Origin of the sequence: Bradyrhizobium murdochi (assembly GCF_000472965.1) — a bacterium.
In the GTDB taxonomy this organism is placed as follows: domain Bacteria; phylum Pseudomonadota; class Alphaproteobacteria; order Rhizobiales; family Xanthobacteraceae; genus Bradyrhizobium; species Bradyrhizobium murdochi.
Map to the genome: position 1 here is coordinate 735,594 of NZ_AXAU01000001.1, position 56,520 is coordinate 792,113.

General features: G+C 63.1%; 54 protein-coding genes and 1 pseudogene (2 of these 55 running past the window's edge). 24 read left to right on the forward strand and 31 right to left on the reverse strand.

Annotation, left to right across the window (positions count from 1 at the left end; translation table 11 throughout):
* The 7 genes in view from YUO_RS0103755 to gvpJ are tightly spaced (at most 20 nt apart) and all read right to left on the reverse strand, a layout consistent with a single transcriptional unit that may run on beyond the window.
* Positions 1-71: the 5' end (the start) of a gas vesicle protein K gene (locus YUO_RS0103755; protein WP_235782614.1), read on the reverse strand. It extends 235 nt beyond the left edge of the window; 71 of the gene's 306 nt are visible here — the first part of the coding sequence; the start codon lies at positions 69-71; the stop codon falls past the left edge of the window.
* Positions 68-265, reverse strand: a complete 198-nt coding sequence (locus YUO_RS39675) for a gas vesicle protein (protein ID WP_035725831.1) — start codon at positions 263-265, stop codon at positions 68-70. Before YUO_RS39675 ends, YUO_RS0103755 begins: the two co-directional genes overlap by 4 nt.
* Positions 262-1,047, reverse strand: a complete 786-nt coding sequence (locus YUO_RS0103765; protein ID WP_028346088.1) for a GvpL/GvpF family gas vesicle protein — start codon at positions 1,045-1,047, stop codon at positions 262-264. Before YUO_RS0103765 ends, YUO_RS39675 begins: the two co-directional genes overlap by 4 nt.
* On the reverse strand, positions 1,044-1,367 hold the full coding sequence (locus YUO_RS0103770; RefSeq protein WP_028346089.1) for a gas vesicle protein: 324 nt from the start codon (positions 1,365-1,367) through the stop codon (positions 1,044-1,046). Before YUO_RS0103770 ends, YUO_RS0103765 begins: the two co-directional genes overlap by 4 nt.
* Positions 1,364-1,609 (reverse strand): gas vesicle protein GvpG, encoded by a 246-nt coding sequence (locus tag YUO_RS0103775; protein ID WP_028346090.1) that lies wholly within the window; start codon positions 1,607-1,609, stop codon positions 1,364-1,366. The genes YUO_RS0103770 and YUO_RS0103775 overlap by 4 nt, the downstream gene beginning before the upstream one ends.
* A gap of 11 nt (positions 1,610-1,620) precedes the next feature.
* The gene (locus YUO_RS39680; protein ID WP_035725833.1) at positions 1,621-2,355 is read right to left on the reverse strand and encodes a GvpL/GvpF family gas vesicle protein; all 735 of its coding nucleotides are present in this window, start codon (positions 2,353-2,355) and stop codon (positions 1,621-1,623) included.
* Between the two features lie 20 nt (positions 2,356-2,375).
* Positions 2,376-2,675 (reverse strand): gas vesicle protein GvpJ, encoded by a 300-nt coding sequence (gvpJ, locus tag YUO_RS48860; protein ID WP_156908464.1) that lies wholly within the window; start codon positions 2,673-2,675, stop codon positions 2,376-2,378.
* Positions 2,676-2,889: 214 nt separating this feature from the next.
* Between gvpJ and YUO_RS48865 the strand changes: the two genes are divergently transcribed.
* Positions 2,890-3,240 carry an oxidoreductase gene (locus YUO_RS48865; RefSeq protein WP_083754450.1) on the forward strand — a complete coding sequence of 117 codons (351 nt, stop codon included), beginning with the start codon at positions 2,890-2,892 and terminating at the stop codon, positions 3,238-3,240.
* 281 nt (positions 3,241-3,521) lie between these two features.
* Here YUO_RS48865 and YUO_RS0103795 read toward each other — a convergent pair whose 3' ends face one another.
* Complete coding sequence (locus YUO_RS0103795) at positions 3,522-4,037, reverse strand: DUF1269 domain-containing protein (protein ID WP_028346091.1); 516 nt, start codon at positions 4,035-4,037, stop codon at positions 3,522-3,524.
* 414 nt (positions 4,038-4,451) lie between these two features.
* Here YUO_RS0103795 and YUO_RS0103800 point away from each other — a divergent pair, with 414 nt between their 5' ends.
* A complete protein-coding gene (locus tag YUO_RS0103800; RefSeq protein WP_028346092.1) occupies positions 4,452-5,654 on the forward strand; it encodes a M24 family metallopeptidase in 1,203 nt (400 codons plus the stop codon).
* 178 nt (positions 5,655-5,832) lie between these two features.
* Here YUO_RS0103800 and YUO_RS0103805 read toward each other — a convergent pair whose 3' ends face one another.
* Both YUO_RS0103805 and YUO_RS0103810 read right to left on the reverse strand, forming a co-directional pair.
* Positions 5,833-6,210 (reverse strand): rhodanese-like domain-containing protein, encoded by a 378-nt coding sequence (locus tag YUO_RS0103805; protein WP_028346093.1) that lies wholly within the window; start codon positions 6,208-6,210, stop codon positions 5,833-5,835.
* A gap of 230 nt (positions 6,211-6,440) precedes the next feature.
* On the reverse strand, positions 6,441-7,247 hold the full coding sequence (locus tag YUO_RS0103810) for an enoyl-CoA hydratase/isomerase family protein (protein WP_028346094.1): 807 nt from the start codon (positions 7,245-7,247) through the stop codon (positions 6,441-6,443).
* Positions 7,248-7,397: 150 nt separating this feature from the next.
* Here YUO_RS0103810 and YUO_RS0103815 point away from each other — a divergent pair, with 150 nt between their 5' ends.
* Genes YUO_RS0103815 through YUO_RS0103830 form a run of 4 tightly spaced genes read left to right on the forward strand, consistent with a single transcriptional unit; the run spans position 7,398 to position 10,361 of the window.
* Positions 7,398-8,615, forward strand: coding sequence for an MFS transporter (locus YUO_RS0103815; protein ID WP_028346095.1), 1,218 nt, complete (start codon positions 7,398-7,400; stop codon positions 8,613-8,615).
* A gap of 53 nt (positions 8,616-8,668) precedes the next feature.
* On the forward strand, positions 8,669-9,316 hold the full coding sequence (nthA, locus tag YUO_RS0103820; protein WP_028346096.1) for a nitrile hydratase subunit alpha: 648 nt from the start codon (positions 8,669-8,671) through the stop codon (positions 9,314-9,316).
* Positions 9,316-9,975, forward strand: a complete 660-nt coding sequence (nthB, locus tag YUO_RS0103825; RefSeq protein WP_028346097.1) for a nitrile hydratase subunit beta — start codon at positions 9,316-9,318, stop codon at positions 9,973-9,975. The genes nthA and nthB overlap by 1 nt, the downstream gene beginning before the upstream one ends.
* Positions 9,975-10,361, forward strand: coding sequence for a nitrile hydratase accessory protein (locus YUO_RS0103830; RefSeq protein WP_051379208.1), 387 nt, complete (start codon positions 9,975-9,977; stop codon positions 10,359-10,361). Before nthB ends, YUO_RS0103830 begins: the two co-directional genes overlap by 1 nt.
* Before the next feature lie 52 nt (positions 10,362-10,413).
* Here YUO_RS0103830 and queC read toward each other — a convergent pair whose 3' ends face one another.
* Entirely contained in the window at positions 10,414-11,124 is a 711-nt protein-coding gene (gene queC, locus YUO_RS0103835; RefSeq protein WP_028346099.1) for a 7-cyano-7-deazaguanine synthase QueC, read from the reverse strand.
* Positions 11,125-11,254: 130 nt separating this feature from the next.
* Here queC and mazG point away from each other — a divergent pair, with 130 nt between their 5' ends.
* The gene (gene mazG, locus YUO_RS0103840; RefSeq protein ID WP_028346100.1) at positions 11,255-12,106 is read left to right on the forward strand and encodes a nucleoside triphosphate pyrophosphohydrolase; all 852 of its coding nucleotides are present in this window, start codon (positions 11,255-11,257) and stop codon (positions 12,104-12,106) included.
* Between the two features lie 20 nt (positions 12,107-12,126).
* On the opposite strand, the gene hflX is transcribed toward mazG, so the two are convergent.
* The 4 genes from hflX to YUO_RS0103860 all read right to left on the reverse strand — a co-directional run bounded on the left by hflX (position 12,127) and on the right by YUO_RS0103860 (position 17,771).
* Complete coding sequence (gene hflX / locus YUO_RS0103845; RefSeq protein WP_028346101.1) at positions 12,127-13,503, reverse strand: GTPase HflX; 1,377 nt, start codon at positions 13,501-13,503, stop codon at positions 12,127-12,129.
* 11 nt (positions 13,504-13,514) lie between these two features.
* Positions 13,515-13,763, reverse strand: a complete 249-nt coding sequence (hfq, locus tag YUO_RS0103850) for an RNA chaperone Hfq (RefSeq protein ID WP_006020546.1) — start codon at positions 13,761-13,763, stop codon at positions 13,515-13,517.
* 301 nt (positions 13,764-14,064) lie between these two features.
* Positions 14,065-15,435 (reverse strand): nitrogen assimilation response regulator NtrX, encoded by a 1,371-nt coding sequence (gene ntrX, locus YUO_RS0103855; protein WP_028346102.1) that lies wholly within the window; start codon positions 15,433-15,435, stop codon positions 14,065-14,067.
* Positions 15,436-15,452: 17 nt separating this feature from the next.
* Complete coding sequence (locus tag YUO_RS0103860; RefSeq protein ID WP_028346103.1) at positions 15,453-17,771, reverse strand: sensor histidine kinase NtrY-like; 2,319 nt, start codon at positions 17,769-17,771, stop codon at positions 15,453-15,455.
* Between the two features lie 375 nt (positions 17,772-18,146).
* On the opposite strand from YUO_RS0103860, the gene YUO_RS0103865 reads away from it, so the two are divergent.
* Positions 18,147-19,004 (forward strand): catalase, encoded by an 858-nt coding sequence (locus tag YUO_RS0103865; protein ID WP_083754452.1) that lies wholly within the window; start codon positions 18,147-18,149, stop codon positions 19,002-19,004.
* A gap of 27 nt (positions 19,005-19,031) precedes the next feature.
* Here YUO_RS0103865 and YUO_RS0103870 read toward each other — a convergent pair whose 3' ends face one another.
* Positions 19,032-19,964, reverse strand: coding sequence for a helix-turn-helix domain-containing protein (locus YUO_RS0103870; RefSeq protein ID WP_028346105.1), 933 nt, complete (start codon positions 19,962-19,964; stop codon positions 19,032-19,034).
* 474 nt (positions 19,965-20,438) lie between these two features.
* Here YUO_RS0103870 and YUO_RS0103875 point away from each other — a divergent pair, with 474 nt between their 5' ends.
* The 12 genes and pseudogenes from YUO_RS0103875 (at position 20,439) to YUO_RS0103925 (ending at position 32,265) form a co-directional block, all read left to right on the forward strand.
* Entirely contained in the window at positions 20,439-21,386 is a 948-nt protein-coding gene (locus YUO_RS0103875) for a helix-turn-helix transcriptional regulator (RefSeq protein ID WP_028346106.1), read from the forward strand.
* A 102-nt stretch (positions 21,387-21,488) separates the two neighbouring features.
* On the forward strand, positions 21,489-21,800 hold the full coding sequence (locus YUO_RS0103880; protein WP_028346107.1) for a hypothetical protein: 312 nt from the start codon (positions 21,489-21,491) through the stop codon (positions 21,798-21,800).
* 119 nt (positions 21,801-21,919) lie between these two features.
* The gene (locus YUO_RS0103885; protein ID WP_028346108.1) at positions 21,920-23,137 is read left to right on the forward strand and encodes an NAD(P)/FAD-dependent oxidoreductase; all 1,218 of its coding nucleotides are present in this window, start codon (positions 21,920-21,922) and stop codon (positions 23,135-23,137) included.
* Between the two features lie 79 nt (positions 23,138-23,216).
* The gene (locus tag YUO_RS0103890; RefSeq protein ID WP_028346109.1) at positions 23,217-24,173 is read left to right on the forward strand and encodes an MBL fold metallo-hydrolase; all 957 of its coding nucleotides are present in this window, start codon (positions 23,217-23,219) and stop codon (positions 24,171-24,173) included.
* A 91-nt stretch (positions 24,174-24,264) separates the two neighbouring features.
* On the forward strand, positions 24,265-25,065 hold the full coding sequence (locus tag YUO_RS39690) for an acetoacetate decarboxylase (RefSeq protein ID WP_035725836.1): 801 nt from the start codon (positions 24,265-24,267) through the stop codon (positions 25,063-25,065).
* A 32-nt stretch (positions 25,066-25,097) separates the two neighbouring features.
* Entirely contained in the window at positions 25,098-26,270 is a 1,173-nt protein-coding gene (locus YUO_RS0103900) for a DUF3734 domain-containing protein (protein ID WP_035725840.1), read from the forward strand.
* Between the two features lie 42 nt (positions 26,271-26,312).
* Positions 26,313-27,095: a 3-hydroxybutyrate dehydrogenase gene (locus YUO_RS0103905; RefSeq protein ID WP_028346111.1), complete on the forward strand. Its 783-nt coding sequence runs from the start codon at positions 26,313-26,315 to the stop codon at positions 27,093-27,095.
* A gap of 71 nt (positions 27,096-27,166) precedes the next feature.
* Complete coding sequence (locus YUO_RS0103910; RefSeq protein ID WP_028346112.1) at positions 27,167-27,913, forward strand: SDR family NAD(P)-dependent oxidoreductase; 747 nt, start codon at positions 27,167-27,169, stop codon at positions 27,911-27,913.
* Between the two features lie 28 nt (positions 27,914-27,941).
* Positions 27,942-28,979, forward strand: coding sequence for an HlyD family secretion protein (locus YUO_RS0103915; protein WP_028346113.1), 1,038 nt, complete (start codon positions 27,942-27,944; stop codon positions 28,977-28,979).
* Positions 28,976-30,550 (forward strand): annotated as a pseudogene (locus YUO_RS39695) (DHA2 family efflux MFS transporter permease subunit); the annotation flags it as partial. The gene YUO_RS0103915 and the pseudogene YUO_RS39695, both read left to right, overlap by 4 nt.
* 267 nt (positions 30,551-30,817) lie before the next feature.
* The gene (locus tag YUO_RS47560; RefSeq protein ID WP_283806401.1) at positions 30,818-31,243 is read left to right on the forward strand and encodes a TetR/AcrR family transcriptional regulator C-terminal domain-containing protein; all 426 of its coding nucleotides are present in this window, start codon (positions 30,818-30,820) and stop codon (positions 31,241-31,243) included.
* Positions 31,240-32,265: a TetR/AcrR family transcriptional regulator C-terminal domain-containing protein gene (locus YUO_RS0103925; RefSeq protein ID WP_083754502.1), complete on the forward strand. Its 1,026-nt coding sequence runs from the start codon at positions 31,240-31,242 to the stop codon at positions 32,263-32,265. Before YUO_RS47560 ends, YUO_RS0103925 begins: the two co-directional genes overlap by 4 nt.
* Positions 32,266-32,303: 38 nt before the next feature.
* Here YUO_RS0103925 and ntrC read toward each other — a convergent pair whose 3' ends face one another.
* From ntrC to dusB, 3 genes are read right to left on the reverse strand one after another with little or no spacing between them, the layout of a single operon-like run.
* The gene (ntrC, locus tag YUO_RS0103930; protein WP_028346115.1) at positions 32,304-33,746 is read right to left on the reverse strand and encodes a nitrogen regulation protein NR(I); all 1,443 of its coding nucleotides are present in this window, start codon (positions 33,744-33,746) and stop codon (positions 32,304-32,306) included.
* A gap of 9 nt (positions 33,747-33,755) precedes the next feature.
* Positions 33,756-34,931: a two-component system sensor histidine kinase NtrB gene (locus YUO_RS0103935; protein ID WP_028346116.1), complete on the reverse strand. Its 1,176-nt coding sequence runs from the start codon at positions 34,929-34,931 to the stop codon at positions 33,756-33,758.
* Entirely contained in the window at positions 34,928-35,929 is a 1,002-nt protein-coding gene (gene dusB, locus YUO_RS0103940; RefSeq protein ID WP_028346117.1) for a tRNA dihydrouridine synthase DusB, read from the reverse strand. The genes YUO_RS0103935 and dusB overlap by 4 nt, the downstream gene beginning before the upstream one ends.
* 286 nt (positions 35,930-36,215) lie before the next feature.
* On the opposite strand from dusB, the gene YUO_RS0103945 reads away from it, so the two are divergent.
* Together YUO_RS0103945 and YUO_RS0103950 are read left to right on the forward strand one after the other, a co-directional pair.
* Entirely contained in the window at positions 36,216-37,412 is a 1,197-nt protein-coding gene (locus YUO_RS0103945; protein WP_028346118.1) for a bifunctional 2-C-methyl-D-erythritol 4-phosphate cytidylyltransferase/2-C-methyl-D-erythritol 2,4-cyclodiphosphate synthase, read from the forward strand.
* A 1-nt stretch (position 37,413) separates the two neighbouring features.
* Positions 37,414-38,016: a CinA family protein gene (locus tag YUO_RS0103950; protein ID WP_028346119.1), complete on the forward strand. Its 603-nt coding sequence runs from the start codon at positions 37,414-37,416 to the stop codon at positions 38,014-38,016.
* Positions 38,017-38,023: 7 nt separating this feature from the next.
* Here YUO_RS0103950 and YUO_RS0103955 read toward each other — a convergent pair whose 3' ends face one another.
* From YUO_RS0103955 to lipA, 5 genes are all read right to left on the reverse strand, one after another.
* Positions 38,024-39,697 (reverse strand): thiamine pyrophosphate-binding protein, encoded by a 1,674-nt coding sequence (locus YUO_RS0103955; RefSeq protein ID WP_028346120.1) that lies wholly within the window; start codon positions 39,695-39,697, stop codon positions 38,024-38,026.
* Between the two features lie 111 nt (positions 39,698-39,808).
* Positions 39,809-40,723, reverse strand: a complete 915-nt coding sequence (locus YUO_RS0103960; protein WP_028346121.1) for an NAD(P)-dependent oxidoreductase — start codon at positions 40,721-40,723, stop codon at positions 39,809-39,811.
* Between the two features lie 48 nt (positions 40,724-40,771).
* The gene (locus YUO_RS0103965) at positions 40,772-41,245 is read right to left on the reverse strand and encodes a type II toxin-antitoxin system RatA family toxin (protein ID WP_028346122.1); all 474 of its coding nucleotides are present in this window, start codon (positions 41,243-41,245) and stop codon (positions 40,772-40,774) included.
* Positions 41,245-41,784: a P-loop NTPase family protein gene (locus YUO_RS0103970; RefSeq protein WP_028346123.1), complete on the reverse strand. Its 540-nt coding sequence runs from the start codon at positions 41,782-41,784 to the stop codon at positions 41,245-41,247. The genes YUO_RS0103965 and YUO_RS0103970 overlap by 1 nt, the downstream gene beginning before the upstream one ends.
* Before the next feature lie 15 nt (positions 41,785-41,799).
* On the reverse strand, positions 41,800-42,759 hold the full coding sequence (lipA, locus tag YUO_RS0103975; protein ID WP_028346124.1) for a lipoyl synthase: 960 nt from the start codon (positions 42,757-42,759) through the stop codon (positions 41,800-41,802).
* A 154-nt stretch (positions 42,760-42,913) separates the two neighbouring features.
* Between lipA and YUO_RS0103980 the strand changes: the two genes are divergently transcribed.
* Entirely contained in the window at positions 42,914-43,519 is a 606-nt protein-coding gene (locus tag YUO_RS0103980) for a DNA-3-methyladenine glycosylase (RefSeq protein ID WP_028346125.1), read from the forward strand.
* A 1,013-nt stretch (positions 43,520-44,532) separates the two neighbouring features.
* On the opposite strand, the gene YUO_RS0103985 is transcribed toward YUO_RS0103980, so the two are convergent.
* The 4 genes from YUO_RS0103985 to YUO_RS0104000 form a co-directional block, all read right to left on the reverse strand.
* Positions 44,533-46,647 carry a xanthine dehydrogenase family protein molybdopterin-binding subunit gene (locus tag YUO_RS0103985; protein ID WP_028346126.1) on the reverse strand — a complete coding sequence of 705 codons (2,115 nt, stop codon included), beginning with the start codon at positions 46,645-46,647 and terminating at the stop codon, positions 44,533-44,535.
* On the reverse strand, positions 46,644-47,621 hold the full coding sequence (locus YUO_RS0103990) for an FAD binding domain-containing protein (RefSeq protein WP_028346127.1): 978 nt from the start codon (positions 47,619-47,621) through the stop codon (positions 46,644-46,646). The genes YUO_RS0103985 and YUO_RS0103990 overlap by 4 nt, the downstream gene beginning before the upstream one ends.
* 2 nt (positions 47,622-47,623) lie before the next feature.
* Complete coding sequence (locus YUO_RS39700) at positions 47,624-48,250, reverse strand: (2Fe-2S)-binding protein (protein ID WP_083754503.1); 627 nt, start codon at positions 48,248-48,250, stop codon at positions 47,624-47,626.
* 190 nt (positions 48,251-48,440) lie between these two features.
* Positions 48,441-49,397: an AraC family transcriptional regulator gene (locus YUO_RS0104000; RefSeq protein ID WP_235782616.1), complete on the reverse strand. Its 957-nt coding sequence runs from the start codon at positions 49,395-49,397 to the stop codon at positions 48,441-48,443.
* Between the two features lie 610 nt (positions 49,398-50,007).
* Between YUO_RS0104000 and YUO_RS48455 the strand changes: the two genes are divergently transcribed.
* Entirely contained in the window at positions 50,008-52,314 is a 2,307-nt protein-coding gene (locus YUO_RS48455) for a glycoside hydrolase family 113 (RefSeq protein WP_028346129.1), read from the forward strand.
* A 31-nt stretch (positions 52,315-52,345) separates the two neighbouring features.
* Here YUO_RS48455 and YUO_RS0104010 read toward each other — a convergent pair whose 3' ends face one another.
* The 3 genes from YUO_RS0104010 to YUO_RS0104020 all read right to left on the reverse strand — a co-directional run.
* Entirely contained in the window at positions 52,346-55,213 is a 2,868-nt protein-coding gene (locus YUO_RS0104010; protein ID WP_028346130.1) for a valine--tRNA ligase, read from the reverse strand.
* A 247-nt stretch (positions 55,214-55,460) separates the two neighbouring features.
* Complete coding sequence (locus YUO_RS0104015; protein WP_028346131.1) at positions 55,461-56,159, reverse strand: PopZ family protein; 699 nt, start codon at positions 56,157-56,159, stop codon at positions 55,461-55,463.
* Between the two features lie 316 nt (positions 56,160-56,475).
* On the reverse strand, positions 56,476-56,520 hold the final stretch of the coding sequence (locus YUO_RS0104020) for a TolC family outer membrane protein (protein WP_028346132.1). Its footprint extends 1,362 nt past the window's final position; only the last 45 of its 1,407 coding nucleotides appear in the window; its start codon lies off the right edge, out of view; it ends in the stop codon at positions 56,476-56,478.

Sequence of the window (56,520 nt, forward strand, 5' to 3'; positions counted from 1 at the left end):
TCGACCGTGTCAGGCGCCATCGAAATGCGCTGGCGCGGCCCCGGCTCATGTCCAGCGACGCCGGCGCTCACTGGTCTTGCTCCGCTGCGCCAGATCGCGTGGTCCGGCCGAGCGACGTGATCAGAGCGCGAAGCGAGATCTGCACCATGTCGATGTCGGCGATCGCCAGCGTGATGTCTCCGGCCAGCACGATGCCACCCGCCAAGAGCCGGTCGAGCAGGTCGACTAGTGCGACCTGTCGGTCCGGGAACGCGGCGGGGCTCACGTGCGCTCCTCGCTGTCGGCGAACGAATAGGGCGGCCAGGGGCCCGTGATCTCGAGCGTCACGTGCGGGTTTTCAGCGCCCAGCCGCTGTGCACGGGCGGCGAGTTCTTCGGCGCGCCCGGCATCCACCAGGTAGGCTGCGTTGAATACATTTTCGCCTGGAGCAGCCGACAGCTCGGCGCTCTGCGTTCGGTGTTGGCGGCGATCGACGGCAAGCCCGGCGAGAACGGCGTCCATCTGCTCGGCCACAGTGGTTGCGCGCCGCCACGCGTGCTGGCGCCGATTGCGCTGCTCGCGGCGGTTGCGCAGGTAGTCCCTGCCCGCGCCCGCCGATCCGGACCCGTCGGTTTTCTCGGCCACGAACATGGCGCCGGCAGATGCGCCCGCGTGCTGCACGTAGATCTTCACCCCCACCTCCACGCGGCCCGCGAATCGATCCAGCGTCTCGCGGAAGCGCCGGTACTCCCGGCGTAGCAACTGCGCAACGCGGTCGTCGGTGCGGTGAACGGTCGCGAGGCGGAACGGCAGCGTTGGTGTGCACGCGGCAACCGCCGCCACGACCCTGTGGTGCGCGCGTGCGATCGCCTCTAGCTCGGCCAGCGTCTCCAGCCTGGCTCGCAGCGCGGCCTCGTCAGCGTCGGCAGGTGCAAGCGGACTGACCACTGCGACCAAGTCTTGGTGGCGGACCAGGTGGATCGCGGCGCCGTCGACGCCGACGAGGCCGGCCGCCTGGGTTGGATTGAACGGGCGCGCGACCGCGTAAGTATAGCTCGCCGTGCTCATCGCCGTGCCTCCAGAGTGGCGGTTTCCAGCGCCCTGATCTTCTTGCGCAACCGCGCGTTCTCGGCCGCGAGCTGCCGCGGCCGAGGCTGGGAAAGCGCCGGATCGTGCTCCCACCAGTCGATCCCCATCGCCTTGGCCTTGTCCACCGACGCGACCAACAGCCGGAGCTTGATGGTTAGAAGCTCGATGTCGAGCAGGTTGATCTTGATGTCGCCGGCGATGATCAGCCCCTTGTCCAGAACCCGCTCCAGAATGTCAGCCAGGTTCGGCGAAGCACCCTGGCGTCCGTGCCACTCCATCATGCGATCAGATTCCATCATGCGATCATTCCTCGCTTTCGTCCCTCGTCCAGCCGGTCGAGGATCTCGTCCTCGCGTCGATCGAATTCCTCGGCATCGATCAACCCTTCATCCAGTTGCCGCGAAAGCTCGGCCAGCTCGCGCCGGATGGCTGCCGGGCCGCAATGCTGTTCGGCAGCGGCGTCGACGACCCGGTCGATGGTCCACAGCGCGAAGCGGGCCGGCGCGAGCGGCAGCAACAAGACATGCGACAGGAGTCCCACCGCCACGTCCCTCACACATCCGCTTCGTTGCCGACGAAGCTGTAAGGCGGCAAGGGCCCGTACAGCTCGACGCTTGCGTAGCCGGGCAGTTCGCGGCGCAGCGGCGACAGGGCACCGTCGAAGTCCGCCCGGGCGCTGGACGCCACCAGGAACGATACGTTGACGAAGCAACCGTCGACCGGCGGGCCCCGACGTATCTGCGCGGCATGTGGTTGCAGGCGGGCGATGACCTGACCCGCGTCACGCGCGCGCCGCTCCGCAACGGCGGCGGCCACGTGCTCGCCGAACGCCACCTTGTCCTGATGGCGGCCGCCATCTGCGGCGCGAAGTGCGTGATTTCGTGCGCGTAACTCGTCGTTCTGAAGCAAGAGGTCGCGGAGAAGAGCTTCCTCCGCATGAACGCCTTTGACGTTGAGCTCGACATGGCCATCCATCCGGCACAGCAGTTCGCCATAGCGACGCGCCCTCGATCGAAGCTCCGTCTGCACGGCCTCGTCGTCGGGCGCGACCATCCCGAACCGCATCGGCAGCACGGTGCCGGCTGCGTAGATCCGTCCGATGACCGCATCGTGCTTCACCAGATCGCGCCGCTTCGCGCGCAAGTTCTCCGGCGCGTCGCTAACCACCGCGACGAGATCCTGCTCGCGCACGAGCCGGAGGGCTGGAGCTCGCTCCCCCACCCCCACCGCGCCTTCGAGCGGTAGTGGGTGCGAGGCACGCGTGACACAGTAGACGTAGCTGCTCATCAGTCATCCTTTCTGTTGGGTCAGCCGATTTCCGTGCGCGCCCGGCCGGGTAGCTCGAGCGGCAGCGCGCCGTCGGGCAGCGAGCGGCCGATCCGGGGGCTGCTGCCGGTGAGATCGAGGCGGCCACACACCTCGGCGAAGCGCAGGTAAGCATCGACGCCGGCCACGACGACCCGCGCATCGATGGTGACCACCTCGAGGCCGATCACCGACACACGCACGAACACGTCGATGACCAGCCCGCGGTCCAGGATCAATTCAACGACTTTGTACAGCTCGCCCGACAATCTGCCACCGTTTGCTTGAGGCGTTTGAGTCATTGCTATTCCAGTCATACGGTTTGCTCCTTCCGGAAAGCACGATTTGTCCTTCCGGAAACTGATACGCGCATAGCTTCGCACTAGTTTCAAAACGAGGACGTAAGCCGCGTCGCCTCGCGCTGCCGCATGCGCTCGCCGCCAATTTTCACTGTCAGCGCAAAGGGTTTCCGTGGGGCCTCACTGCCGGCATAACGCGGCGCTTCGCTAGCAGCGCGTGCGCGACGACTTTGCAGCGGCCGCCCGCCGGGCTGCCAAAATTGGACTCGAAGGGATCGAGATCCACGGAGCGAATGGTCATCTGCTCCATCAGTTCCCTCGCCCATCGCCAATTACCGTAATCAGTCGCGTACGGTTTTTAATCGTAAGTTCAAAGATCATGTCGCAGCCAAACTTCCAATCGGAGCGTCGCGCCTTGGCGCTCTTAGGTGGACTCCGATGCAACCAGGAAAATCGGCGGTTTGACTCGAATGGAACCAGACTGGACTCGAATGCAGCGGTGAAACAGCCGGTGAACATCTCCGTTTTTTGCTGTCGAGACTCAGATCCAATCAGAAACGACACCTGAGAACAGGAACGAGTCGCGGCTTAGGCCAATAACGAGTCCGTCAGGCCGGTCCCTGCTGTGGAAGAATTTGCGCTTGGTCGCGCTCCGCTGCGGCTGGAACGAGCCTCACGGCCCGCCTGCAACTCGGCATTCAACCCAGCAGCACGGGATCGATCGCCTGTGCGCAGAGAACCTCAATCCGCAGCCGAACCAAGCTGTGCCTATGGCGGGGCGGCTGCTCGGTCCGGCGCGCGATCAGAGAGGGACGTCCGCCGCGTCATGACGCTGGTCTTGCGCGCCGATCACGCCGCCGCCTTGCTTAGCTCGGTCGTGAGCCTCTTCTCCGCATCGGTCGAGAGGGAGGTTCGAAGGACGCGCGGCTTGAACGGTTCGATCTCCGGCAGCACCTTGTCTTCGGTGACCTTCCTGAAGAGCACAAAGAGCGCAGAGGATCCTTCCGGAATCGTCTCTCCGAGCTTCTTGATGAAGTCATCACGGATTCCGAAGTCAGTGAGAGAGCCTGATAAAGCACCCATGCCGGCACCGGCAATTGCACCGAGCGCCATTCCGGCGAGTGGATTCAGGAAAAGAAGGCCGACAAGCGCGCCCCACAAGGCGCCGGTGGTCCCGCCGGTGGCCGCGCCGACTTTCGTCAAGCTGACGGCTTGCTTGAGGTAGACTTTGCCGCCCTTCTCGCGTTCAACGACGCAAGCATCTTCGAGATCGATGAGGTATTCCTTCTGCAGAGACCGCAGCTTGTTGAGCACCTCATCTGCGGTGTGCAGTCCATCAAAGCCGAGAACGACCAGATCGCTCATTGTGCTCTCCTTTCGTAGTTGCCCCGACCCCAGCAATAAAAGCCGGAGTATTCTGAGCCGCGCGCGGAGCCTGTCCGATCACAATTGATGCGAAGGTGTGCGGTGTCCCGGCGACAACCCTGATACTGCCTCAAGGCCAACAACAACCTGAGAGGCAATTGGTGCTCAAGCCTCGCCCTGAGTGACCTTCACGATATGGTGAGCGTCGCCGGTCCGGTAGACGGACCAGTCGATAGCTCAATCAGTTCGCGAGCTTAAGGTCTGGCCGTTACAGCCAACGTTCGCCAATATGCATTGCAGTCCGCAAATTTCATCGCTGGTACGCCCCCCGCTTCCCACTCACAATGCGGCTCCAGGCGAAACACAAAGCCCCGAGGCCAGTTGGTTCATGCCGGCCGCAACGGAGGTCTCATCATGCAAGAACGCGTCAGTGGTCCGACCGAATCTCGCGCCATTCCATTCGACACCGCCAAGCTCGATTCCCTTATGGAAGCGGCTGGACTTGATATCCTGGTCGCGACCTCGAAGCATAACGTCCAGTACCTGCTCGACGCGGAGCGGGCGATCTTCTTCGACTACATGGACGCGCTCGGCGTCAGCCGGTACTTGCCTGTCCTGATCTACCCGAAGGGCGCGCCCGACAAGGCGGCCTATGTCGGACACCGGCTGGAAACGCACCAGCGGGCCGTGGCGCCACTTTGGGTTCCGCAAGTCCGCACCGAGGGTAACGGCTCGCTGGATGCCGTTTCGCTGGCGGCAGGCCTGATCAAGGGCGCGGGCGTACCGATGAAGCGCATCGGCGTCGAGATGCCGTTCCTGCCGATGGATGCCGGCAGGGCTCTTTCGGACGCCCTGCCCGATAGCGAGATCAAGGATGCGCTGCTGGTGCTGGAGCGCCTGCGTTCCGTGAAGTCACCGTCGGAGCTGGCCAAGCTGAAAAAGGCTTCGGAATTGGTGATCGAATCCATGGACGAGGTGATCGCACACCACGGCCCGGGTACCACCAAGCGGCAGCTTTTCGACGCGTTAAGGATCGCGGAGGTCAAGCGCGGATTGACTTTCGAGTATTGCCTGCTGGCCTGCGGCGCCAGCCACAACCGGGCGCCTTCCGCCGACCGCTGGGAAACCGGCGACGTGCTCTCGCTGGATTCCGGCGGCAACTATCACGGCTATATTGGCGACCTCGCGCGGATGGCCGTGCTGGGCGAACCGGACAGCGAGCTCAAGGACCTGCTGGCCGACATCGAAGCCATCCAGCGGGCGGCATTCGCCGCGGTGCGGCCGGGCGCTATGGGCGGCGAAATCTATGCCGCGGCGGAAAAGCGGCTCGCGCAGTCCAGCCAGCGCGACTGCACCGACTTCCTGGCGCACGGCATGGGGCTAGTCAGCCACGAGGCCCCTCGCCTGACGGCCAACGGCCCTATTCCCTACGATGACCCGGACGCGCGCCGGCCCTTGGAGCCCGGCATGGTAGTGTCGATCGAAACGACGATGAAGCACCCACGCCGTGGCTTCATCAAGCTGGAGGACACGGTTGCAGTGACCGCAACCGGCTACGAGATCTTCGGCGAAGGCAGCCGGGGCTGGAATATTGGCGGCAGCGCGCTGGCGCGGTGAGGTTGTTCGTTAGGCTTTCGAAGTCAACAAAGGCCCAACTTCACGCCAGCGCAGTGGACCGCCGCCTGGCGGCGGCGAGTCCATTGACCGAAGACCGTGTGACTTGAAGACCATGTGACTTGAAGGTTGCGACGACCATTGCGCGATGCGCGGTCGTGCGCGAGCGTTGGCTTGCGGCTCAGCCCTTTTCGACGTCTCCGCCTGCGTCCAACCAGCCTTTGAAGCCGCCGAGATTGCGTACGTTGCCGTAACCCATATCCTTCAGCGTCTTTCCCACCAGCGCGGAACGCCCGCCGGATGCGCAGTAAGCGATAACCGTTTTGGTCCGGTCGAAGGCCTTATCGTGCATCGCCGAGGCAGGATCCGCTTTGAATTCCACGAGGCCGCGCGGTATGGCGACGGCACCCGGAACTTTTCCAGAGGCAGTAACTTCCGCTGGCTCTCGAACATCGAGAAAAAGCACATCGGCCCTTCCCAGCAATCCCTTAGCTTCATCGGGACTGATACGCGGGACTTCAGCATCGGCTTCGGCGAGCATCGCTTGTACGGTTTTCATTAGGCCTTCTCCATATGTGGGCTCGCCAGCAACGGCGGAGTTCTAATCTAAGCTTCCGCGACGCACGCAATGCCAAATCCGCACAGCAAGGCCGTCGCAAGTTGCAAGGGGCAAATAGCCCATCCCATTTTAATTTCGATCATGCAATTGAAGGATGCTGCGCTATATTTTTGGGTGTGGCAATCCCACTGGTTGTCGCGGCAAATCTGGCCAAACGCGGCCGTACCGCGCTATTTCCCTCTGAACTTGGGCTTGCGTCGCTCCAGAAAAGCCGCCACGCCTTCTTTGTGATCCTCGGTCATGCTCGCCAGCGCGAACTGGTCGACGTCCATGTGGCTGGCGAGATCATCGAGCGCGTGTGCGAGGCGATTGACCGTCAGCTTGGTCATGGCGACGGATAGCGGCGGCTGAGCGGCGATTTTGGCGGCGAGCGCCATCGCGGCGTCGAAGGCCTTGCCGGCATCGGCCACCTCCTCCACCAGGCGCCATTCGTAAGCCTCGGCCGCGGTGATGCGCTGGTCGGCCAGGATTACGGCCTGCTTGGTGCGGGCCGGTCCCATCAGGTGCAGCATGCGCGGCACGCTCTGCCAGCTCATATTCATGCCGAGGCCGATCTCGGGCACGCGCATATGGGCATCGCGGGCCATCACCCGGAAATCCAGTGCAACCGCCAGCGCCACGCCGCCGCCGACGCAAAAGCCCTCGATGGCGCCGATCGTGATCTGCTCCATGTCCTGCCAGGCCCGGGTCAGCCGCGGCCCGAGCTTCAAGTGCCGGCGCAAGGCGCCAACGTCCATGGACTTGCGTGAGCGGCCCTCGGGGTCCTTGAGATCAAAGCCGGCACTGAACGACTTTGCGCCGCCTGTCAGCACCACGACCGAGGTCGCGCCATCGTCTTCAAAACTGCGGGCGGCGTCGGTGAGCTGGCGCAGCGCTTCCGGCGACAAGGCGTTGATGCCGTCGCAGCGGTCGAAACGCACGACAGCGATACGGCCGTCGGGCCCAAGGCCTTTTTCAATCGTCACAAACCCGGTCAACCCATCGCTCCCTATCAGTCTTTTCCGAAAGCTTAGACCAGAAATAATTCCGGCGAACCTGAATCCTTCGTCCATTCCGGTTCGTCTTGTTCGCGAAACCATCGCATCCGCTTGGCGCGGATCGGGGGCGAACAAGGAGCATTTTTGCAGATGGGACCATCATATCGCTGGGTGATTGTCGGCATGGGCGCATTGATGACATGCGTCGGCATCGGCGCCATGTTCTCGCTGGCCGTTTATCTGGAACCGATGTCGACGGAAACGGGATGGTCGCGCGCCGGAATTTCGGGTGCGATGACCATCGATTTCCTGACCATGGGCATTGCCGGGTTTGCCTGGGGCGCGGCCAGCGACAGGTTTGGCACGCGTCCGGTCGTCCTCTGCGGCGCCCTGCTCCTGGGTTCGGGCCTGTTGCTAGCCAGCCGCGCCACCTCCCTGATCGAATTCCAGCTCGCTTACGGCATTCTCGTCGGCCTCGCCGCGGGCGCCTTCTTCGCACCGATGATCGCCGCCGCAGCGGTGTGGTTTGAGAACAACCGCAGCCTTGCCGTCTCGCTGGTGTCTGCAGGCATGGGCGTGGCGCCGATGACGATCTCGCCGTTCGCGCGCTGGCTGATCTCGAGCTACGATTGGCGTACCGCGATGATGATCGTGGGCTTGATGGCGTGGGCCTTGCTGATACCGGCCGCGCTGCTGGTCCGGCAACCTCCGGTGGCGAGGCCATCCGCCTTGCCGGCGTCGCTCGCTGGCAACGATCCGGAAGCGGGATGGTCTGTTGCGGGTGCGCTTCGCTCGCCCCAATTCCTGGTGCTGGCGCTGACCTTCTTCGCATGCTGCGCCGCGCATTCCGGGCCGATCTTCCACATGGTCAGCTACGCGATGCTTTGCGGCATCCCGGCGATGACCGCGGTCAGCATCTACAGTGTCGAAGGCCTCTCGGGGCTCGGCGGGCGTCTCCTCCTCGGCATCCTCGCCGATCGTCTGGGCGCCAAGCGGGTGCTGGTATGCGGCCTCCTGGTACAGGCGCTGGCGATTGGAACCTATCTCTACGTCAGCAAGCTCGCCGAGTTCTACGCGCTCGCGATCGTGTTCGGAACGGCCTATGGCGGAGTGATGCCGCTCTATGCCGTGCTGGCGCGCGAATATTTCGGCCCGCGGATCATGGGAACGGTGTTCGGTGCCGCTACAATGGTATCGAGCCTTGGCATGGCGTTCGGGCCGTGGGCCGGCGGCATGATCTTCGACACCTTCCACGATTACCGCTGGCTTTACATCGGCGCGCTCAGCGTAGGCCTCGCCGCAATGGCGATTGCGTTGACGTTCCCGCCACTGCCGTCGCGATCACGCGAGCGGCTGCAGCCGGCTTAAAGGGTGGATTCCCTGCCTCGACATAGCCCGGATTTTGCGCCTATCCTGACGCCATGAGCGACCATGATCACGACCACCACGGCCACCATCACCACCATGACCACGAGCATTCCGAGCTCTCGGAGACCGAGCTGCGCGTGCGCGCACTGGAATCGATCCTCACCGAAAAGGGCTATGTCGATCCGGCCGCGCTCGATCTCCTGATCGATCTCTACGAGAAGAAGATCGGACCGCGCAACGGCGTTCGTGTGGTCGCCAAGGCATGGAGCGATCCCGCCTACCGCGAACGGCTGATGAAGGACGCGACGGCTGCGATTGCCGAGCTCGACTATTCCGGCCGCCAGGGCGAGCACATGGTCGTCGTAGAGAACACGCCCGAGCAGCACAACATGGTCGTGTGCACGCTGTGCTCCTGCTACCCGCACCCCGTGCTGGGGCTTCCGCCAGTCTGGTACAAATCCGCGCCCTATCGCTCCCGCGCCGTGTCCGATCCGCGCGGCGTGCTCAGGGATTTCGCCGTGACGCTGCCGGACATCACCAAAATCCGGGTCTGGGATTCCACCGCCGAGATCCGCTACCTCGTGCTGCCGATGCGGCCTGAGGGTACCGAGGGCTGGAGCGAACAACAGCTCGCCGAACTCGTCACCCGCGACAGCATGATCGGTACCGGCTTGCCCAAGCAGCCCAGTGAGGCTGCCTGATGGACGGCGCGCATGACATGGGCGGCGCCGAGGGTTTTGGGCCTGTCGTGCCCGAGCCGAACGAGCCGGTGTTTCATGCTGACTGGGAGCGCCGTGCTTTTGCGCTGACGGTTGCCATGGCGCGCCCTGGCGGCTGGAACATCGATATGTCGCGGTTTGCGCGCGAGAACCGACCGCCTGAGGATTACCTCAGCAAGAGCTATTTCGAACTATGGCTGGCCGGGCTGGAAACGCTGATGATCGAGCGCGGGCTGGTGACGCGCGAGGAAATCGAGGCCGGCAAAGCGCTGGCGCCGCCTAAGCCTGGCGTCAAGCCGATCGCTCCAAATGAAGTCACGCCGGCGATCCGCCGCGGCGGCGCGACCGAGCGCGAGCCGAAGCAGCCTGCGATGTTTGCGGTCGGCGAGACCGTGCGAATGAAGAACATCCATCCGGTGACGCATACGCGGCTGCCGCAATATGTCCGTGGCCATCTCGGCACCATCGAGCTCAATCACGGCTGCCATGTGTTTCCTGACACCAATTCGCTTGGCCAGGGCGAAGACCCGCAATGGCTTTACACCGTGCGTTTCGACGGGCCGGAATTGTGGGGCAAGGACGGCGACCCGACGCTCAGCGTCTCCGTCGACGCCTGGGAATCCTATCTGGAGCGCACTTGATGGATTTAACCCCGCAACAGGCGATGCGGGCGGCGGTTGCTGTCCCTGGCGTGCCGCGCGATGAAGACGGCCCGGTGTTTCGCGAGCCGTGGGAAGCGCGCGCCTTCGCGATGGCGCTGGCGCTGCATGAGGCTGGCGTCTTCACCTGGAAGGAATGGGCGGAGACGCTGGGGGAGCAAATCAAGCGCGCGCAGGCCGAAGGCGATCCAGATACGGGCGAGACCTACTACCGGCACTGGCTCGCGACGCTAGAAGCGCTCGTCGCCGCCAAGGGCGTCACAACGTCAGACGTCCTGCATCGCTACCGTGACGCCTGGGATCACGCCGCCGACCGCACGCCCCACGGCGCGCCGATCGAGCTGAGGGCGGAGGATTTCGGGAAGTAGCGACCGCTTTCGCAGGCGACGACATGCGAATGGGCGGCGCGAGTCCTGCCGACTACGCCCCCGCATATTCCCGCCAGCCCTTCGCCCGCAACGCACAGGCCGGGCATTCGCCGCAGCCATAACCCCAATCGTGCTGCGCGCCGCGCTCGCCGAGATAGCAGGTGTGAGAGTGCTCGCGGATCAGGTCGACCAGCCCTGCCCCGCCAAGGTCGTGCGCGAGTTTCCAGGTGGATGCCTTATCGAGCCACATCAGCGGCGTATGCAGCTCAAAATTCTTTGCCATGCCGAGATTCAGCGCCGATTGTAGCGCCTTGATGGTCTCGTCGCGGCAGTCCGGATAGCCGGAGTAATCGGTCTCGCACATGCCGCCGACGATGTGGCGGATGCCACGCCGGTACGCCAGCGCCGCGGCGAAGGTGAGAAACACCAGGTTACGGCCTGGCACGAAGGTGTTGGGTAAGCCGTCAGCGCCCATTTCGATCGCGACATCGCGGGTCAGCGCGGTATCGGAAATCTCTGCAAGCGTCGGGATCTCCAGCGTGTGGCTCTCGCCGAGTTTTACCGCCCAATCCGGCCGCAACGACCTTAAGCCCGACAGCAGCCGGTCGCGGCACTCGAGCTCGATGGCGTGGCGCTGGCCGTAGCTGAAGCCGAGCATTTCGACGCGCGCAAAGCGCCGCAAGGCCCAAGCCAGGCAGGTGGTGGAATCCTGCCCGCCGGAAAACAGCACCAGCGCGGTTTCGGACAGTGATTGGTCGCTCATGACGGGCAATTAGCACTCCCGCGCCCCAAGGCCAACCGGTGGAAATTGCCTCGATTTTAGCCTGTTCCGCTGGGATCGGTCGATCGCTTGCGGCATAAAGCGGCCTGCCCCTTCAAGCGACGGAAACCCCATGACCCCTTCCCGCGATATTTCCCGCCTCATCGAGATCATGGCGGCGCTGCGCACGCCGGTCACGGGCTGCCCGTGGGACCTCGAACAGAACTTTGCGACCATCGCGCCCTATACCATCGAAGAAGCCTATGAGGTGGCCGACGCGATCACACGCGGCGATTTCGATGATCTCCGCGAGGAACTCGGCGATCTCCTGCTGCAGGTCGTCTATCACGCCCGCATGGCGGAAGAGCAAAACGCCTTTGCCTTCGGCGACGTGGTCGAGGCGATCACAGGCAAGCTAATACGCCGTCATCCGCATGTGTTCGCCGACAAGGACGGCAACATCGCCCCCGCGGGCGTCAAGAGCGCGTGGGAACGCATCAAAGCTGAGGAAAAGGCCGAGCGCGCGGCGCGGCGGCCGTCGGAAGAGACCACGCACAAATCGCTGCTCGCAACCGTCAAGGCCGGCCAGCCGGCGCTGACGCGCGCGATGGAATTGCAGCGCAAGGCCTCCACCGTCGGCTTCGACTGGAACGATCCCCACGCGGTGCTGCACAAGATTCGCGAGGAGGCTGATGAGATCGAAGCCGCCCTGGAGAACGGCAAGCCTGACGAACTCGCGGCCGAAACTGGCGATCTCCTGTTCGCGCTGGTCAATCTGGCGCGACATGTCGGCGCCGATCCCGAAACCGCGCTGCGCGGCACCAACGCCAAGTTCGAGCGCCGCTTTGCCTACATCGAGCGCGTGCTGGCGGCCAAAGGCCGTTCGCTCGAGGACGCAACACTCGCCGAAATGGATGCATTGTGGAATGAAGCTAAGGATGCGGAACAGCCAGCCGCAGCCTCAGCGCGGATTGATCGGAGATAGGACGCGCGTTCGCGCGACAATTACGCCACCCGCGGAACGGCATCGAACCGCGACACCACGATATCGCGCTTGGTCTCGTCGACGCGCACCGTCATGTCGAAGCGTCCGTCGCGGAGCTCTTTGTTGAGCACTTCGGCATTGCGATGCAGCCAACTGATGCCGGCGCCGTCGGAAGCGTCGATGGAGAGGTCGAGCGTCGTGCGCGTCGCCGCCAGGCGATCCTCGATCGCGGTCAGCAACGCATCGATCCCCTCGCCTGACGCCGCGGAGACCAGGAAGCACGGCCGTTCCGGCGGGCGACGCGCGGCGATGTTGCGCAGGTTCTCGCGTTCCTCGGGATCGAAGCGATCGATCTTGTTCCAGACCTCGAGGATACGTGCGCCGGCATCCGGATCGATGCCGAGCTGACGCAGCACGGCATCGACGTCGCGCTCCTGCGCCGCCGCGTCTTCATGCGAGATGTCGCGCACGTGGAGGATGATATCGGCCTCCAGTACCTCTTCCAGCGTGGCGCGGAAGGCGGCGACGAGCTGCGTCGGCAGGTTGGAGATGAATCCGACGGTGTCCGAGAGCATCGCCTTGCCGCCATGCGGCAGGCTCAGCGCGCGCAAGGTCGGGTCCAGCGTCGCAAACAGCATGTCGGCCGCTTGCACGTCGGCACGTGTAAGCCGGTTGAACAAGGTCGATTTGCCAGCATTGGTGTAGCCGACCAGCGCAACCACGCGATACGGTACCCGCTGCCGGCCGGCGCGGTGCAGCCGCCGCGTCGCCTGCACCTTCTTCAGTTCATTTTCCAGCCGCGTGATGCGGTCGCCGATCAGGCGACGGTCGGCCTCGATCTGGGTCTCGCCGGGGCCGCCCATGAAGCCGAAACCGCCGCGCTGGCGCTCCAGATGGGTCCATGACCGCACCAGACGGCTGCGCTGATAGTTCAGGTGCGCGAGCTCGACCTGCAGCGCGCCTTCTTTGGTCTTGGCGCGGCGGCCGAAAATTTCCAAAATCAGTCCCGTGCGGTCGAGCACCTTGGTGTTCCAGGCCTTCTCGAGGTTGCGCTGCTGGATCGGCGCCAACGCGCAATCCATCACCACCAGCTCGATATCATGGCCTGCGATCAGGCCCGTGATCTCCTCGACCTTTCCCTTGCCGAGGTAAGTCGCTGGACGGATCTGGGTCACTGGCGCAATCAGCGCGTCGGCGATCGTGAGGTCGATGGCGCGCGCCAGACCCGTGGCTTCCTCAAGCCGGCCCTCGAAATCGCGCGCAGCCTCGTTCGCCTGCGCATCGGCATCGCCGCGGCGCATTCGCAAATATGGGCCGATGACGATCACCCGCCCACTTTGTTTGGCCCCCGCCGACCGCGGACGGTCGGCGCTCCCTTCACGGTCGAAGGGTTCCAATCAGTTCACTCTCAAGCCGGAGCATCCTCACCGCCCTCGAACAACTGGATCGGAGCGCCGGGCATGATGGTCGAGATCGCATGCTTGTAGACTAGCTGCGAGTGGCCGTCGCGCCGAAGCAGCAAGCAGAAATTGTCGAACCAGGTGACTATCCCCTGCAGCTTTACTCCGTTGACCAGAAAGATCGTCAGTGGCGTTTTTGTTTTACGAACGTGATTTAGGAAGGTGTCTTGTAGATTTTGTGCGCGGTCTGCCGCCATTGTTTTTGTCCCGCCGTCTTGTGCTTCTTTTTATTAAGCCGTTGTTGCTCTCTCGCGGAGCCTGCCCCGACCTGCCGGCCCACCCTGAGATCCCCCTCCGGTCGGCTCGACAGCACGATTAGAGGGTACGCGCGGTTATTAGGCAAGCCGGTTCGGGCGCCACCGGCGCGGAACCCAGTGGCCATTCTCCGCAAGCGTCCGGAAAGAGATAAATATTCCCAAGCAGATGCATGAATCGGAGAGACCCCATTGGGTTGGCGGCGCGTTCGATTCGTATCGCAGAAGCGCGATTCAATCAGCCTCAGCCAACCCCTAGCGCCTTGAGCTTGCGATGCAGCGCCGAACGCTCCATGCCGACGAATTCGGCCGTACGCGAAATATTGCCCGAGAACCGGCTGATCTGCGCGATCAGATAGTCACGCTCGAACACTTCCCGCGCCTCGCGCAGCGGCAACCCCATGATGTGCTCGCCATTGTTGCTGGTCGGCATCGCCGGCACCATCGAGCCGACATCCTGAGGCAGCATATCGGCTGTGATAATCGCTTCCGGACCGCCACCGGCCAGAATCATGACGCGCTCGACATTGTTCCGGAGCTGGCGGACGTTGCCGGGCCAGACATGGGACTGCAATACCGCCATCGCATCTTGGCCGATCTGCCGCTTCGGCAAGCCTGTCGCCGCCGATATCTGGTCCATGAAATAATCGATCAGTTCGGGGATATCCTCGCGGCGTTCCGATAGCGGGGGAACACGAATCGGCACCACTGACAATCGATGGTAGAGATCCTCCCGGAATCGCCCTTCCGCGATCTCCTCCTCCAGATTGCGCGCGGTCGAGGAGATGATTCGGACGTCGACATGAATCTTGGCAGCGCCTCCCGAGCGTTGAAAGGTCTGATCGACCAGCACGCGCAGGATCTTGTTCTGGGTTTCGCGCGGCATGTCGGCGATTTCGTCGATGAACAGCGTGCCGCCGTGAGCCTCTTCCAACGCGCCAGGCTTGCGCGGCTGCTCGCCGTTGGTCTGCTCGATGCCGAACAGCTCGACTTCCATCCGTTCCGGGGTAATCGCCGCGGCGTTGATGACGACGAACGGGCCTTCTGCACGGCTCGATGCATTGTGCAGCGTGCGCGCCGCCAATTCCTTACCCGAGCCGGAGGGGCCGACGATCAGGATGCGGCTGTTGGCCTTGGCCGCGCGGTCGATGGTCTGGCGCAACTGGTTCATGCAGGCGGAGCGTCCGGTGAGGACGCTCGCGGTGGGAGCCAGTTGCTTGAGTTCCTTCACCTCGCGCTTGAGGCGCGAGGTCTCCAGCGCTCGCGTCGCCACCAGGATCAGCCGGTCGGACTTGAACGGCTTTTCGATGAAGTCATAGGCGCCCCGCTTGATCGCTGCCACCGCGGTCTCGATGTTGCCGTGGCCTGAGATCATCACCACTGGAACGTCGGCGTGCTCCTTCTTGATTTGCTCGAGCAGTTGCAGGCCGTCGAGCTTGGAGCCCTGCAGCCAGATATCGAGAAACACCAGATGCGGGCGGCGGTTGGCGACCTCGGCCAATGCCGAATCGCTGTCGCGCGCGGTACGGGTATTGAAGCCTTCGTCTTCCAGGATGCCCGCAACGAGGTCACGAATATCGGCTTCGTCGTCGACAATCAGAATGTCACTGGCCATGGGTTACACCTGCCTTGTCAGTTGCCCGTTGCGGCTTCGGTTTTTGTTTCATCATTGGTCGCGGATGCCGCCTTATTGGTTTCGTCAATCTGTGGTTTTGTCTCCGGAGCCGGATGCTTCGGCGCATGGCCGGATACGGCGAACCGCAGCCGCATCCAGGCGCCGCGCTGTCCGGGGCGGAAATCGGAGGCGTCCTTGAGCTCGATGCGGCCGCCATGGTCTTCCAGGACGCGGCCGACGATGGCGAGCCCGAGACCGGTGCCCTTCTGGCGCGTCGTCACATAGGGCTCCAGCAACCGCGCACGGCTCACTTTCGGCAGGCCGACACCGTTGTCGATCACGTCGATCACGATGTCGTCGCTTTCGCGCGCGGCGATGACGTCGATGCGTCCCTTGCCGAGTTCTTCCGGCGGGACCTGCTCGATCGCCTCCGTCGCGTTCTTGATGATGTTGGTCAGCGCCTGCGAGATCAGCCGGCGGTCGAACTGCGCGCGCATCGGGTCCTGCTTGATATCGGCCTCGATATCGAGATCGGGATGTCCGACCTTCATCAGGAATACCGCCTGCCGCACGGTATCGGCGACGTCCTCGCCTTCCATGACCGGCTTTGGCATCCGCGCGAAGCGGGAGAATTCATCAACCATCCGCCTGATGTCGTCGACCTGTCGCACGATGGTTTCGGTACATTGTTCGAAGATGTTCTTGTCTTCGGTGATGACCTTGCCGAATTTGCGGCGGATGCGTTCGGCCGAAAGCTGGATCGGCGTCAGCGGATTCTTGATCTCATGGGCGATGCGGCGCGCCACGTCGCCCCATGCCGAGGTACGTTGCGCGGAGACGAGCTCCGTGATGTCATCGAGCGTAATGATGTAGCTGTCACGCGAGTGGCTGGTCTGCTCGGCGCTGACGCGGACCGACAGGTTGCGCTCGTGGCCGTCGCGGGTGATCGTGATCTGGCCTTGCACCAGGCGCTGCGTCCCCTCGCGCGCGGTCTTCATCATGTCATCGAGTTCGGGCAGAACGTCCGATAGCGGATGGTCCAAGGTCTCCGATTCCGCATGGCCAATCAGTTTCTCGGCCGAGCGATTGAGGATGCCGACGCTGCCCGAAGCATCGACGCCGATGATACCGGCGCTGGCCGAGGAGAGCACCGCCTCGATGAAGCGGCGTCGGCTGTCGATCAGCTCCGAGGCGCTGACCAGCTCGTCGCGCTGGGTGCGCAATTCGGCCGTCATCTTGTTGAAGGTCTCGCCGAGTTGGGCGAGATCACCCTCGGATTTATGGACCGGCACCTGGACATGCAGATCGCCGGTCGAAACGATGTTGGCCGCGCTCATTAGATTGCGGATCGGCGCCACCAGCCAGTTGGCGAAATTCAGCCCGATCAGCACCGACGCCATCAGAATGGTCAGCGCAATCACCGCAAACATCAGCGCGAAGGCGACCTGAATGCCGAGCCGGCGGGCTTCGATCTGGGCATATTCGGCGACGCTGGCCTCGGTCTGCTTGAGCTGGCTGATCACACGCGGATCGAGCAGGCGTGCCACGTAAAGGAAGGTATCGTCAAAGGCGCGCAACCGGATCACCGCTGCCACATAATTGGCTTCGGGAAAGACCGCGATCGGCGGCTCATCTTCATTGACGTTGCTGAGAAAGTCCTGCGGCGGTGTCGTGAATTCCTGCTGGATTCCGGTCTTCGCCGTGACCAGGATGTTGCCATTCTTGTCAACCAGCATCGCGGCTGGCAGGTTTCGTGCGGCCGCATTTGCGGTCAGCAGTTCCTGAAACGACCGCCGGTCCTGATCATACAACGGTCGCGCGCGGGCAATATCTTCCGTCATACCCAGGATGTCGCCACGGATAAGCCTTGCGTGCTCCTGCATGTAGGCGCGGGCAACGGTCAGCGAGTTCTCTATGACCTCGCGCGTCGGACCCGAGAACAGCCGGTCGAGGCCGCGGTCGATGGTCACGTTGGCGACGATCGCGACGAGTACGGCCGGCAGCACGGCGATGATGGAGAACAGGCTGACGATCTGAACGTGCAGCCGTGCCGCGGCCCGGCCACGCCGCCGCGCCTGGATCACCAGCCAGACTTCGCGGGTTATGATTGCGACCAGCAGAAGTGTGGTCGCTGCATTGATCAGCAGGAACGAATAGACAACCTGGCGAGTAGGCTCGATCGGCGTCAGGCCGGCCAAGACGATGAAGGTCAGAAATGCCGACAGCAGCGCGACGGCGACCGCAAACGGTGCCACCCACTTCCGCAGGATCCCTCCTCCGGATTCGGTAAGCGATGGGTCGAACGATGGTGCCGAGTTCGTCTCTGCGGTGTTCATTCCGGCAATTCGGTGAGCTGAAAGGCTATGGCCCGCCAATTGCGGACTGATGCATTCATATCACAATGTTGCCGAATTGCGGCATCAGTAAGATGTTTGTTTTATCAATAGCTTACCGGAATTCTTTTCACGCGAGTGGTAAAATTACCAAGCGTCGAATCATCCTCACCAGACAATTATCCGCAGCGTGACGGCAACCCATCGGGGAAGGTGCCATCGGCAAGCTTTGTCGCAAAATCGGACAAGGCATGGGGGATTCGGGAAAGACGCCCAAGCCGTCCTGGGCCAGAACCGTGCACCAACATTCGAACCCGAGGTCCCGTCCTGCCCAAGTTCCCGCGCGGCCCTGCCAGCCCCGCATCCATCGTCGCGGCTATGAAGTGGGTAGCGGGTCTTCCGCCAAAGACACGTGCCAGCTTTGCCAGGGGTCGGTGCGTTCGCGGCACCTATGCCCCATCCGATCAAGCCAAGGAGATCACGAAATCCTGTAGCTTCACCAAGCCATCGCGCGTGCTGGCGCGCTTCTCGGTGGAAGGAGGCCTAGACACCAACGACACGTTGTTGCGCGGTTTCAGCTTCCGGCTTGGCAGCGATGGCCAGCGCTCGGAAATATTCACACAGAGCGCCCCGGTTCATTTCGCGAGGACGCTTGACCAGATGTTGGCTTTCCTCCGAGCGCGCATTCCAGGACCCGACGGCAGGCCGGACTTGGAAAAGGTCGAGGCATTCTCAGTTGCCAATCCCGAGACGCTGCATCAGGCAAGCTACATAGCCGCGCATCCGCCGCCCGCAAGCTTTGCCTGCACAACCTATTGGGGCGTGCACGCTTTTCCCGCGACGAATTCGAAGGGCGAGACCAGGTTCATCAAGTTCAAGGTCACGCCGGTTAGCGAACAGGCGACCGAACCCAAGGTCAGGGTAAAGCCTGCCGGGCTGCTGCACGACGACCTCGAAACCCGGATCGCGGCTCGCGATATCAGGTTCAGCGTAATGGCGCTGCTGGATCGTCCCGGTGACCCCGTCATGGACGTGACCGTCCGATGGCCCGATGAGGACGGACGCGAAGCGGTGCGGCTGGGTACGATCGTGATCACCGGTGTTGAAGCAAACGATGCGGGCGACGAGCCCGTGTTCAATCCGGCAACTCTGGCCGAAGGCATCGGTCATCCGCCGGACGAGATGTTTGCGGCCCGCCGCGCCGCTTACACTATCTCGCGGACAAGGCGTCGCTGAGCGGACGAGGCTGCTGCCGTGCTCCGATCACGTTTCGCTTTCCGGTGCGCCCAGCATTTCGCGACGCCACACTCCCGGGCTGACGCCGATCACGGAGGTAAACACCCGCGTAAAGTGGCTCTGATTGGCGAACCCCGCCGACACCGCAATTTCCGCCAGCGGCAGGTCGCGAACGGTCATAAGCTGCCTGGCCGCCTTCACGCGCTGGCGAAGCAGCCACTGGTGTGGCGGCAGGCCGGTGGAGATGCGAAAGGCGCGCGAAAAGTGGCTGACCGAGAGATCGAATTCTGCCGCGATCTGTTGCAACGAAAGCGTCCCGCCGAGGTCTGACTCCAGTCTTTCACACGCGCGCTTGACCTGCCACGGCGCAAGGCCGCCGCGGGCCAGCTCGGTATTGCGCCGCAGTCCGCCATAGGTCTGGGCAACGTGCGCGGTGAGCGCGAGCATCATGTGATCGATGAAAAGCTGGTTCGCCTCGGACGGCCGCCGCAATCCTTCCAGGAACGAGGCGCCGATATGACGGACGACCGTGTCGTCGTGGCCGACGCCGAGCTCACATGCAAGATCGCCAATGCGCGGCGCGCCGGACTGTTCAGCGATGCCGTCGAGCGCCGAGCGCGGAAGATGGAAAAACAGGGAGTGAAACGGCTTATCGATCACATAGCGCGGATCGCGCTTGAGATCGTACAGATAGGTTGCGCCGGCCCGGACATCCCTCTTCATGATGCACTTACCGCGCTCCCAAAGCTCGCAGTCCGGATAATCGTGAAGCTTCAGGCTGACGAGAAAGGCGTCCTCCGGTGTCAGCGTGCCGGAAAGGCCGGGTATCGGGTTATCATCGCGCGTTTCGGTGACCGCCAGTTCAACGCCGCGCAGTGAACGCGTGACCAGCGACGGCGGCGCGTCTTTCAGGTGCAGGAATCGCCCGAGCCTCGCGCCAAACGCGCCCGCCTGTGCCATATGCGTTATCTCACTTTGAATTTGGAAGGGCTGGTCACCGCGCCGTCAGCGAAATGAATGCGTATTATCTGCTTTCAGAGCGTGGCCGTCTACGATGTTTGGCCGAGACCGTTATCTCATCAGCTTTGTGACAACGCAGCCGCTTGCTTTGGAATGGCAGCACTGTGGTCCATTTGCAACCCAAGCACACGCAATGGTAGCGGCCTTTGCCTCATTCGACGGCAGAGGCCGACCCTGCCCAACCGTTGAGCGACTTCGGTCACAAACGCTTGATGGCCGCTTGCAGCAAGATCAGGCAAAGCACCGCCGCTTTAGGAAAGACCCCCGTAGCTCGACGCGCCTAGAACGCGCACCGAAAGCTCTCGACGCTTGGCGGCATCAGTACGGTCAGACAGGAAGCAACAGCTTCGCGTCAGCACCGCAAGTCAGGCCCGGCGGCGCGAGCGAAAGGCCCCCTTCAAGCGAGCAACTGCCATGAGCAAGCCAATCCTGCGCAATTCTTCGCAAGTGAATTCCCACACCGCGTCAGACGCGGATCCTTCGCAGATCGCCGATTCCCGTACTGCCGATGCGGAGATGGCACGCGTGCTTCACACCAAACCACTCCGCATGGCTTTGGACACCTCCGGGGCCGGGATCGCCCACTGGAAGCATGACCCATTGCACGACGTCGTCGAGCCCATGACCCACCACGTCATCATGGCTTACAACGGCTCGGTGCAGCGCATGGAGCGGCGGACAGGAAGATCGGTTGCGATTGGAACGTTCCGTCCCGGGGTTCTGATAATCATTCCGGAAGGATCAAGCTCCCGATGGGATATTCCAAAACCTGTTGATGTCGTTCAGCTCTATCTTCCTGACACAACGCTGAAGCGGGTTGCCGACGAAGCCGGCGCCCCCACATCGACCAATCTCCTGGAGCGAACGGCGCATCCTGACCCCATTACGTCCCGATTGCTCCTGAGCGCCTCGGATGTCCTGGAGGGCAACGAGGCCCTGGATACGCTCTTCAGGCAGCAACTAACGGACCTCCTGGCCACCCGTCTGTTGGCTGCGCACACCGGCTCGCCAACCACGATCCAGCCGGTCATGGGCGGGTTGTCACCGAAGGTGCTCGGCCGCGCTATCGAGCGCTTGCGTTCGGATGCCGATGCGGACGTCTCGCTCGCGGCGCTCGCTTCCGATGCTGGCCTGTCGCGCTTCCATTTCTGCCGTGCCTTCAAGGAAAGCACGGGGCTTTCGCCGCATGCTTGGCTACGCCAGCACCAACTCGAGCAGGCCATGAACATGCTGCGGGACACGGACGCGTCGGTCGTCTCGATCGCAGCCGCGCTTGGCTACTCCTCGCAGACCGCTTTTGCCGCCGCGTTCAGGAAGCTGACCGGAGAAACACCGAGCGATTGGCGGCGACGCATTCGGTAACAGCAATCGCTCTACAGGTACGGCAATCGCTCTGGGGCAGTCGCAAATCCAATTCGCTAAATCAACGTTACGCCCAACGCCAACACCGGATGGAGACAAACGATGGCCTGGATGAACGTCGTTAACCCCTTTGCAATCGCACCGCGGCGGAGAGTCGTCGCGACCGCACTCATGTACGGACTTTCGTTGAGCGTTCGCTTCACCTCGGCAGCGGGCGAAGAAACGGAAGTTCCGGCACATGCCGTCCAAACCGCCAACCCTGTCAGTTCCATCATCTTCTACAAGGACTGGCCCGCGAAGCCCGCTCCGTTGATGGCCTTTCAACGCGGCCCGCTCCTGGAATCCGGCGGCTGCCGAACGGCATGTGAACGTCCCATGCCAATGTCGCTAATGCTGGACTGCCCCGCACCGTAACAGCCCGGCACTCGTTTCACATCATCTTTGCGTCATCGATCGGAAGAGGTTTGCCGCCAATGCAGGGCGGCGGCGATGACGCGCGCACGTCCGAGAGAATCTAACCAGAGGAGCAAACCATGCGACTTGTTATCATAGGAGCCGGCTTCGCCGGCATGTACGCCGCACTTTCCGCAGCCCGCCTGCGCGACATCCAGGGCGTTTCGCCCGAGGAGCTCGAGATCGCACTGATCGCACCCGAGCCGACGCTGGTGGTCCGTCCCCGGCTCTATGAATCGAAGCCGGAGACCCTGACGGCGCCTCTGCTCGATGTCCTCGAGGCAATCGACGTTGTCTACGTGCAAGGCAGCGCCGAAACGATCGACACCAAGGCTCGCATGGTGCAAGTGGCTACGGCCAAAGGCACCCGAAAGACTCTCTCCTACGATCGCCTGGTCGTGGCTACCGGCAGCCGCCTGTTCCGCCCGAATATTCCCGGTCTTGCCGAGCACGGCTTCAGTGTCGACTCGCTCGAAGATGCAGTCGCCCTCGACAAGCATCTGCACGGCCTTGCCGATCGTCCGGCATTGAACGGACGCGACACGGTCGTCGTTGCCGGCGGCGGTTTCACCGGCATCGAAGCGGCAACCGAGATACCGTCGCGGCTCCGCAAGATCCTCGGCAAAGATGCCAACCTTCGCGTCATCATTGTCGACCGCAACAGCGCGATCGCTCCCGATATGGGCGAAGGCCCCCGCCCCGTCATCGAGGACGCGCTGCGCAAGCTCGGCGTGGAGACCCGACTCGGCGCCGGCGTCGCCTCGCTCGACGAGTCCGGCGTCACGCTCTCCAGCGGCGAGCACATCGAAGCCGAGACCGTGATCTGGGCCGCGGGCATTCGCGCAGCGCCGCTGACGGCGCAGATCCCCGCCGAACGCGACAATTTCGGCCGCCTGCTGGTGGACCGATGCCTGAGCGTACCGGGAGTTGCCGGCGTCTTCGCCACCGGCGATGCCGCCCGCGCCGCCTGTGACGACGATGGTAACTACGCGCTGATGTCGTGCCAGCACGCCACGCGGATGGGCGCCTTCGCCGGCAACAACGCCGCGGCCGAGCTGCTCGGCGTGCCGACCAAGCCCTACCACCAGAAGGCCTATGTCACCTGTCTCGACCTCGGCGAGGCCGGCGCGCTGTTCACGAGCGGCTGGGAACGCAAGGTCAAGATGGTCGGCGGCGTCGCCAAGAAGACCAAGCAGGAGATCAACACCGTCTGGATCTATCCGCCGCGTGCCGAACGTGCCGCCGCGCTGGCCTCGGCAGATCCGGAGCGTGTGACTGATGTGACCGGCTTCCTCTAGCCCTTCACGCGAAACGGGCCGCGGAAAGCGCGGCCCGCCCAGAATCGAGCATCAAGATCGAGCGAAGGAGTTTTCAAAGATGAATCAGACGATCCGCAACACTCAGGAGGAGACAAACATGAACCTCAACATGACCGCACACCCCGTTAGATCGAAGCCCGACGAGTTGGTTCCGTCGCGCTACGCGCTGAAGGTCGGTGAGATTGACGTGCTGGTGGTCAGCGATGGCGTGCTACCGCTCCCAACCGCAATGTTGGCCCACAACGTCGACCCGGCCGTCCGGGCGGCCTGGCTGGACGAGATGTTCCTGCCGCCGGACGCGTTCGATTGGGCGCTGAACGTGGTCGTGGTGCGTAGCGGCGGCCGGACCATACTCGTCGACGCTGGGCTAGGGTTCGACCCGGACTTGCACTTGCCGCGGGCCGGGCAGTTGATCAAGCGACTGGAGGCCGCCGGCATTGATCTTGCGTCCGTGACCGACGTGGTGCTGACCCACATGCACATGGACCACATTGGCGGGCTGCTCGTCGACGGGGTCAAGGAACGGCTGTGTCCTGACCTGCGGATCCACGTGGCGGCCGCCGAGATCAAGTTCTGGGAGACGCCCGATTTCTCCCAGGTCTCCATGCCGCCGGGATTCCCGGACGCGCTTCGGTCGGCCGCCAAGCGGTTCGTGAAAGAGTACCGCAGCCAGTTGCGGCCGTTTGAGGAGGAGTACGAGGTGGCGCCGGGGGTGGTCGTCCATCGCACCGGCGGCCACACCCCCGGGCACAGCGTGGTCCGCGTGGCGTCCGGCGGCGACCGGCTGACGTTCGCCGGCGACCTCGTGTTCGCGGTCGGGTTCGAACACCCCGAGTGGTACAACGGCTTCGAACATGACCCCGAGGAGTCGGCCCGCGTTCGTATCAGTCTTTTGCGGGAGCTGGCGGCGACCGGCGGCCTCCTGGTGGCCACTCACCTGCCGTTCCCATCCATCGGCCATGTGGCGGTCGACGGCGACGCCTTTCGTTGGGTACCGGCCATCTGGGATTACTGACCGCTTGTGTAGCGCCTCACGCGACACGGGCCGCGTTCCGAAACGCGGAGCGCGGCCCGCTGACCTCAGATCAATCTGGAGCTCGACGACGATGAAACACGAGACCGTGCGCGCGAGCGCGTTCGCCATGCCGTTGACGAACCCGGCCTTTCCACCCGGCCCTTACCGGTTCGTCAACCGCGAATACTTCATCATCCGCTACAGGACCGATCCGGAAGCGCTGCGCCGGATCGTGCCGGAGCCGCTGGAAGTGACGGAGCCGGTGGTGAACTACGAGTTCATCCGCATGCCCGACTCGACCGGCTTCGGCGACTACACCGAAAGCGGTCAGGTCATTCCGGTGAGCTACCAGGGCCAGGCCGGCAGCTTCGTCCACCAGATGTTCTTGAATGATCATCCGCCGATCGCCGGCGGGCGCGAGCTGTGGGGCTTTCCCAAGAAGCTGGCGCAGCCCAAGCTCGCCGTCGAGATCGACACGCTGGTCGGCACCCTCAACTACGGCTCGGTTCGGATTGCGACCGGCACCATGGGCTACAAGCATCGCGCCCTCGACACCGCGACTGAGGCGAGAAAACTCGCCGCGCCGAATTTCCTGCTCAAGATCATCCCGCATGTCGACGGCACGGCACGCATCTGCGAGCTGGTGCGCTACCATTGCGAGGATATCACCGTGAAGGGCGCATGGACCGGGCCTGCTGCGCTCGACCTCTACTCGCATGCACTCGCTCCCGTTGCCGAGCTGCCGGTGCTGCAAGTGCTGTCAGCCAAGCACGTCGTTGCCGACCTCACCCTCGGGCTCGGCACTGTGGTGCACGACTATCTGTCGCCAGGCGCGTCCGAACGACGACGCGCATCCGGTTCCGAAATCTTGATCGAAGCCAACGCCGGCTGATCGGATCAGCCGCAATGCAGGGAGTTCTGGCAATGTTGAACGTAACGCGCGAGCAAATCAATTCTGCGCAGCAGATCAATTCGCTGCCATACGATGTCGTTGCGCTGGTGCTGCAAGGTGGCGGCGCGCTCGGCGCGTATCAGGCCGGCGTCTATGAGGGCCTGCATGAAGCCGGCATCCGGCCGAACTGGCTGGCGGGCATTTCGATCGGCGCGCTCAACGCCGCCATCATCGCGGGTTCGCCCGAAGATGAACGTGTCGCACGGCTACGCGAATTCTGGGAGACCATCTGCGCCCATTCAATAGAATGGCCCGCCGGCGAAGGCTTGGCCAATGCCTTGCCCTTTGCGTTCGACATCAAGTCGGTGCGCAACGCGTTGGCGGCGACGAGAGCCCTGGTCCAGGGTCAGCCTGGCTTTTTCAAGCCGCGCTTCCCCTCGCCGCTGTGGTCGCCGTTCTCCGGCGATGCGGCGACCAGCTTCTACGACACCGCACCGCTGCACCGGACGCTGGAGCGGCTCGTCGACTTCGATCGGCTGAACTCCGGCGAAGTGCGCATCAGTGTCGGCGCAGTCAACGTCCGCACCGGCAACTTGACCTATTTCGACACCGCCGAACGCCGACTGGGACCGAAGCATTTCATGGCTTCAGGCGCGCTTCCGCCGGGATTTCCCGCCGTCGAAATCGAAGGCGAGCACTACTGGGATGGCGGCGTGGTCTCCAACACGCCTCTCTCCCGCGTATTGTCCGGCGATGCGCGCGACACGCTGACATTCCAGATCGACCTCTGGTCGGCCAAGGGCCGCGTTCCCTACGACATGATGGAAGTGTCGAGCCGGCAGAAGGACATCCAGTATTCGAGCCGCACACGCGCCGTAACCGACCAGGTGCTGCGGATGCAGAAGATGCGCCAGGCGTTGCAGCGCACGATCGAGAAATTGCCGGAAGCCGCAAGGAACGATCCGGAAATGCGCGCCATCGCCGATCTCGCGCGGCATCGCTCCCACAACATCATTCACCTGATCTATCAGACCAAGCTCCACGAGGGCCATTCGAGGGATTACGAGTTCGGGCTGAGCGCGATGCGCGCACACTGGCAGAGCGGGCTGGAAGACATCCGCCGCACCCTCTCCGACCGGCGGCGCCTCGACCCGCCGCCTCCCGAGCTCGGCATCGTTACCCACGACATCCATCGCCGCGATTGAGCTCACGGCAGATTTCATCTCAAACCATCGAAAGGAATTGCCATGTTGAAGGGCAAGGTAGCCATCGTCACCGGATCGACCAGCGGCATTGGGCTCGGAATCGCAAAAGAGCTTGCAAAGCTCGGCGCCGACCTCGTATTGAACGGGTTTGGCGACGCAGGCGAGATCGAGGCGATCCGCAGCGGCATCGAACGAGAATACGACGTCCGCGTCGTTTACGACGGTGCCGACATGTCGAAGGGCGACGCTGTGCGCGGATTGATCGATGCAACGATCAAGAAATTCGGGCACCTCGACATCCTCGTCAACAATGCCGGCATTCAGTTCACTGCGCCCGTGGATGAATTTCCGGCTGCCAAGTGGGATGCAATTCTCAGCATCAATCTGTCCGCCGCATTCCACGGCATTGCAGCGGCAGTGCCCCAGATGAAGAAGCAGCGCTGGGGACGCATCGTCAACATCGCCTCTGCGCACGGCCTTGTCGCTTCAACCCACAAGGCCGCTTACGTCGCGGCCAAACACGGACTGGTCGGTCTGACCAAGGTGGTCGGCCTGGAGACCGCTGGAAGCGGAGTGACCTGCAATGCGGTTTGTCCAGGTTGGGTGCGAACGCCACTGGTGGAAAAGCAGATCAGCGATATCGCCGCTCAAAAGGGCATCAGCCAGAAGGAAGCAACCAACGAACTCCTTGCTGAGAAACAACCGTCTCTGGATTTCGCGTCTCCGGAGCAGCTTGGCGGCACCGTCGCCTTCCTGTGTTCGGCCGCGGCGGACCAGATAACGGGTACCGCAATCTCCGTCGATGGTGGCTGGACTGCGCGGTAACAGGCGCGCAGCGAACGTTGTCAGCTCCTCAGCGTACACCCTTCCTCAGTGATCACAGAAAGAGATCGAACATGCAAAGTGAAAAGGTCGTGATTGTGACGGGCGGCAGCTCCGGCATCGGACGGGCAGCGGCGCTGCGCTTCGCTAGACAAGGCGACAAGGTCCTCGTCACCGGCCGCCGCCCCGGACTCATCGAAGAGACGATGGCCGGGCATGCGAACATCGCAGGATTGGTCGCAGATGCCGCTTCCGTCGAGGATGCCAAGCGCACAATCGCAAAGGCGGTCGACACCTGGGGAAGGTTGGATGCGTTGGTCAACAACGCGGGCGCGGGTGCAATCCTTCCGCTGGCCGACACGACGGCTGATCGCATTACGGACATCTTCTCCGTCAACGTGCTCGGCCCAAGTCTGCTTGCTGCTGCTGCTTTGCCTCACCTGAAGGCGAGACGGGGCACGATCGTCAATGTCTCGAGTACCTTCGGCCACAAGCCCGCGGCTGGGCTGTCCCATTACGCAGCCAGCAAGGCTGCATTGGAGCACTTGACCCGCTGCTGGGCGCTGGAGCTTGCACCGCTCGGCATAAGGGTGAACGCCGTCGCGGCGGGCCCCACCGAATCGGGCGCACTGACTGGCATGATGGGACTCTCCCCGGAACAGGCGGCCGAAATCAAGGAGCAGGAGCGCGCGCGCATACCGCTCGGGCGACGCGGCGTTCCGGACGATGTCGCAGAATGGATCGTGCGGCTTGCCGGCCCCGCTTCCGAATGGATGACGGGCCAGGTGATCGCTGCCGACGGCGGCTTGGGACTGGCTTAGTTGCTGTGACGTTACTTGGCGAGGAACGATGACCATTTTCTCACCGAAAACGAAAAAGATGATCGGCTTGTCGCTGTGCCTCGGCGCCGTCGTCGTCGCAGCTGGCGGCTGGGCCTATGCCCGTTCAAACGAGACGTTCACCGACAACGCCTATATTCGCGGGGACATGACCTCGCTCGCGCCAAAGGTTGCAGGCTACGTCACGGCCGTGGAGGTTCAGGATAACCAGACCGTTCGTGCAGGCGACGTCCTGTTCCGGATCGACGATCGGGACTACCGCGCACGCCTTGCGCAAGCCGAGGCCAATGTCGAAGCCGCCCAAGCTCGCCTCGCCAATGTCGATGCGGAGACCCAACTCCAGCACGCCCTGATACGGCAGGCCGAAGCTCAAAAACTTGCGAGCGTGGCCGAGATGAATCTGGCCCGCAAGGCCTCCGATCGCCGCCGTGAGCTGATCCGCACCAACGCCGTCAGCCAGGCGCAGGTCGATGAAAGCGATGCGGCGCTATCGAGAACCGAGGCGGGCGTGTCGGCGGCGTCGGCAACGGTAGAGGCCCAGCGGCAACGCATCGCGGTCCTTGCCAGCCAACGCGAAGCTGCCGTTGCTGCAGTGGCGCAGGCGCACGCCGCACGCGATCTCGCTCAGATCGATCTCGACCACACCGTGGTGCATGCGCCGGTCGACGGCGTCGTCGGCAACCGCCAGGTCCGCGTCGGCCGGCTTGTCGCGCCGGGTACATCCTTGCTCGACATCGTTCCGGTCAAGGACGTGTGGGTGGTGGCGAACTTCAAGGAAAGCCAGATCGAACATATCCGGCCAGGACAGCGCGCCCGCATCACCGTGGACGGCTATCCGAACCAGACGATTGAAGGCGTGGTGGACAGCTTTGCGCCCGGCAGCGGGTCTGCGTTCACCCTGCTCCCCACCGACAATGCGACGGGAAACTTCATTCGTGTCGTTCAACGCGTGCCTGTGAAAATCCGGTTCGCCAGGAATCCATTGCCCGGCCGCGTCGTGCCCGGTCTGTCCGCGCGTGTCGAGATCGATCGAGGAAGCGGCACATGACCGCGATCGCCGACGCCACGCCAGGCTACGACAGGCGCGCGGCAGGAACCATTCTTGTCGCAGGCATCGTGCTCGCCACTCTGACGGAAGCGATCGCAAGCACCGTCCTGTCGCTCGGGCGCAACGATATCATCGGCGACACCCATGCAACTCCCGACGAGTTCGCCTGGCTGGACATCGGATACACCGCTGCGAAGCTTATCGGGTTCATGGCCGCCTCCTGGCTCATGACGCGCACCAATCCGCACCGCCTGATCATCGGTTCGACGCTGGTCATGGGCACGGCCTGCGGCATCGCCGCCATCACAGATCGGCTGGACCTGCTGGTCGCACTCCGCATCATACAGGGCTTCTCCGGCGGCGTTTTGCTTGTCGCCGGGCAGTCGATCATTTTTCTCGCCTATCCGCGCTCCTGTCAGCCGATCCTGCAGGCCCTGTTTGCGATGGGATCTGTCGTCGCCCCCGCGACTCTCGCCCCGGCGCTCCAGGGATGGTTGATCGACAGCCAATCGTGGGCATGGATTTTCTTCGGCGTCGTTCCGGTGGCCCTCGCCGCTATCGGACTTCTGCTGATCGCTGATCCATCAAGGCTCGTTACGACCGCGCGCCTTCCGTTCGACTGGGTCGGCTTCTTGCTGATATCAGTCACGTTCTTCTGCCTCACCTATGTTCTCAATCAGGGTAGCCGATGGCGCTGGTTCGAGGAGCCTCGCATCGTGTGGCTAACCGTGATCGGCGCAGTCGCTTTGCTAGCGTTTCTCGGCCAACAGGTGATGGCCAAAAGCCGAGGCCTGCTCGATTTCTCCCTGTTCCGGTCGAGCGATTTTTCATTCGCCTTCATCGTCAGTTTCGTCGCCGGTGCCGCATTGTTCGGCAGCGCGTATCTGATCCCATCGTTTGCCGTGTCCGTTCTCGCATTCACACCTACCGATGCCGGCCAGCTCCTGTTGCCGAGCGGCGCGTTTTTCGTCGGCGCCCTCCTCGTGGCCGCCTTCCTCATGCAGGTCCGCGGCGCCTCGCCCATCGTCACCGTGCCGTTCGGCATCCTCATGATCATGGCCGCGATGTGGATGCTGTCCGGCTCGACCAGCGAAAGTGGCGCCGACGACATGATGGCAGCTATTCTGCTGCGCGGATTTGGACTTGGCTTCCTCTTCCTGTCGATCACGCTTATCGCTTTCAGCGAGCTCAACAACCGCAATCGAGCGTCCGGCATCGGCCTTTTCAACGCGGGTCGTCAGCTCGGTGGCCTCATGGGGGTAGCCGGGCTCCAGACCATGATCGACCACAATGTCACCGCCAATGCCGCGGTGCTCGGTGCCAGTGTCACCGCAGGCGTTCCTGCGGTCAGCGAGCGGCTGACGACGATGAGCGCCATGCTCGCGGCGAGAGGGATGGACGGCGTGGCCGCCGGCCGGGCTGCGATGGGCCTGTTAGGCCGAACCGTGACCGGTCAGTCCACCGTGATCGCTTTCGACACCGCGTTCGCTGCAGTCGCTCTCCTCTTCGTCATCGCTGCGCCCGTGCTGGTCACCATCAAGGTCGCGTTCGCCCTGCACGCGAAGATGCGCGTGGCGCAGTTGCCCCGGACCGAGGAGCCGAGAATGAGACATCATCCCGCACCGAAGCCCGCTCGACAAGACAATGCTGCACCGAAGCCGGTCGCTCGCGCCGACATCGTGCTGGCGATGAGCGAGGCACTCGCTCATTCGCGCGGCGCGCCCGCTGGCCTCAATGCTATCTTCGATCGAAGCGGATATTCGAAGGAAGACATTCTATCGGCATTCGAGAGCATCGACGATCTCATCGTCGCGATCGCCGAACACAAAGCCTCCCTCATGTCGCAGCCATTGGTGAGGAGAGCGCGCCCCGGCACCATAGACGATGCGCGCGAAACTCTGATCGCGTTCGGACGCGTTGCCTGGAACGAATATTCGACCACCTTGGTCGGGTTCATTCGGATGATGCTGACCGAGGGTGCACGCAATCCTGCACTCAAGAGGCGGGTGTACGTGGCGGGCCAGGCGATGGTCACACTTAAGCTGCGGGAGTTTCTTTCGGCGGCAAATGAAAGGGGAATCCTGTCCATATCGGACGCTCAGCTACACGCCGAGCAATTGACGGGAATGCTAAGGGAACCGCTCTATCAGGCACTCATGCTGAGCCCTGCAAGGAGCCAGGACGGAGCAGCCGCCGACCGCGTCAGAGCCACCATCGAAACCTTCATCCATGGATGCGCGAGCGCGAAGAGCACTACCAGATGACCGCAGCCAATGATATTGCCCAGTCGAGACGGTTTTGGCTGAGGAGAAATAGAGAGATTCCTTCAGGACTAAAGATCGTCGGCGATGTCCCACCGGACCTGGCGAACAGCATCGACGAGGACGGATCCCTCGTAACTGTCGATGCCGCCGACTGGATCGTCTGCTTCGTACCCGGCCTTCGACGGCAATGGTGGCATCGGTTCGTCCATCATAGGCATAAGCATGTCTTCGCCATGCGGCCCACGAGCACGGGCAGTTGGCTGCTCGTGGAGCCGTGGTGGACGCGTATGATGGTCACGATCCTGCCGCCCGCCGATGCCGTCAGATTTCTGCGGTGGGGGGCGACAGGCGATATCCTTCGCGTCCGCGAAGCGGTCCCCGGTAAAGCGAGCCAGATTCGCGGTTGGTCCAACTGCGCGGTTCTTTCGGCGTTCTTGCTGGGGCGATCGAGCTGGGCATGGACGCCGCACGGTCTCTACCGGCAATTACTCCGCGAAAAATCAACGCGTCGCGAGAACGTACAGCAACTTCTCGTCGACCAGTTCACCAAAGTCGTCAGCCATTACTCGTCCAATGCATTAAGTGTCAGTGCCGATCAGCTTTCTTTGCCACTAAGGGAATTGCTCATCATCATTGGACGCAATCTTCTCGAGACGATGATGACACCGTCGTTGCTGGAGGTTTGTTACACAGCCGTCCTCGAAGCGGACCGCTACCCAGACGCGACGCAGGCCTATGCGCAACATGGCCCTAAGCCGGCAATCGCGGTCCTGATAAAAATTCTCACGCAAGCGAAAGAGGCCGGCGAAGTCGATCTCGCGGATTGCGAAGCCGGCGCCCGCCAGTTTCTCGGAATGCTCCACGGAAACGTCCATCTGGAGGCCGTGCTTCAGCTCGGCGACATACCAACGCTTTCCGAAATCGATTTGCGCGCCCGCACCGCGGTGAAAGTCTTTCTCGACGGGGCCGAGCCTGACGAGACGTCAATCCTCGCACGAGGCGTGAGGATCATCGCGCAATGATCACCCGCTGTCACTGCAGCGAGCGGCCGATGCAATCCCTAGCCGCCACTGCGGTAGACCTGGATGTCGAGATCCCTGATCTTCTTCCGTAGCGTGTTGCGGTTGAGGCCGAGCAGGTCGGCCGCGCGAATCTGGTTGCCGCGCGTGGCCGCCAGCGCCGCGGTGAGCAGCGGTACCTCGATTTCCTTGAGGATGCGGTGGTAGAGGCCCGGCGGCGGCACGCCGTTCGGAAAGCCCGAGAAATGCGAGGACAGGTAGGCCTCGACCGCGCCCCCGAGGTTTTCGACGCCCATCGGGGCGTTGGCGCCCGAGGTGACGGCCGGCGGCGCCAGCTCACCATCGATCACCGAGGCCGTAATGACGTCCTGCGGATAAAGCGCGGCCAGCCGCCGCGCGAGGTTTTCGAGCTCGCGCACGTTGCCGGGCCAACGGTGCTGCTTGAGCCGTTCCAGCGCCAGCGTATCGAGCTTCTTCGGCGGCAAGCCGTCCTTTTCGGCGAGCGAAAAGAAATGCCTGATGAGATCGGGCAGATCCTCGATCCGCTCACGCAACGGCGGCAAGCGCAGAGGGACCACGTTCAGGCGGAAGAACAAGTCTTCCCGGAACAGGCCCTGCTGGATCAGGATGCGCAAATCCTTGTTGCTTGCCGCCACGATCCGTACGTCGGTCTTGATCGGGGTGCGCCCGCCGACGGTGGTGTATTCGCCCTGCTGCAGCACCCGCAGCAGTCGCGTCTGCGCCTCCATCGGCATGTCGCCGATTTCGTCAAGAAACAGCGTGCCGCCCTCGGCCTGTTCAAACCGGCCTGAGGCGCGGGTGTTGGCGCCGGTGAACGCGCCCCGCTCGTGGCCGAACAACTCCGATTCGATCAGATCGCGCGGGATCGCCGCCATGTTGACGGCGACAAACGGGCCGTTGCGGCGCTTGCCGTAGTCGTGCAGCGCGCGGGCAACCAGTTCCTTGCCGGTGCCGGACTCGCCGGAGATCATCACCGTGAGGTCGGTCTGCATCAGCCGCGCCAACACCCGGTAAATTTCCTGCATCGCCGGCGAGCGGCCGACCAGGGGGATCGAATCGAATTCACCCTCGTCCGCGGCACTCGTCACCCGCTCCTTCGGTTCGGCCAGTGCGCGGCCGACGATGGTGATGAGCTCCTTCAGGTCGAACGGCTTCGGCAGATATTCATAGGCGCCGCGTTCCGATGCCCGGATTGCCGTCATGAAGGTGTTTTGGGCACTCATGACGATGACAGGAAGGTTCGGCCGCATCTTCTTGATGCGGGGCAAGAGATCGAACGCGTTCTCGTCCGGCATCACCACGTCGGTGATGACGAGATCGCCCTCGCCCTGGCTCACCCAGCGCCACAGCGTGGCGGCGTTCCCGGTCAGGCGCACTTCATATCCGGCGCGCGAAAGAGCCTGGTTCAGAACCGTGCGGATGGCGGTGTCGTCATCGGCAACGAGTATGCTACCTGCGGGCATTGCTATTCCTCATCTTGCGTCCTGTGAGGCAGGCGGCAGCGTACCCGGAACGCCGTCGCGGTTGCTTTGGTCGAACTGTTTGGTGGGATTGAACATCGGCATCAGCACCCGGAACGTCGTCTTCCGCGGCTGGGATTCGCATTCGATGATGCCGCCGTGATCGCCCACGATTTTGGCAACCAGGGCGAGACCCAACCCGCTCCCGGTCTGCTTGGTCGTCACGAAGGGGTCGAACAGGTTCGGCAGCAGGTCCTCCGGCACGCCGGATCCATTGTCCTTGACGCAGAACTCCAACGGCAACGACACCCGCGATTTCTTGCCCGGCACCGACAGGCGGACGCCTGGACGAAAGGCGGTGGTGAGCTGGATTTCTGCATCGCTGCCGAGATCGGCGACCGCTTCGGCGGCGTTCTTCACGAGATTGAGGAAGACCTGAATGAGCTGGTCCTGATTGGCCAACACCGGCGGCAACGACGGGTCATATTCCTCGATGAAACGGATGTTGCGGGCGAAGCCGGACTGCGCCAGCCGTTTGACGTGGTCGAGCACGGAATGGATGTTGACTGCCCCCCGCGCCACCGGGCGGTCGTCGCCGAACACTTCCATGCGGTCGACCAGGGTGACGATGCGGTCGGCCTCATCGCAGATCAGCCGCGTCAGCATGCGGTCTTCGGACGAGGCCGCCTGCTCCAGCAATTGGGCCGCGCCGCGGATGCCTGACAGCGGGTTCTTGATCTCATGCGCCAGCATCGCGGCCAGCGCGATTACCGAGCGCGCAGCGCTCCGGTGCGTCAACTGACGGTCCATCTTGTCGGCGATGGTGCGCTCCTGCAGCATCACGACGATGTGGCCGGGCCGTTCGGTGAGCGGCGCCACATGCAGGTCGACCTGGCGATCGCCGCCGATGCGAGGCGTGCCGAGATCGACCTTGTATTCGTTCACCGGCGAGCTGCTCGATCGCACCTGGTCGATAAGCGCCAGCAGTGGACTGCCGAACGGCACCAATTCTTTCAGCGACTGCCGCCGCAGGAACTGCGTCGAAATCTCGAAGAAGGATTCGGCCGCGATGTTGGCGTCGACGATGCGGCCGTCGGGCGCCACCAGCAGTACCGGGTTAGGCAGCGCGTTGAGAATGGCCTCGCTTTCGGAGGGCACGGCGCGGCGATATTCTGCGGCTGAATTCATGCAGCAGCACTCCATGAGAAATCGTCGAACGCGTCCTGCAGCGAGCGGTGGACGCGGTGCGGATCCTCCGACGTCAGAATCTTTTGCCGCCAGCCCTTCAGCGTCTCCACCGGCGCGCGGCTGCACTGCGCCGCGACCTCCAGCGCCCAGCCGAGATGCTTGCGTGCATGCTTGAGCCCGATGCGCAGCCCGTAATGGCTGCAGATTTCGTCGTAGAGTGCGCGCACATGCGCGAGTTGTTCGGCCAGCGACGGCGCAGTCTCAGCCTGTCCGGTCTCAAGCCGACGGCCGATCTGGCCCGGCAGCCAGGGCTGACCCTGCGCACCGCGCCCGATCATCACGGCGTCCGCGCCCGACATTTCCAGTGCGCGGACCGCCTGCTCGAATGAGGTGATGTCGCCGTTGACGACGAGCGGCACGGAAACCGCGTGCCTGACCGCGCGCACAGCGGCCCAGTCAGCGACGCCCTTGTAAAACTGGCAGCGCGTGCGCCCGTGCACGGTGATCATCTGCACCCCGGCGGCTTCCGCGCGGCGCGCCAGCTCGGGTGCGTTGAGCGAGCGATCGTCCCAGCCGAGTCGCATCTTCAGCGTCACTGGCACCTTGACCGCCGCGATCGTGGCTTCGATCAGCTTGAGCGCATGATCGAGATCGCGCATCAGCGCCGAGCCGGATTGGCCGCCGGTGACATGACGCGCCGGACAGCCCATGTTGATGTCGATGATGTCGGCGCCGGCAGCCTCCGCAACCCTCGCCCCCTCCGCCATCCAGTGCGCCTCGCAGCCCGCGAGCTGAACGACATGCGGTCCGACACCGGCCGTCTCGCAGCGCAGAATCGACATCGGCCTGCCGTGCACGAGTTCGTCGCTGGCGGTCATCTCGGAAACGACCAGTCCGGCGCCCAGTGTGGCGGCAAGGCGTCGAAAGGGGGCATCGGTGACGCCCGACATCGGCGCCAGAAGGACCCGGTTAGCGACAGCAATCTCGCCTATTTTCAACGGCTTAGAGCGTAAACTTTCCGGGCCGGTCACGGCGTTCTCTTGGTTGGGGCGGCGGCGTCATTGCAACCGTCGACGTATATTGTGAGCACAAATCTTGTGCAGTCAAGCTTCTTGCCTACACTTTAGACAGATCTATCATTTGCGCAAGTGCACTGCAACAAAAACCGGTTTTCCCACAGCTTGTGGGAATCGCTCTGTTTTTCCCCATTCGGCGTGGTAAGGGCTGTGCGCCAGCACACCCGCCCTCTCTCACTGCCCCTGATTCGTTCGTATTTGAGTCCAGATGCCCAGACCTGAGCGTACCGCAGCCATTCTCGTCGCAGCCGGACGCGGGCTTCGCGCCGGCGCCGGGGGACCCAAGCAATATCGCGAGCTCGGTGGGCAGACGGTGATCTTCCGCGCCATGCAAGCGTTCAGCCGGCATCCAGACATCTTCGCCGTGCAACCGGTGGTGAATCCCGATGACGCCGCCATCTTCAACGAAGCCGTCGCAGGGCTGCGCCACAAGCCGCCCGCGAATGGCGGCGCGACACGTCAGGCCTCGGTGCATGCCGGACTCGAGGCGCTGGCCGCGGACAAGCCCGACATCGTCCTGATCCATGATGCCGCGCGTCCCTTTGTGACCTCGGCCGTGATTTCGCGCGCGATCGATGCCGCCGGTCGGACGGGCGCCGCCGTTCCGACAATTCCCGTCACCGATACGATCAAGCAGGTCGGTGATGCCGGTCACGTCGAGGCGACGCCGGAACGCGCATGGTTGCGAATCGCGCAAACGCCGCAGGCGTTTCGCTTCGATGTCATTCTCGATGCCCATCGCCGCGCCGCGCGCGACGGCCGCAGCGATTTCACCGACGATGCGGCGCTCGCGGAATGGGCGGGATTGACGGTGGCGACCTTTGAAGGCGATCCTGCAAACATGAAACTGACGACGCCTGAAGATTTCATTCGTGAAGAGGCCCGGCTCGCCGCCCAGCTCGGCGACATCAGGACCGGCACCGGCTACGACGTGCACGCCTTCGGCGACGGCGATCATCTGATGCTCTGCGGCGTACGGGTGCCGCACGTCAGAGGCTTTCTCGCCCATTCCGACGGCGACGTCGGCCTGCACGCCCTGGTCGATGCCATCCTCGGCGCGCTGGCCGACGGCGATATCGGCTCGCACTTTCCGCCGAGTGATCCGCAGTGGAAGGGTGCAGCGTCGGACAAATTCCTCAAATATGCCGTCGATCGCGTCACCGCGCGAGGCGGACGAATCGCCAATCTCGAAGTCACGATGATTTGCGAGCGCCCGAAGATCGGGCCGCTGCGCGATGTCATGCGCGCCCGCATCGCCGAGATCACCGGGCTCAACATCTCTCGTGTTGCGGTGAAGGCGACGACCAGCGAACGGCTCGGCTTTACCGGCCGCGAGGAAGGCATCGCCGCAACCGCGAGCGCCACTATCCGCTTGCCGTGGGATGATAAAGGTTGGAGCGAGTAAGATGAGCGGCAGCGACGCCCGCGCCCTCGCCCGCTCGCTGCTTGATTTGTGCCGGATGCGCAAGCTGACGATCGCCACCGCGGAGTCCTGCACGGGAGGTCTGGTGGCCGGCGCGCTCACCGACATTCCCGGCTCTTCTGATGTCATCGACCGCGGTTTCATTACTTACTCCAATGAAGCCAAGCGCGCGATGCTCGGCGTCAAAGCCTCGACGCTGACAACCTTCGGCGCAGTCAGCAAGGAAACCGCGACTGCGATGGCGGTCGGCGCGCTGGAAAAGGCCGGCGTCGATCTTGCGGTATCCATCACCGGCATCGCTGGTCCCGGCGGCGCCACGCCGGGCAAGCCGGTCGGCCTCGTGCATTTCGCGGTCGCGTCGCGCGACGGCAAGATCCTGCATCGCGAATTCCGCTTTGGCGCCATCGGCCGCACCACCGTGCGCCAGCGCTCGGTGGTGGAAGCGCTGCGCATGCTGATGGAGCTCGCCCGCGGACCGCAAGCTTCCGCCAAACCACGACGCGAAACGATGAGCCGGCTACGCCCACGGGTGGCACGTACGCCGCGGCGCAGCGCCGTTAAACGGCGCCGGCCGACGCGGCCATAAACCGGTATCAAACCGCCGCGGCCAAAGCCTTAGCGCGCGTTTCGCTCAGCGAGCTCACCGGCGTCAACGCCTCTGGGCTGATCGAAAGCTCGATGATGGCCGGAAGTCCGCTGCCGACAGCCTCGTCGAAGGCGCGCGCGAAATCCTCAGTACGCTCGACACATGCGCCGAAGCCGCCACAGGCGCGTGCCAGTGCGGCAAAGTCTGGGTTGGTCAGATCGGTGCCGGAGACACGGCCCGGATAGGTCCGCTCCTGGTGCATCCGGATGGTTCCGTACATGCCGTTGTTGCAGACGATCACAATCAGCGGCAGCCGGTTTTCGACCGCGGTCATGAACTCCAATCCGGTCATCTGGAAGCAGCCGTCACCGGCGAACGCGATCACGGTTCGCTCCGGATGCTGCAGCTTGGCGGCGACGGCTGCGGGCAACCCATAGCCCATCGATCCCGAGGTCGGCGCGAGTTCGGTACGAAATTGCCGATAACGCCAGAAACGGTGCACCCAGACGGCATAATTGCCGGCGCCGTTGCAGATGATGGTGTCAGGGGGCAAGCGATCGCTCAAACCGCGTACGACCTGCGAGAGCTGCACGTCGCCGGGCGAGCGGGTCGGCTCGGTAAAGGCGAGATAGTCGGCATGCGCCGCCTTGACATAGTCGGCGCGCGATCGATGCTTCGGCTCCAGCCGCTTGATGGCGGCTGCAAAGGCCGCGCTGCTCGCGACCACGCCGAGCGTCGGCGAATAGACGCGGCCGAGCTCTTCCGGGTCTGGATAGATGTGAACCAGCGGCTGCTTCGGTTTCGGAATATCGAACAGCGTGTAGCCGGATGTGGTGGCCTCCCCCAGCCTCGCGCCAAGCGCGATCACCAGATCGCTGGTTCGGATCCGCTCGGCGATTTTTGCGTCGAGACCGATGCCGACATGGCCGCCATAGGCCGGATGCAGATTGTCGAAATAGTCCTGGCATCGGAACGAGACGCCGACTGGAACCTCGTGCGTGGCGGCAAATGTTTCGAGATCGCGGCGGGCCTGATCGCTCCATCCGCCGCCGCCGACGATCAGGAACGGCCGCTTCGCCTCCGACAGCAGCGCATGGAATTGCCGCAAGACGCCGTCATCGGGCGCGACCGGAATCGGATTGTAGGGCGGCGCATCCGCCACCTCGGCAGTGTCGGTGAGCATGTCCTCGGGCAGCGCCAGCACGACCGGGCCGGGACGGCCCGAGGTCGCGGTGAAGAAGGCGCGCGAAATGAACTCTGGAATCCGCCGCGCATCGTCGATCTGGGCGACCCATTTCGCCATCGGCCCGAACATCTGGCGATAATCGATTTCCTGGAACGCCTCGCGTTCCATCATGTCGCGTCCGACCTGGCCAAGCAGCAGGATCAGCGGCGTCGAGTCCTGGAACGCGACATGGACGCCGGAGGACGCATTGGTGGCGCCGGGGCCGCGGGTGGCGAACACGATGCCGGGCCGTCCCATCAGCTTGCCATAGGCCTCCGCCATCATGGCGGCGCCGCCCTCGTGCCGCGCGTTGATGAACCGCACGCGTTGGCTCTGGTACATGCCGTCGAGGGCAGCCAGGAAGCTTTCGCCGGGCACCCCGAACACGGTATCGGCGCCGTGCAAGGCCAGTTGCTCGATGAGAATATGGCCACCGGTTCGAAGATTTGCTTCCATCGCCCTGTCCTTCCGTGTCGGAGATTACGGATTTGGGACCGGCTTAAAGACTGGCATCGGCACCAGCAACCGGTTTCCTGCGAAATCAGATATGCCGCTGGGGCATTTTCCCTATTGTTGGTCTTTCGGCCGCACCCGCGCCTCTACGCCAGTCACGGCCTCGTAAGCCTTGATGACGGCGGTGCAGGACTCACCGTCGTGCCCGAGCAGCGCCGCCTGCCGGTAGGTCTGGTGCACGGCCTCAGCCATGAACCCAGGCAGACCCGCCTCCTCCAGCCAGCGCGCATAATAGCGGACATCCTTGCGGGCGTTCGCCAGCGACATCAGCGGCGTGAAGTCGCCATCAAGCGTGGCCTGGCCGTAAAGATCGAGCATGCCGCTCTTGCCGCCGGCCGCCGAGATGATGCGGATGAGTTGCGACAGGTCGAGCCCGTCCTTGGCCGCGAGCGCAAACCCCTCGCACCACGCCGCCACGTTGGCGAAGGCGATGTAGTTGTGAATGAGCTTGAGGCGGATCGCATGCCCCAAGGGACCGATGTGGAAGATGTTTTCGGCATAGAGCTCAAAATAGGGCCTGAGGTCGTCGAGCAGGTCGCGCTCGCCGCCGAACAGCACGTTGACCTTGCCGATGTCGGCGTGTTTTGGAGTCCGCGTCATCGGTGCTTCGGCATACCGGCCGCCCGCCGCACGCACCATGCGGTCGAGTTTTGCGACCATTTGCGGGCTGCCTGTGGTGTGATCCACGATGATGAATCCCGGTGCCGGACCGGCGAGCAGCCCATCGCTGCAAGTCAACAACGCTTCGACATCCTCGGCCTCGTTGACGCAAATCATCACGATGCGGCAATTGTCGCGAATTTCCTGAAGACCGCTGGCAGCGGTCGCGCCGAACGATTTGGCGACGGCCACGGCCGCCGGGTTGAGGTCATAGGCGGTGACCGCCACGCCCTTGGCAACGAGATTCTTGACCAAGCCTCGTCCCATTCCACCGAGGCCGATAAAGCCAACGCGTTCGAGTGTCGTCATTTCAACCGTTCCGTTGTTGTTTCTGGAATCTTTCCGAGAGCCTGCGGCCTAGCTTCGGGTCCTGGTGGCGGGCTTGCCGTAAATCACGTCCGCCCGCTTTTCGAACGCGGCGGCAAAACGCTGGAAGGCCGTATCGAACATCGTCCCCATCAGCATCGCCAGCATCCGGCTCTTGAATTCATAGGACAGGAAGAACCCGACGTCGCAGTCGGTTTCGGATTTCGGTTCGAACGTCCAGCGGTTTTCCAGATTGCTGAAAGGACCCTTCAAATATTCGACCATGATTTTCAGGTTCGGCCGATCCAGCGTCACCCGGCTGGTGAAGGACTCTCGTACCAGCTTGAACGATACCGTCATGTCGGCAACGACGACTTCAGTGCCGTCAGCCTTCTGCGTGCGCTGCCGGATCCTCAGCGATTGGCACAGCGGCACGAACTCCGGATAGCGCTCGACATCGGCGACCAGATCGAACATGTGCGACGCGGTATGATGAACCCGGCGCTTGCTGGAAAAGCGAGGCATCAGTGAATACTCGCGCGGCTTTGCTTCACCGTGATTTCCTTCAGGTAGTCGTCCGCCTGCATCCGATCGGTAAAGCAGACGAACGATTGATCGGCGCGCAGGCCTTGAAAATACTCCAAAAGTTTCGGCCGCTGTTGCCGGCGATAGGTCCAGACGTATCGCAAGAATTCGAAGTCGATTCTCTCGGGACAGCCCTCGGCCATTTCCGGGCGAACACGGCCGTAGCTGCTGGCTACTCGCTTCATGATGCCGAACATGCAAGTCCTGCGCGGCAAGTCGAACCAGATGACGGTGTCGCTCACCTCGCGGCGTAATTCGCCGGCGCCGTACCTGGTGTAATTGCCATCGATAACCCATCTCGGCCGACGCACAACCTCGGCCACACGCTGCCCGAACTCGGCATTGTCGGAAGTGGCCCAGCCGGGCCTCCAGTACAACGCATCCAGCGAAATGAAGGGAATGCCTGTTATATCCGACAGCCGCCTGGCAAATGTCGATTTGCCGGACCCCGACGACCCCATAACAAGAACGCGTTGCATTGGTTCAATCCAAGGCTAGCGGGCCCGTGCGACGCGAGCCGCTTGGAGCTTGGCAAAATCCTCACCCGCATGATGCGACGAGCGGGTCAGCGGACTGGCCGACACCATCAGAAAACCCTTGGTATAGGCGACCTTCTCGTAGCCTGCGAATTCGTCAGGGGTCACGTAGCGCATCACGGCGTGATGCTTGCGGGTCGGCTGCAGATATTGCCCGATAGTCAGGAAATCGACGTCCGCGGAGCGCAGATCGTCCATCACCTGCAGCACCTCGTGGCGCTCCTCGCCGAGGCCAACCATGATGCCTGATTTGGTGAAGATCGTGGAATCGATTTCCTTGACCCGCTGCAGGAGCCGGATCGAATGGAAGTAGCGCGCGCCCGGGCGCACCGTGAGGTAACGCGCCGGCACGGTTTCCAGATTGTGGTTGAATACATCAGGCTTGGCTGCCGCGACCACCTCCAGCGCGCCTTCCTTGCGCAGGAAGTCGGGGGTGAGGATTTCGATGGTCGTGGTCGGGCAGCGCGCGCGAATGGCGCGAATCGTCTGCGCGAAGTGCTCGGCGCCGCCATCGGCGAGGTCATCGCGATCGACCGAGGTCACCACGACATGTGTCAGCCCAAGCTTGAAGGTCGCCTCCGCGACATGTTCCGGCTCATTGGCCTCGAGCGCGCCGGGCATGCCGGTCTTGACGTTGCAGAACGCGCAGGCCCGGGTGCAGGTGTCCCCCATGATCATGAAGGTGGCGTGCTTCTTGTCCCAGCACTCGCCGATATTCGGGCAGCCCGCCTCCTCGCACACCGTGACGAGGCCGTTCTCCTTGACGATCTTGCGCGTGTCGGCATAGCCGCGGGTGTTCGGCGCGCGCACCCGGATCCAGTCCGGCTTCGGCGGCGACAGCGCATCCGGCCGGTTCACCTTTTCGGGGTGACGCGGGCGAACCTGGTTCAGGGAGACGGTATCGACGAGAACGACCATGTTAAGTCCGGATGTTACGAGAATACCTAGCTAATCCGTGTCGCCGACCGCTGCAACTATGTTGCGGAAAACCACAAGCTAGCTCGCGAAACCTAGCAGATCGTGCAAGATAATGACGAATTTCACCTGTTCCGCGAACGATTCTCACCTGAAAATGGTTCAAAACTCCAAGCCTGCCGGCGCCGCAGCCCTCCGGCTCGGCAAGCCGCTGAAACGCTCGTTTTTCGACCGCAGCGTGCATGAGGTCGCGCCCGACCTGATCGGCGCGACGCTCCTGGTCGACGGCGTCGGCGGCACCATCGTCGAGGTCGAGGCCTATCACCATCTGGACCCGGCCGCGCATTCGTTCCGCGGGCCGACGCCGCGCAACCGGGTGATGTTCGGCCCGGCCGGTTTCGCTTACGTCTACCGCTCCTACGGCATCCACTGGTGTGTGAACTTCGTCTGCGAAGAGGAAGGCTCCGCCAGCGCCGTGCTGATCCGTGCGCTGGAGCCGACCCATGGCCTCCCCGCCATGCGCCGCCGCCGCGGCCTGCAGGAGGCGCGCGCGCTGTGCTCCGGCCCGGGCAAGCTGTGCGAGGCGCTTGGGATTACGATCAAGCACAACGAACTGCCGCTCGACGTGCCGCCATTTGTGTTGCATGCCCGCGTGGGCAGACTCGACATTGCCGCAGGCGTGCGGATCGGCATCACCAAAGCGGCCGATCTGCCATGGCGCTACGGAATGAAGGGATCGAGATTTTTGAGCAAGCCGTTTTGACCAAACTGCTTCCTCATCGTCGTCCCTGCGAACGCAGGGACCCATAACCACTGTTCTTCGTTGTGAACGGGAATGGGGCTCCAGCGTCCACGACAATGGACATTCGTGGTTATGGGTCCCGGATCGCGCTTCGCTTGTCCGGGACGACGTCGGTGTTTGTCGCACGATTTCCACTTCAGAGGCCGAGCGTTCGCGTTCTCGCGGCGCGATGCGCCCGAGGCTGTACTGTTGGTCTCGCGCCATAGAAAAGAGAGGGCGCAGGGAATGCCGGGTGCTTTGCTGCACCCGCGGTCTCGTGTGCAAATGCACTTAAGAAATGCGCACACGAGCATACAGGTACAGCCGGAGCATCCCGGCATTCCCTGCGCGATGGGTTGACGGCTTATGCCGTGCTCTCCCTGGAGACGAATTCCTTTTGCCTCCATCACTGACAGATTAGCGGTTCATCGAACCCGGTCGGATTTCGAAGAACCTCCGCCAGCTTGACGCCAGCCACGGGCGCCAGGACCACACGGTTTTGCCGTACGCAGCTTCCTCTGCCAGAGACTTCAACCAGCCAAGTGCTTGCCGGCTGAAATTCTGGCGGAGGCGTTTAAGCGCCGTACGTCCTGCGCGCTGTGGTCGCTCACGGCAAAACCGCCCTGCGATCACGTTCACGCACCCGACGCTGCCGCGTCCACCGCAACCCGCCCCAACGTCAGTGACGATGGCCAACGCCCCTCTCTCGGGACGGGATGGCCAGAGTTTTACCGGTGATTTGGGTCTGGTGCGAAGCGGAATATTTTTGATTCCAGGGCTTGACGTGATTTCTGAAAATCAGAAGTGATTTGCCCCATCGACGATCTGCCGGACCTTCAACGAAAGGTGCTTCCCGCAAATCAGCCATTGGCCCGCATTAGCGCAGCGATATGCGGCACAGACAAAACGCCGAATTACGGTCCAGTGCAGTCCAGCACTGTCACCCGTAATTCGACGTCACTGACACCAGGCGGATGCGGCCACTCAGGCCGAAGCTACACCGTCAGCACATCTTCAATCCGGATCGGTAAGCTGCGCACGCGCTTGCCGGTTGCGTGAAAGACGGCGTTGGCGATGGCGGGGGCCATGCCGACGAGCGCGATCTCGCCGAGGCCTTTGACGCCGAGGGCATTAACGTGTGGATCGATCTCCTCGACGAAGTGCGCTTCAAGCTGGGGAATGTCGAGATTCACGGGCAGCAGGTAATCGGCCATATGGGCGTTGACCGGGCGGCCGTCGCGCGGATCGAGGACAGTGCGTTCCATCAGCGCCATGCCCATCCCGCCGATCATGCCGCCAATGCATTGGCTCCTCGCAAGTCGCGGATTGACGACGCGGCCGATACCATAGGTGCCCACGGCGCGGCGCAGCCGGATCGTGCCGACATCGGGATCGACGGCCACCTCCGCAAATACGGCTCCAAAGGAGTGCATCGAAAATCGGGCCGCGACATCGGGATCGCGCTGCGCCGAAGCCGTAGCCTCGATGGGTCGGCCGTCCCGCGGGCGCTTTGCGGCTTCCTCTTGCACGGCCATGCAGGCGGCTCGGATCGCAGAGCCGACCGAGGCCATCGTCCATGAGCCGCCATGGGACGGAGCCGGCGGATAGTCAGAGCGGCCAAGGCTGAAACGCACCCGTTCAATCGGCAGCCCCAGCGTCTCGGCGGCAACCTGCGTCATGGAGGTGTAGGTGCCGGGACCCATGTCGCTTGCCGCGACTTCAATTTCGGCGGTGCCGTCCGCAAGCAGCCGCGCCCGCGCATTCGCCGGCGCATGGAAGGCCGGATAGCTCGCCGATGCCACGCCCATGCCGACCAGCAGCCGGCCATCGCGCATCGAACGCGGTTCGGGTAGCCGCCGCGACCAGCCGAAGCGTTCGGCGGCGAGGTCATGGCATTTCATCAGCGACCGACTGGAGAACGGCTTGTTCTCGCCCTCATCGATCGCCGGCTCGTTGCGACGCCGCAGATCGATCGGATCGATTCCGAGCTTGTATGACAGTTCATCCACGGCACATTCGAGCGCAAAGACACCACTTGCCTCGCCGGGGCCGCGCATATGGTTCGGGGTGCCGATATCGAGTGGCAGCAGCCGGTAGCGGGTCCGCACGTTCGGCGTGGAATACAGGAAGCCCGTGACCGAAGTCAGGGCCTCCATGAATTCTTCGTAACGGCTCGTCTCGCCGGTGCCTTCGTGCACAATGCTGGTGAGCTTGCCGTCCGCCGTGGCCCCGAGAGCCATCCGCTGCAGGGTGCGGGGCCGATGGCCCGTCATGAAGAACATCTGCTTGCGCGTGAGTACGAGCTTGACGGGACGTCCCACTTGTCGCGCCGCCACGGCCGCAAGCGTCACATGCGGCCACGTCCTGAGCGACGTGCCGAAGGCGCCGCCGATAAACGGACAGATCACCTGTATGTTCTCGGGCGGCAGGCCGAACACGGCCGCGATCTCGGCCTGTTCGTTGACGACGAACTGGCTTTTGCTCCAGAGCGTCAGCCGATTGGCATTCCAGGCTGCGACGGTGGCGTGCGGCTCCATTGGATTGTGGTTCTCGCGCGCGATTTCATAGATCTCGTCGACCTTCGCCGGCGCGACCGCGAGAGCGCTGTCGGCATTGCCGCGCGCGGTGTCGGCCGGCAGCCTCGCGTCCGGCTGCTTCCCGGCTTCCGGGACGACAGGCCGGGCTTTTGGGTCGGCGGGATCAACGAGCGGCCGCTCGGCCGCGTAGGAGATGCGCAGCGCCGCAGCCGCGCGCTCCGCCTGGTCGAGCGTATCGGCAACGACGATCGCTACCGGTTGCCCGTAGAAGCGCACCTGGTCGTCCTGCAGCACATGCAGCCGCTCGCCTGTCGCCGGATCGATATAGCTCTTGTGGGGCGCGTATGGCAGGCGCGGCGCATTGCGATGCGTAATGACGGCAGCGACGCCCGGCATCTTCTCAACCGGCGCGGTCTCGATACCGGTCACGCGGCCGAGCCCCACCGTGGCACCGACGATCACCGCATAGGCCTGGCCGCCCTGGTTGAAATCGGCCGCATAGCGCGCCGCGCCCGTGACCTTGGCACGACCATCCACGCGCGGCAGCGGGCTTCCAATCACGTTCGTCGTCATGCGGCTTCTCCCGTCATTTCAAGAGCGCGGACGATCGTCCGGGGCAGGAGTTCGAGCTTGTCATGATTGCCCGACAGCGGACGCGCTCCTTCGAGTGCCAGCCGGGCGGCCGTTTCGAAGATTTTGCGATCCGGTGCCCTGCCAATCAGCGCTTTCTCCACCGTGCGCAGGCGCCATGGCCGAGTGCCCACGCCGCCGACAGCGAGCCGCGCCTGACGGATCATGCCGTCCTCGATATCAAGTGCGGCGGCGGCGGATACGAGCGCGAACTCGTAAGAAGCGCGGTCGCGCACCTTGAGATAGCGCGCCCGCCGGCTGAACGGACCGCCGGGGACCCGCACCGCGAGGATGAGTTCGCCAGGCAGCAGCGTGTGTTCGAGATGCGGCGTGTCGCCCGGCAAGCGAAACAGTTCCTCGACTGGAAAGCTGCGCTCGCCCCGCGGCCCCCTCACCTGCATCGTGGCATCGAGGGCGACCAGCGCGACGGCAACGTCCGAAGGATGCGTTGCCGCGCAATGATTGCTGGTGCCGAGAATGGCGTGGCCCGCATTGAGGCCATCGATGGCGGCACAGCCGGAGTTCGGGGTGCGCTTGTTGCAGGGCGCGTCGTGCATCCGGAAATAGGGGCAGCGCACGCGCTGGAGCAGGTTGCCGCCGATGGAAGCCATGTTGCGCAATTGCGGCGAGGCGCCCTCGATCAGGCTTTCGGCGACGAGCGGGTGCAGGCGCTGCACGCCCGCGTGGGCGGCAACATCGGCCATACGGGCGAGCGCGCCGATCACAAGATCGGAACCCTCGATGCGGATTTCGGAGAGCGGGAGCGTATTGATGTCGACGAGATGTTCCGGCCGCTCCACCTCCTCCCGCATGAGGTCGATCAACGTTGTGCCGCCGGCGATGAAACGTCGTCCGGACGATGCGGCGGCGATGGCGGCCTGGACGGAGGTAACCTTCTCGAGCGTGAATGGAAGCATGGTCAGGCCCTCTTGGCAGCGTCGGCGACCGCAGCGACGATTCCCGGATAGGCGCCGCAACGGCAGATATTGCCGCTCATCCAGAACCTGATTTCATCCGGCGAACCTGCATGGCCTTCCGCGATGCAGCCTATTCCCGACATGATCTGTCCGGGGGTGCAGAAGCCGCACTGCAAACCATCGTGCTCGACGAACGCAGCCTGGAGCGGATGAAGCTCGCCATTCGTTTCAAGGCCCTCGATCGTCTTGATCTCAGCCCCATCATGCATCGCAGCCAGCGTCAGGCAGGAGACGATCCGCCTGCCGTTGAGAAGGACGGTGCAAGCACCGCAGGCGCCCTGATTGCACCCCTTCTTCGTGCCGGTGAGATCGAGCGTCTCGCGCAGCACATCGAGCAGTGAGCGGCGGGGGTCCAGATCAAGCTCATGCTGCTTGCCGTTGACAACCAGCCGGACCCGTCCCGTGGATGCGGCGGGAGGCCGTTCGGATATGGGTTGCGCGGCAACTTCCGAGACGGCCGCGAGAGTGGCCGCTCCCCCGACCGTAAGCAGGATCGAACGGCGCGATAATCCGCCACGCCGTTCTTCGGTCTCAACAGAACCGTCGGTTAACCGCTCATCGTTCTTCATGGTCTCTGCTCGCTTGCTGATGATCGTTCGCTGACTGCTGAAGGAGAAGAGATTGGCCGAGCCGAACAACGCCGCAGCCAAGCCATCGCCTCAGATGACAGCGCGAACTAAGCATGAACCTGATGGGGGGTACCGTTCGGATATTGCGGCGACTATCGCAGTGTTGCGATGAATTGCCGCCGGGCACCTCCTACAGAGCGCGTCGGAACGCCGATGGCGTCACTCCGACGATCGCTCGAAAAGCCGCTGCGAAGGCTGACGGCGTCTCGTAACCGACTGCAAGCGCGACCTCTGTGATACTCAGGCCCGAATGGGCGAGAAGCTCGCGGGCGCGGCGCATGCGTTGCGCTGTCAACCATGCATGCGGGGTCTGGCCGGTCGATTGCCGAAAAGCGGTACAGAAGTGGAAGCGGCTCAAGCCGACAAGCGTGGCGAGTTCATTGAGCCCGATAGGCTGTTCGAGGTTCTCTCGCATAAACGTCGTGACGCGCCGCACCTGCCAGTCAGCGAGCCCGCCCTTTCTGACCTGAGCAGGCATGCTGCCAAGTGATGAATGCTCGCGGATCAGCCGCGCGCAAAGGAGGTCGATCGCCTGCTCCACGAACAGACGGGACGATGCACTGTCCCGCTCCGCCTCGTGGCTGAGAATTTCAAGCAACCCTGCCGCCGCGGGATCGGCGAAAGCCACACGCGGAAGAATCTCGATACGTCTTCCGCCCGCAATCTCGTCGGCGCATGCCTGGAGGCGCTCCTGAGTGAGATAGACATGCGAAACGACCACGGGGCCAGCAATGTTCCAGTGGCCATCAACGCCTTTCGGAATGAGGGTGAAGGCTTTCGGGTTGGTCCGGGAAGTTAGGCGCTTGTTCTCGATCCGCCAGGATATCTCGTGCTGTCCTTCGTAGCAGCCGACCGCAACGTATCCAGCCACGCCGCGCATGTAATCCTCTTGCAGCCCGCCATGCGCCCACTTCCGCGTCAGCCGCGTATCACCATGCAAAACCTCAGGCACCAGTACCGGCGGCTCGTCCAGGATGCGGGCCATCTCAATGGCAGCATCAGGACTTGGGTGGTCCGCTGCGTATCGGCGCAGGACGCGTGGATTCGCCGCAGCCCTGCTTCGGGAACGGAACAGCCGCTGGTCCAAACTGTCGCCCTCCTCGAGCTGCTAAAATACTTGCAATGATTGAGGTTGAGGCTCCATTATACCAACGGACCCGCAGGGCATACGAAGGTTGGCAAAACGACTCTAGAAAAACATCCGCGACGCTCGTGGGTGCTGTCCGTTGTCTGCCCAAAAATTGGTCAGCGCATTGTTGATGGTAGCGCGGTTCGGGCGAGACCTGGGCCTCGCGTCGGGTTTGCCAATTACCTCGGTCCGCTCGGGCGAGAGTCCGTATGCGCGCTCGAGCAAAACCACATCATCGCAAGCGTGCGGATCGGCGCACTGAGGCAGTGGGACTGCCATGGCGCTGTCGGTTGGATGACTCGAATTCCCTGAGCGGGCCGTTTCGAATTGAATTGGTGTAGACATCGCCTTAACGACGCGCATCGCTTCATCAACAATCGCAACATCGACTTATTCCCGTCACGACACGCCCACGTTGAGCACGTAAGTGTGTCCTGCTGTTTCGCTTTGCGCGAGTGAAGTGCTCACAAATTGGGCTGCGTCGAACATGCGGAACACGTGGTGAATTTGCGCAAATAGCGGCGCCACCAACCAGCAACAGAAGACTGCAAAACAAAAGGAGCTGTGGATGGCCGGCGTGTTTCCTGTTCAAGGATTTGGATTCCTCTCCAACTACAATGGCGCATTCGTCGCCAGTTCCGCGCTGACCGCCATGCAGGCGATCGCGGGCACGAATGCAAATTCGATCGAGCTGGCTCCGCGGCTCTTTATGCAAACCAGGACGTCGAATGACGTCGTCGCCGATCCCAACAAGACCGAGAGCGACGCCAATATTCTGCAGGCCATTGCAAATGCACAGGCGCTCGGCCTTTCGGTCACGCTGAAGCCCATGGTCTCGGCCCTCGATGGCTCGCTTGCATACGTGCTCAATCCGAGCGATCCCGCCGCTTTCTTTGCTTCCTACAAGAGCCAAATGGTTCATATGGCTGAACTTGCCGAACAAGCAGGCGTCAGCATGCTTGTGATCGGCAATGAGCTGGGCAAGCTCTCCGGACCCCAATATCGAAGTTATTGGGTCGACCTCATCGATTCCGTACGCGCCGTGTTCCACGGCGAGATCACCTATGCGGCCGCAACCGACGAAGCCATCAATGTCAGCTTTTGGGACAAGGTTGATGTCATCGGAATCAATGCATATCCGCCGCTGACGACGAAAACGGACCCGACCGTCGAGGAGATGGTCAATGCGTGGAACAACATGTCCACCGACGACTACTGGGCGAAGGTGATGAACCACATGTCGCCGGTCGATTTCTTCCATTCCCTTGCCTTGCAGTACGACAAGCAGGTGTTCTTCACCGAAACCGGCTACCGCAGTGTCGACGGAACCAATATCAGCCCGGGCGGCTGGGCCGAGAGCACGACGCAGGATGTCCAGGAGCAATACGATGCCTTCAACGCCTTCTTTCAGGTGTGGGGATCGGAAGGCGGAAGCTGGTTCAGGGGCGCGTCGATCTGGAACTGGGATACGAACAACAAGTATTCGCCGATCGGCTATTCACCCTCAGGCAAGCCTGCACAGGGGTTGATTACCGAATGGTACGGAGGTCAGCACCAGCCGCCCGGCCAAACGCTAACGGGTTCTCCGTCTGCCGATTTGATGGATGTCGGCGGCGGCAATGACGTGCTGTCGGGCGGGGTCGGCAACGACACGATCAAGGCAGGCGGCGGCGATGACACCATTACCGGCGGCCCCGATACCATTCCGAAACTCACGGAGACATCAGTCACGGTGACGGGCTACAGCTCCGTCGTCGATGGCGTCGGCGCCAAAATGCAGCTCCTGATCAACGGGCAGCAGATCGGCAGCACCGTCGAATTCCACAGCGCGACCGACCCATCGGGTTTCCAGACCTTCACATTCACATTCGCCAACCCGGCCACCGTCTCCAGTCTCGATCTCGCCTTCATCAACGACATCGCCAACGCCAATGGCGACCGCAACCTTTATATCAAGGACATCACCGTCAACGGCGAGCACCTTGCCGTGTCGGAAGGCGTCAATCCGAGTTCGCCGGGGACGTGGAACCTCTACCAGAACAAGTCCATCCACTATGACATGACCGGCCGCCAGGACCTGTTCTTCGGTTCGTCGACTGATAATGACGATCTGGAAGGAGGCCCAGGCAAGGACGTGATCAACGGCGGCGCCGCGACAGACATGATCCAGGGTGGCACGGGCAATGACACCATCAACGGCGGCCCCGGCGCGGACGCGATCCACGGCGGGGCGGATGACGACGCGATCAACAGCGGCGCCGGCATCACCACGGCGACCGATCAGCTCTATGGCGACGACGGCAACGACATCATCAAGGCCAGCACCGGCGATACCGGCGCCCTGCTCGACGGCGGTAGCGGCAAAGACCAGCTCTATGGCGGCTGGGTAGCCAATGTCCTGAATGGCGGTGACGGCAATGATTATCTCTCCGGCGGCGGCGGACTGGATACGATGCACGGCAACGCCGGCGACGACCAGTTCAAGGGCGGCCAGGCGGCAACCCAAATGTTCGGAGACGATGGCAACGACAGTTTGCAGGGCGGTACCGGCAACGAGTTCCTGTACGGCGGCAGCGGCAACGACCGGCTGATCGGCGCTGGCGGAAACGATTATCTGGCCGGCGGCACCGGCAACGACACGTTCGTGTTCGCCCCCGGCTTCGGCAAGGACACCGTCGCCGATTTCCAGAACACCGATGGTGTGCAGGATATCATTCAGTTCGGCAAAACCGTGTTTGCCGACTTCAGCGCGGTCCAATCGCACATGGCCGAGGTTGGCACCAGCGTCGTGATCACGGTCGACGCCAACAACACGATCGAGATTCAGAACAAGACAATAAGCCAGCTCCACGCCAGCGATTTTCTGTTCGTGTGAGGCAACGACGGGGATAATTCAGCGGCGGATTTCAGGACGCCATCTTCAACCGTTCCAGTGCTTCCAGCAGCTTTGCCTTGCGCGCGACCGCCGCCTCGCGCTTTTCCTTTTCCTCTTCGACGATCTCCTCGGGCGCATTGGCCACGAATTTCTCGTTGCCGAGCTTGGCGTCGACGCGCTTGATGTCGGCGTCGGCCTTGACGATTTCCTTGTCGAGCCGGGCCTTTTCGGCCGACAGATCGATCACGCCCTTGAGCGGCAGAGCGACAACCTCGCCCCGCACGAGCAACTGAACAGCGCCTTCCGGTGGGCGGTCGGCAAACGTGATCTCGGCCAGCCGCGCCAGCCGCTTGACGATGTCGTTCCAGCGCTGCGCGCGCTCCTTTGTCTCCTCGGACGCACCCGACAGCATCAACGGGATCAACGTAGCCGGCGGGATGTTCATTTCCGAACGTACCGAACGGATGGCGGTGACGAGATCGACCACCCAGCCGATTTCGGCCTCGGCGGCCGGATCGCTGAAATCGCCGGCATCGAGCGCGACCATGTCCGGCGCAATCACTGGACCGCCGGGCCCTGCCATCGCCATCGCGGCGATCTGCTCGGCAGTTACCGAACTGACCTTGCGCGGCCATTCGGCCAGCACCAGCAGGCCGTCACGCTTGGCCGTAACCGACCAGAGCTCCTCGGTGATGAAGGGCATGAACGGGTGCAGCAATTTGAGGATCTCGTCGCGCGCCCAGGCGATCATGGCGCGGGTCTCGGTTTTCGCCGCGCCCTCCTCGCCCATCAGCACCGGTTTTGCGAGTTCGAGATACCAGTCGCAATAGACGTTCCAGACGAAGCGATAGATTGCATTCGCCGCATCGTTGAAGCGATAGCCCTCGATTGCCTCGGTCACCTCACGCGTGGCGCGCGAGGTTTCATGCGCGATCCAGCGGTTCAGCGTCTCCCTGGCATTCACAGGATCGAAGCCGTCCGGCTTCTCGCAACCGTTCATTTCGGCAAAGCGGCAGGCGTTCCAGAGCTTGGTCGCGAAATTGCGATTGGTTTCGACCAGTTGCGGCGAGAGCTTGATGTCATGGTTAAGGGCCGCCCCGCGCGCCAGCGCAAAGCGCAGCGCGTCCGCGCCGAAATCGTCGATTACGCCGAGAGGGTCGATGACGTTGCCTTTCGACTTCGACATCTTCGCGCCCTTCTCGTCGCGAACGAGGCGATGGATGTAGACCGTCGAGAACGGCGCGTCCTTCATAAAGTGCAGGCCCATCATCATCATCCGGGCGACCCAGAAGAAGATGATGTCCCATCCCGTGACGAGCACGTTGGTCGGGTAATAGCGCTTCACTTCCGGCGTTTCGCCGGGCCAGCCGAGCGTCGAGAACGGCCACAGCCCTGACGAAAACCAGGTGTCGAGCACGTCCTCGTCACGCGTAATGAATCCCTCGCGCTTGGCGGGATCCTGCGCCATCTCGCGGCCCTGCTCCGGCGTGATGACTTCCTGCTCGACGTAGTAGCCGAGTGCGTTGCCGACGGCTTCGTCTTCGGTCTCGGCGACGAACACCTTGCCGTCAGGCCCGTACCACGCCGGGATTTGGTGACCCCACCAAAGCTGGCGCGAGATGCACCAAGGTTGGATGTTTTCCATCCATTCGAAATAGGTCTTTTCCCAGTTCTTCGGCACGAAGCTGGTCGCGCCCGAGCGCACCGCCGCGATCGCCGGCTGCGCCATTGTCTTGGCGTCGACATACCACTGGTCGGTCAGATAGGGCTCGATCACCACGCCGGAGCGGTCGCCATGCGGCACCATATGCGTGTTCGGCTCGATCTTCTCGATGAAGCCGAAATCTTCCAGCCGCGCCACGATCTTCTTGCGCGCGGCAAAGCGATCGACATTGTGCAGCTCTTCCGCGAGCATCAGCGCGCCTTCCGGCAAGCTTCGCAGATAGTCCTCGTTGTCGACGAGGGCCATGCAGCCCTCGCGATCGAACACGTTGACCTGCGGCAGGCCGTGACGCTTGCCGACCTCGAAGTCGTTGAAGTCATGCGCCGGCGTGATCTTGACCGCGCCTGAACCCTTTTCGGGATCGGCGTAGTCGTCGCCGATGATGGGAATGCGGCGGCCGACCAGCGGCAGGATCACATGCTGGCCGATCAGGTGCCCGATACGTTCGTTCTCCGGATGAATCGCAACGGCGGTGTCGCCGAGCATCGTCTCGGGACGTGTCGTCGCCACGACGACAAAAGTCGAGGGATCGTCGGGGCTAAAAGTCTTGCCCTCGATCGGATAGCGCAGATACCAGAGACTGCCCTTGACCTCGACCTGCTGCACTTCGAGGTCGGAGATCGCGGTGAGCAGTTTCGGATCCCAGTTCACCAGCCGCTTGTCTTTGTAGATCAGGCCGTCGCGGTACAGCTCGACGAACACCTTCACGACCGCTCGCGACAGCCCCTCGTCCATCGTAAAGCGTTCGCGCGACCAGTCGCAGGAGGCGCCGAGGCGCTTCAGCTGATTGACGATGACGCCGCCGCTCTCCGCCTTCCACTGCCAGACACGCTCGAGGAATTTGGCGCGGCCGAGGTCGCGGCGGCCGGGCTCCTGCCGTTCCATCAACTGCCGCTCGACCACCATCTGGGTCGCGATGCCGGCATGGTCGGTGCCCGGCTGCCACAGCACGTCGCGGCCGCGCATGCGCTCGAAGCGGCAGAGAATGTCCTGCAACGTATTGTTCAGCGCGTGGCCCATATGCAGCGAGCCCGTCACGTTGGGCGGCGGGATCACGATGGTGAACGGCGCGGCATCTTTCCGTTCCGGGCGGCCGGCCTTGAAGGCGCCGCTTTCCTCCCAGATCCGTGACATACGGCTTTCGATATCGGCGGGCTGGTAATTTTTTTCGATCATGGCACAGCAATTGAGGATGTCGGGGGCGTTCTCGAGCAATCCGTCGCCGGTCCGCTTAGAGAATACGCATCAAAACAGCGCGGTAGCGCCCGGTTCTGATGTGATCGCGCCGGGCCGGCCCCTAGAAAGCCGCCACAGCGCCTCGAGTCAACCTGACAACTTAAGTCCCGGGCAGCGGGAAGCCGCGAAAACGCCGGTTTGACTGTCCGAATGAGGATCCGATTGGCGTCCGCCGAACCGCGCGGAACTAGCGCCCGCGCGAAACCCGCTCGATTTCGGCCTTGACGATCCGCTCCACCAATCCCGGCAGATTGTCATCGAGCCAGGACTTCAGCATCGGCCGCAGCATTTCCTTGACCAGATCTTCCAGCGTCCGCGCGTTGTTGCTCAGCACGGTATTGGCCAGCGAATTGAAGGCGGATTCGACCGCGGAGACGGTCGAGCGCGACAAGATCGGCTGCTGCGGTGGCTCGAACGGCGGCGGCTCGTGGGCTGGCTGCCGCCCCCTGTGGGACTCGCTGAACTCGATGTCGTCCTCCGGCTCGATCTTGTTGAAGGAGGCTTTCGGTGGCGGCGGCGGATCCGGCAGCGCCATCTCGTCGGTGAGTTCGAACACGTCGGCTTCCGGCTGCGCAGGCCTGATTTCCGCCTCGGGCGTTGCCGCATCGAGGCTCGCCAGCATCGCGTCGATGTCGTCCTGGCTGTTGCTGGCGACCGGTTCAAGCGCGGGTGCAGGCGGTGGCGGGGCCGGCGCGGGCTTCGGAGCAGCCGGCTTGGGGGCAATGGCCGACGGCGGGATGTCCTTCATCACCGGTTTCGGTGGCGGCGCCGCGGCGGCCTCCGGCTTGGCAGCGGCGGGCTTTGCCTCGTCGTCGGCAATGATGCGACGGATCGACGCCAGAATCTCCTCCATCGAGGGCTCTTGGACCTTTGCAGGTTGCGTCATCTCCGACTCCACATCGAAACCATTTTACACCAAAGCCAAGAGGGAATTGCCGGTTCCGGAAATGCAGGCCGGGATTTTCACCGCACAAGCCTGACTTGTCCCCAGATCAAGCCCGCCCGCGGCATCGCGCGGGAGGTCTGCTCCCCTCAAAACACAACCCGACGCGCGTCCGTGAGATGCAAAGACGCGGCGCGAATCGCTCAGCTCGCCCCGGAAACGGTACGTCATGGCCACAAATGATTGCAAGCAAAGCGCCCGGCGCTTTAAGCGCCGGGCGACGATATTCGTCCCGCCTGCGCGGGAATATGCGCAGGTATCAGCGGCCGTCGGGTGTACGAACGCCAGCCCAGCTATCGCGCAC

Excerpts from the sequence above, each read along its gene's own strand:
- YUO_RS0103765 (WP_028346088.1), bottom strand. The coding sequence starts at position 1,047 with ATGAGCACGGCGAGCTATACTTACGCGGTCGCGCGCCCGTTCAATCCA.
- YUO_RS0103770 (WP_028346089.1), bottom strand. The coding sequence starts at position 1,367 with ATGATGGAATCTGATCGCATGATGGAGTGGCACGGACGCCAGGGTGCT.
- YUO_RS39680 (WP_035725833.1), bottom strand. The coding sequence starts at position 2,355 with ATGAGCAGCTACGTCTACTGTGTCACGCGTGCCTCGCACCCACTACCG.
- gvpJ (WP_156908464.1), bottom strand. The coding sequence starts at position 2,675 with ATGACTCAAACGCCTCAAGCAAACGGTGGCAGATTGTCGGGCGAGCTG.
- YUO_RS0103795 (WP_028346091.1), bottom strand. The coding sequence starts at position 4,037 with ATGAGCGATCTGGTCGTTCTCGGCTTTGATGGACTGCACACCGCAGAT.
- YUO_RS0103800 (WP_028346092.1), top strand. The coding sequence starts at position 4,452 with ATGCAAGAACGCGTCAGTGGTCCGACCGAATCTCGCGCCATTCCATTC.
- YUO_RS0103805 (WP_028346093.1), bottom strand. The coding sequence starts at position 6,210 with ATGAAAACCGTACAAGCGATGCTCGCCGAAGCCGATGCTGAAGTCCCG.
- YUO_RS0103815 (WP_028346095.1), top strand. The coding sequence starts at position 7,398 with ATGGGACCATCATATCGCTGGGTGATTGTCGGCATGGGCGCATTGATG.
- nthA (WP_028346096.1), top strand. The coding sequence starts at position 8,669 with ATGAGCGACCATGATCACGACCACCACGGCCACCATCACCACCATGAC.
- nthB (WP_028346097.1), top strand. The coding sequence starts at position 9,316 with ATGGACGGCGCGCATGACATGGGCGGCGCCGAGGGTTTTGGGCCTGTC.
- YUO_RS0103830 (WP_051379208.1), top strand. The coding sequence starts at position 9,975 with ATGGATTTAACCCCGCAACAGGCGATGCGGGCGGCGGTTGCTGTCCCT.
- queC (WP_028346099.1), bottom strand. The coding sequence starts at position 11,124 with ATGAGCGACCAATCACTGTCCGAAACCGCGCTGGTGCTGTTTTCCGGC.
- mazG (WP_028346100.1), top strand. The coding sequence starts at position 11,255 with ATGACCCCTTCCCGCGATATTTCCCGCCTCATCGAGATCATGGCGGCG.
- hfq (WP_006020546.1), bottom strand. The coding sequence starts at position 13,763 with ATGGCGGCAGACCGCGCACAAAATCTACAAGACACCTTCCTAAATCAC.
- ntrX (WP_028346102.1), bottom strand. The coding sequence starts at position 15,435 with ATGGCCAGTGACATTCTGATTGTCGACGACGAAGCCGATATTCGTGAC.
- YUO_RS0103860 (WP_028346103.1), bottom strand. The coding sequence starts at position 17,771 with ATGAACACCGCAGAGACGAACTCGGCACCATCGTTCGACCCATCGCTT.
- YUO_RS0103865 (WP_083754452.1), top strand. The coding sequence starts at position 18,147 with ATGAAGTGGGTAGCGGGTCTTCCGCCAAAGACACGTGCCAGCTTTGCC.
- YUO_RS0103870 (WP_028346105.1), bottom strand. The coding sequence starts at position 19,964 with ATGGCACAGGCGGGCGCGTTTGGCGCGAGGCTCGGGCGATTCCTGCAC.
- YUO_RS0103875 (WP_028346106.1), top strand. The coding sequence starts at position 20,439 with ATGAGCAAGCCAATCCTGCGCAATTCTTCGCAAGTGAATTCCCACACC.
- YUO_RS0103880 (WP_028346107.1), top strand. The coding sequence starts at position 21,489 with ATGGCCTGGATGAACGTCGTTAACCCCTTTGCAATCGCACCGCGGCGG.
- YUO_RS0103885 (WP_028346108.1), top strand. The coding sequence starts at position 21,920 with ATGCGACTTGTTATCATAGGAGCCGGCTTCGCCGGCATGTACGCCGCA.
- YUO_RS0103890 (WP_028346109.1), top strand. The coding sequence starts at position 23,217 with ATGAATCAGACGATCCGCAACACTCAGGAGGAGACAAACATGAACCTC.
- YUO_RS39690 (WP_035725836.1), top strand. The coding sequence starts at position 24,265 with ATGAAACACGAGACCGTGCGCGCGAGCGCGTTCGCCATGCCGTTGACG.
- YUO_RS0103900 (WP_035725840.1), top strand. The coding sequence starts at position 25,098 with ATGTTGAACGTAACGCGCGAGCAAATCAATTCTGCGCAGCAGATCAAT.
- YUO_RS0103905 (WP_028346111.1), top strand. The coding sequence starts at position 26,313 with ATGTTGAAGGGCAAGGTAGCCATCGTCACCGGATCGACCAGCGGCATT.
- YUO_RS0103910 (WP_028346112.1), top strand. The coding sequence starts at position 27,167 with ATGCAAAGTGAAAAGGTCGTGATTGTGACGGGCGGCAGCTCCGGCATC.
- YUO_RS0103915 (WP_028346113.1), top strand. The coding sequence starts at position 27,942 with ATGACCATTTTCTCACCGAAAACGAAAAAGATGATCGGCTTGTCGCTG.
- YUO_RS47560 (WP_283806401.1), top strand. The coding sequence starts at position 30,818 with ATGTCGCAGCCATTGGTGAGGAGAGCGCGCCCCGGCACCATAGACGAT.
- YUO_RS0103925 (WP_083754502.1), top strand. The coding sequence starts at position 31,240 with ATGACCGCAGCCAATGATATTGCCCAGTCGAGACGGTTTTGGCTGAGG.
- ntrC (WP_028346115.1), bottom strand. The coding sequence starts at position 33,746 with ATGCCCGCAGGTAGCATACTCGTTGCCGATGACGACACCGCCATCCGC.
- YUO_RS0103935 (WP_028346116.1), bottom strand. The coding sequence starts at position 34,931 with ATGAATTCAGCCGCAGAATATCGCCGCGCCGTGCCCTCCGAAAGCGAG.
- YUO_RS0103945 (WP_028346118.1), top strand. The coding sequence starts at position 36,216 with ATGCCCAGACCTGAGCGTACCGCAGCCATTCTCGTCGCAGCCGGACGC.
- YUO_RS0103950 (WP_028346119.1), top strand. The coding sequence starts at position 37,414 with ATGAGCGGCAGCGACGCCCGCGCCCTCGCCCGCTCGCTGCTTGATTTG.
- YUO_RS0103955 (WP_028346120.1), bottom strand. The coding sequence starts at position 39,697 with ATGGAAGCAAATCTTCGAACCGGTGGCCATATTCTCATCGAGCAACTG.
- YUO_RS0103960 (WP_028346121.1), bottom strand. The coding sequence starts at position 40,723 with ATGACGACACTCGAACGCGTTGGCTTTATCGGCCTCGGTGGAATGGGA.
- YUO_RS0103965 (WP_028346122.1), bottom strand. The coding sequence starts at position 41,245 with ATGCCTCGCTTTTCCAGCAAGCGCCGGGTTCATCATACCGCGTCGCAC.
- YUO_RS0103970 (WP_028346123.1), bottom strand. The coding sequence starts at position 41,784 with ATGCAACGCGTTCTTGTTATGGGGTCGTCGGGGTCCGGCAAATCGACA.
- lipA (WP_028346124.1), bottom strand. The coding sequence starts at position 42,759 with ATGGTCGTTCTCGTCGATACCGTCTCCCTGAACCAGGTTCGCCCGCGT.
- YUO_RS0103980 (WP_028346125.1), top strand. The coding sequence starts at position 42,914 with ATGGTTCAAAACTCCAAGCCTGCCGGCGCCGCAGCCCTCCGGCTCGGC.
- YUO_RS0103985 (WP_028346126.1), bottom strand. The coding sequence starts at position 46,647 with ATGACGACGAACGTGATTGGAAGCCCGCTGCCGCGCGTGGATGGTCGT.
- YUO_RS0103990 (WP_028346127.1), bottom strand. The coding sequence starts at position 47,621 with ATGCTTCCATTCACGCTCGAGAAGGTTACCTCCGTCCAGGCCGCCATC.
- YUO_RS39700 (WP_083754503.1), bottom strand. The coding sequence starts at position 48,250 with ATGAAGAACGATGAGCGGTTAACCGACGGTTCTGTTGAGACCGAAGAA.
- YUO_RS48455 (WP_028346129.1), top strand. The coding sequence starts at position 50,008 with ATGGCCGGCGTGTTTCCTGTTCAAGGATTTGGATTCCTCTCCAACTAC.
- YUO_RS0104010 (WP_028346130.1), bottom strand. The coding sequence starts at position 55,213 with ATGATCGAAAAAAATTACCAGCCCGCCGATATCGAAAGCCGTATGTCA.
- YUO_RS0104015 (WP_028346131.1), bottom strand. The coding sequence starts at position 56,159 with ATGACGCAACCTGCAAAGGTCCAAGAGCCCTCGATGGAGGAGATTCTG.